This window comes from Lactobacillus kefiranofaciens (assembly GCF_900103655.1).
In the GTDB taxonomy this organism is placed as follows: domain Bacteria; phylum Bacillota; class Bacilli; order Lactobacillales; family Lactobacillaceae; genus Lactobacillus; species Lactobacillus kefiranofaciens.
The window spans coordinates 1-49,166 of record NZ_FMXC01000014.1 but is presented as its reverse complement, the minus strand read 5'-3'; the positions used below and the strand labels follow the sequence as shown (position 1 = coordinate 49,166).

The window sequence follows — 49,166 nt, the reverse complement described above, 5'->3', positions numbered from 1 at the left end:
AATGGCGCTGAGGGTATTTTGCGTGTGCTGACTTGTATCAAAAACAAAGAGCTGGAATACTGGCTTAGCAGTGAGTTTGCAGGTGGGCAGCTCGATATTGGTGATCAGGAAGAATTGAAAGGTGCAGTTCGTGCCAGCCTAAGAAAGACGCATGAAGCTCATCTGGGCATTCATCACGGCGCCATTGAAAGCTTAACAGCAGGACATAGCTATTTGGATGATTTCGGCAGAAAAATAAATCAAATAAATATTTAAGAAATTAAGGTCAGACTAATGGTTAATAGCCTACCGCAAAAATATTGACACTTACGATGATGACTATCCCTTTTTCTATATAAGAGTAGACATGATATAATTAAATAGAGTTTTATTTTATATAAAAAGGGGGCTTCCACATGCTGTATCCGTATGCTGAATTTCCAGGTGAGCTTTCAATTACTTATTCACAAGTGATAAAAGATTCTGAGATGAAAAATGGAGAAAAAATTTTCGTTCATTTTGAGAAACCAACTGATTTTGGATTCAAAGAAGCAAGGTATATTCTTCCTGGGTTTAAAGAAGTTTATAATTATGACTTCACGCCTTCGGAAACAAAGAAAAATCTTGATATCTTGAAAAGAAATGCGCCATTAATTATTGAATGTGCTAAAGAGAAAAAAACTAGTGCCTAATTACTTTAGATTTAAAAATTTCGTGCTGTATTTTTATGCTGGGGATGGTATTGAGCCGATTCACGTGCATATTACAGAAGGCAGACCCTCTAAAGCTTCAGTAAAATTATGGCTTTTAGAAGATGGAACATGTAAATTAGCCTACAATCGTACAGATATTTCTGATAAAGAATTAAAAAAGCTAGAAAAATTTATCGAACTAAACATTTATCGAACTAAACTTTGATGTTTTTTGCTCTAAATGGAAAAGTTTCTTCAATTTATCAAAAATTGAATTTCATAGCTAAAGTATTAAAGGATGGTTAGATAGTCACTAAATTTTTGAGCTTGCCTATTGATAGTTCTAAGATCAATAGGCTTTTTTCTTGCATTTTTATTCGTTATAAAGACGAGGTAAATTATTGGATTACCTTTCAAATGGTGAGGATCTTTGATTAGATAAAATTGCTTCGCAGGATAAAAAATTAAAAGGATTGAAGGATATTCAATTAGGAATGTATTTTCCTGATGGGTATCCTTTTTTGGATGTTAAGTACATGATGGTAGCATGATATAATTAAAGGGAAAAATGCTAGGATTCATTTTATTCTGACTAAACTGAATAAAAATGAGCTTCTAAGAATTTAGAAATGTTGATAGATCAAGGATCTTTTAGTGTGTTCTCCACGTATGTGGAGGTGATCCCCGACATACTTGTAATTGGTAGTGTCAATATCAGTGTTCTCCACGTATGTGGAGGTGATCCTCTTCAAGGCTTGGGCCTTTTAGATCCCATTCGGTGTTCTCCACGTATGTGGAGGTGATCCTAGCTATTTAATTTTTCCTACCACTGCCCACCCGTGTTCTCCACGTATGTGGAGGTGATCCTATCAGTCTTCCAATATTTGTAAGATGGAATCTTATCTTCTTTAATTTGTCCACCGAACATCATAGCCATTCCTAAATTAAATTTTTTAGCACCGGTTGCCCAAGCAAGTTTAAGTCCTGAGCCACCGCTTTTACCAGAGTTCATTGGTACAATTCGATTAGAATTAGAGTTGAAATATTTAGTTAGCATCTCACGGTTATTTAAATATCCACCAGTTGCCAGGATAACTGCTTTAGTTGCGATATTCTTCGCCTTTTTAGTTTCAAAATCTTGAATAGTTATACCGGTGATCTTGTCAGAGCTATCTTGATTAAGTTTAGTTACCGTAGCTGAAGTTATATATTCAACATTGTGTTTTTTAGCGTAAGGCTCAAGTGCATCGTGAATTGCATGACGACCTAAACCATTAAACATATGCCAGGTATTAAGTCCTGAACCTAAGGTAGCGACACCCTTGAATTTGACACCTAGATTTTTAAGCCAGGACACATTTTCGGCTGATTGCTTAATATAATCTTTCCAAATTAAGGTATCAGCTTCATAATGAGAGAATTCTTGCTCATCATGGAGTATTTCATTACCAGTTATATTAATACCTTGCTTCTTTTGCATATCAGTTCCAACAGCAAACACGCCTTCAACATAGTTGCCTGAACCACCAGTCGTACGTCCTTTTTCGACAACTAGGGCTTTTAAATTCTTTGAAGCTGCTTCAGCTGCAGCTGACTGACCAGCTAATCCAGCACCGACAATTACTACATCATATTGATTTTATTTAGGTAGCATTATTTTAGCCCTCTGATTATTATTAATTAGTTATTATCATTAAGAATTTTGTAATTGTTTACATGTATAATATATTGAGTATGTTGTAGCAAGTAAAATAGTTTTTTGAGAAGAAAGTTATTGTAGATTAGTAATAATATGATGGAAAATAAACTTATTTATAAAATTTTAACAGCAGTTTCTACCAATAATACGATTAGTAATGTAGCTAATGGACTGTATTTGAGTCAGCCATATGTTAGTCAGATTATAAGTAAAACAGAGAAGAAATATGAAACTAAATTGGTGAATCGAAATGAAAAGCCAATTTCTTTAACGGCAGCAGGTATTAAATTGTTGCAGGATTTAGATGATGAAATCAAATTGCATGAGAAAACCAAACGAGATTTATCTTTTTTTGCTTCTAAAAATGGCAGAGTCATTTGCGTAGCAATTACCCCGATTTGGATTTCAAATTTAACTGCTAAGGTAATCCATGATTTACAAGCTATGTTTCCAGAAGTACAATTTCAGATTGAGCGTTTTTTTACAGCGGAGAATGCACCAGCATTACTTCAGAGCAACAAGATTGATATCTTTTGGGGTGCATTTTTGCATCAAGATCAAATTACATCCCAGTACTTATATCGGTCAAAAGCTTATGTGATTATTCCGTTTAATCATCCTTTGTATGATCAATCCCAAAAATATCTTGCCTATACTCCGGAACTATTTGCTAAATTGAATAAAAGTAACTATGTAGCATTGACGGACAATTCTTTATATCAAACTATAGTTGATCATGTATTTGAAGATGATGGATTAAAGGTCAAGAAGATAATTAGAACCAATGACTTTATTGGCGCCGGATTATTAGCAATTGAAGGTATGGGAATTACTATTACATTAGGTGATATTTTGCTTTATTTAGGAAATAAGCATAATTATAATTTGATGGAATTACCAGAGAGTCTTATTAATTTAGACGTGGGGATAAGTATTAATGCTACTTCCCCTGATTTGGTTAAAAAGGTAGCTGAAAAGTTGCAGCTGATTATACAGAAGAGTGTTGGGTAAAAAAATGAATTTTATAAATTGTTTTGTCGTTAAATAAAAGTGAAATATATATTGCTTAACAATAATATGAGTCATGTGGTGATAAATTAATGTAAAATGTGAATTTTATTTTTAATTAGTATGTTTTGCTATTAAATTAGTTTTTAGGCGAATTCTTTTAGTATCTTTTGAATAAACTTAGGCAATATTAAAACAAATTGCTCAATTATTTTGACAATCTTTTCTGTGAATTCAACTTCTACTTTTTTCAGTTATTTACGTAAATACTTTTGATCTTTTTCTGGGACTATATTAGAAGTAAAGCGTTCAATTTTCATATGTAAATCATATTTATCACGCAATTTAGCTAGGTCTGCCATCATTGAAGTTTGGTGATGGTGATCAATTGATTTTTGATCTTTCCAGGAATCAATAGAATTGTGTCGGGATCACTTAATGGTTGAAAATAATCATAGCGCAAATTGCCAGCTTCTTGACGAATTTGATCAGCCAGACCACTTTCTTTTATTTCTTTAGCAAATTTTTGTGCACTACCATTTTTACCAGTATAGTAAAGATTGACTGTTAGACTCATAATTTATGTCCTCCTTTTTCAATTTCAGTTTGGTATTGAACTTTATAGGTATTAAATATTTATTTTTTGTAAGCTACTATTCATAAAATGAATGGATGGCTTTTCTTAATATATCAAAATCTATTATTTAGTATAAAACACCGCTGTATCATCTTCTATCGAATACAGTGGTGTTTAAATTTAATTCTAAATTAATTTTGCACCTAATGAATTTCTAAAATGGTCAAAAGCCCACTCATTGCCATACTTAGTAAAAGTAGCCACACCTTTTTTAGGAATAGTAATTTTGTAATTCAAATTATAAGCCGCAATTGCTGTATGGAGAACGCAGATGTCAGTGCAGACACCAGTAAGCCAGAGATCATCAATCTTACGCTCACGTAAATAATTATCTAAATTAGTATTTTGGAAAGAAGAATAGCGATTTTTGTTAAACTGGTAAACGCGATTACTATCCTTATGTTCCTGGAACCAAGTTTTGAGTTTACCGTACAGTTCTTGACCTGGTGTCCCCACAATGTTGTGTGGCGGAAAAAGTTTATATTCAGGACTGAATTTGTCACCAGTATGCCCATCAGTCGGAAAGATTACATAATCTCCATTGTCAAAAAAATCATTTGCTAAAGAAAGTAAATAGTCTTCTATTGCTTGAGCTGGCTTGCCACAGGTCAAGGAACCATCATCGGCTACAAAGTCATTGGTGTAATCAATTATTAGTAATGCTTTAGTCATCTTGTTCACCTCATGAAATATGTTAGTTGTTTTAATTATATTCCGAATAAAAATATTGTCTATTAAAGTACTAATTAGTTTATTGCGATTGGCTTCTGAATAGTTTCCGTATAACGTGCTAGCCCGTGGATTTATTGTAAGTAAGTCATCATTAAAAAACATATGTTGCCACAGATCATCAGTTCGGGTATAATGTAAATAACTCGCAAATACGAACATATATTTATCGTAATCCATAAGGTAATTATCGGAGGTAGATTATAATGGCACAAATTAAACCTGTTTCAGAGTTGAAAAACTATCAAACTGTTTTGGATAAGGTCAAAAAGGGCAAGCCGACTTTTCTTAACCAAGATGGTCAGCTTAAGTATGCTTTAGTTGATATTAACGAATATGATGAATTTATTACTGCGTTGGATCTTCTAAAAAGGTTAAAAAATGCAGCGGCATTGGAGCATTACGATTTCGATGCAATTAAAAAGGATTTGTTTGAGTAAGTGATGTTGGAGATTGATAAACTTAGGTAGTTCTTTTTTACCATTAGTATTCGTGTTCTGTCATCATTCTGCAAAATCTGAAGACTATAATGACGAATGGGATAGTAGAAAGGATCACATATTGAGGAAAAAGAACTTATCAATCACCCTAATTATTGGAGCATTGGCATTAGCTACACCACTAACAGTAAATACTAATTCGCAAATAGTTTTAGCGCAGAAGAGAAATGGCAACGCTAAAAAGACTAAGTTAAGTGATGGTCAAATCATTAAGAATCTGGGAGTTAGGCAGTTGCTAATCCAGAAAATGACCAGCTAACTCAAAAATATGCCGAGATAGTTAGAGGGCAAAAATATACTTGGGAAAACCTATACTTGAAGGTCAATCCTTACAAGAACTCGCCATTAACGGCTTTGATGATTTTCCACACTAATCAACCAACTAAGATTAGCTATCAAGTGCAAGGAATTAGTGATCACACAACTATTTCTAATAAAGTCGATGGTTACCAGACTGAGCATCAAGTTCCAATTGTCGGCTTGCATGCTGGCTTTGAAAATACGGTAACGCTAACGATGACCGATGAAGCAGGCAATACTCAAACTAAGACCGTTAAAATTAAAACAAGTAAATTGCCGAAATGGATTAGAACTACGCCATTAAATGTTACCAAAAATGATAAGAGTAAAATGCAAATTGGTTCAAATGAATTACGGTTTTAAATCGGACCACCAAGCAAACCTATGTCGTTGATGCCGACGGACAAGTGCGTTGGTACTACCTACGCTGGAATGAACACGTTTTTGAACAATTGCACAATGGTCACTTGTTAATGTATGGCAAGATCAAGAGCGGTGATGGAAAGTATAATTTGCTCGTAGAGACTGACTATTTAGGTTGAGTTTATCATCAAATCAGCTTGGATAAAACGCTTGGTGGTAGCCTAGCAGGTACGCAAGGCGTCTCAATCGTGCACCATGACGTGGCGGAAATGCCAAATGGCCATTGGTTGATTACAGTGGATGATGGTAGTAAATATGTCGAAGATACCATTGCTGAATTGGATCCGAAGGCTTGCAAGATTGTCAAAGTAATTGACTTTAAGAAAATTTTTCCATCTTCGATGTATACTAAGAGCCATTTGAAGGCAATTGACAAAGCAAGTGCTGGGCTAGGTTTAATTGACTGGATGCACCTTAACACTATTGATTATGATGCTAAGACTGACAATGTTATCTTGTCTTCACGTAATCAAGATATGGTGTGGTCGATGAATTATAGAACTAACAAGCTGAATTGGATTTTTACTAGTAAGCCAGCCAGCAAGTGGCCTAAGTCTTACCGAAAATATTTGTTAAAACCAACTAAGGGTACCAAATATACTGGTGGTCAACACGGTGTGTACAAACTGAGTCAAAGTGGCGATGTCTTAAAGATCATGCTTTATGACAATAACGTAGCCGTGACTAACGGTGATAAGAAGCAGAGCAAGCCAGGGTGCTGAATACGAGATTAATACTAAAACCAAGTCAATTAAGCAAGTTTGGTCATATGGTAAGCAATTAGGAAAAGCCAACTTCACCAATGTCATTGGCTATTCTCAGAGATTAGCCAATGGCAATACTTTGATTGACTTTGGTTACAAGGACAATGGTAACCAAAGCAATATCATTGAAGTTGATCCTTTAGGTCAGCAGGTTTTCAATCTGACAACTTATAATTCAGCCAAGAATAAGACTTACGTTTACCGAGCATATCGGATGAAGTTCTATCCTGATAACTATGTCTTTGATGCGTTGAAGTAAGGTAGAATGTTATTTTAAAAATTAAATTTATTTAAGAAAACTATTGACATAAAATTAAATCTTGCTATTATTATTTCCAACAAGAAAAAATATTTTAGCTTTGATAAGGAAAGTAACATAAAGTAAGATTTTCAGAGAGTCTTTGGTTGGTGCAAGAAGATAATTAAGCTTTACGCGAAAATCACCTTTGAGCAGAAAACACGATATTAGTGTTTTCAGGGTCCGCCCTTTACAGCGGCGACGTATTGCTAATCAGTCTTGATTGGCCGCACGTGCATGAGGTCAATGATTAAGTCATTGACGAAGAATAGGTGGTACCGCGTATAGACGCCCTATTAGATCAAGTAGATCTGGTAGGGCGTTTTTTGTTTATCCAAGCTAAAGAGATAAATGGAGGAGAAAGTTATGAATAAATGGTTAAAAGTTTTAGCAGGTGGATTAGTAATGACAAGTGCTGCGACAGTGTTAGCAGCTTGCTCTAATAGTAAAGCCGATTCTAAAGGGTTGGAAAAATCTTTAACTTGGATGACAACATCGGAAATTCAAACACTTGATCAAAACAAAATGGTTGATACTTCTAGTAGTGAGCAAGCAACTAATGTGTTTGAAGGACTAAATCGCGTGGGAAAAAACGGCAAAATCGAACCTGGTGTTGCTACCGTTTCTATTGCAAGCAAAGATGGATTAACTTGGACATTTAAGTTAAGAAATAATGCCAAGTGGAGCAATGGTAATCCAGTTACGGCTGATGATTTCGTTTATTCTTTAAGGCGAGTGATGGATCCTAAGACGCAATCGCAGCAACAAAATAATTATCAAGCAGTTAAAAATGCTCCGGAAGTAGTAGCTGGTAAGAAATCACCAACTTCATTGGGTGTAGAAGCTAAAGATAAGCATACTTTAGTTGTTCATTTAACCCATCCAGTACCGTATTTTAAAACATTAACTGCTTCAAGCTGGAATCCGGTTAATGAGCATACTGTTAAAAAATATGGCAAGAAATATGGTACTGCATCTAAGTACGTGGTTTATAATGGTCCTTTCGTAAGTACCGGTTGGACGGGTTCAAACTTAAGCTGGAAATTAAAGAAAAACAATTATTATTGGGATAAGAAAGATGTTAAATTGAACACTATTAATTACACAGTAGTGAAGACCCCAGCTACAGACTATACTTTGTATCAAGCTAGAAAATTAGACGGTGCTTTTCTTGATACTCAAGCATCTAAACAATTAAAACATCAAAACGGTTATAGAGTATTTAAGTCGGATAGGACAGAATATTTAACTTATAACGTTGCTAAGAATAGAGATATGGCTAATGTTAACTTAAGAAGAGCATTCTCAATGGTTCTAAACCGAAAAGAACTTGCATCAACTGTTGGCTGAGCTAATACGGTAGCTACAACTTTTACCGGGCCTCAAGAAACTGTTAATAGTATGAACTTTAATAAATATTTTGATAGCCAAGGTGCTACTAGTAAATACACAGATTTTAATAAAAAAGAGGGCCGAGTTTTATTCAACAAAGCTTTGAAAGAACTAGGTAAGTCTAAAGTTGAATTTACTCTAGGTGGAGATGATGATGACCTTTCCAAGAAGGTTATGGAATATGTTCAGAGTCAACTTGAGAGTACTTTTGGTAAAAAAGTTGAAGTTCATGTTCAATCAATGCCTAAGACCACTAGAGTAAGCAATATGCTTAATGGAAAGTACGATGTTGATTTTACTGGGTTAACTACTAATTATAACGATCCTTACTCAATGTTGAGCGTAATGATGAGTGGTGAAAATTATAACTTTGGTAAATGGTCTAATAAGCAATATGACCAATATCTAACCCTTTCAAGCAAAGAGATGAATGTAAAAAAGCGTTTATCTGATTTAGTTAAAGCAGAGCAGGTTTTAGATAATCAGCAACCATTAACACCACTTTATCATGATGGTCAAGCCTGGATGGTTAGAGGAAATGTTCATAATCTAGTCTTTAACAGTAATTTTGATTTTAGAAATACATTTGTTACAAAGTAGGAGGAAGATAATATGACTAAGACAGTTTTTGTAAATTGTAATTTATTTGTTGGTAATAGTGAGGAATTGTTAGAGAACGCATGGTTTGTAGTTGATAATGAGACAGGCAAGTTGACTGCAAAGGGTACAGGAAAAGTTACTATTACTGCTGAGCAGACAGTTGACCTAAATGGCCAATATGTAATGTCTGGATTAATTAATGCACATACTCATGTAGGATTGGTAAATGCAGCTAAAGATCATTATCCAGAAACTGAAACTTTGGTGACTTATAAGGCGTTGAAAGATTTGAAAAGTGGGTTAAAAGGAGGAGTAACATATATCATAAGTTGCGGAGTTCCCTTTGATGTAGACGTAAAACTCAAAAATATGAGAGATGCTTATCCTTTCGAAGGACCTGGAATGAGACCAGCAGGGATGCCAATCTCTATTTTAGGCGGTCACGCTGATCAACCATTAGGTGAAAACCATGAATTAAATGCGGCTCACTTAGTTAATTCTCCGGACGATGTTCGTAAAGCTGTACGTGAGCAATTCAAAAAAGGTGCTGAAAACGTCAAGTTAATGGCTACAGGGGGGATTATGTCTCAAGGTGATCAAATCGATGATACTGAATTGTCACTAGAAGAGATGAAAATGGCTGTAGAAGAAGCCCACTCTAAACACATGACAGTATGTGCTCACGCAGAAGGACGATTAGGAATCCATTATGCGGTGGTGGCAGGTGTAGATTCAGTAGAACATGGCTTTTATGTAAGTGATGAAGATATTGAATTAATGAAAAAACAAGGTACATTTTTGTCACCAACATTGATTGCTGGACACCAACTTGCAGTTTACGGTAAAGGAAAGATGACAGACTTTTCATATCAAAAGATGTGCGAACATGTTGATGCCTTCTATGCGCACGTTGGAAAGGCCATTAAATCAGGAGTAAAGCTTGCTCTTGGAACAGATGCTGGTACATTTATGAACCCACTTAAAAATACTGCTAAAGAATTAACAGAACTTGTTCGAGCAGGCGCAAGTAACTATCAAGCTTTACATGCAGCAGGATTGGGCTCAGCAGAATTATTGAAAATTGATAATGAATATGGTTCTTTAGAAGAAGGGAAGTATGCAGACTTCTTAGTATTAAAAGCAAATCCACTTGAAAATGTTTCGGCAGTAGAGCAGGATGATAAGCAAGTTTATCAACACGGAGTGAGAAAGTTTTAAAATATTTTTATATGATATTGTAATTAAAAGCATCCTTATGAGTTTTTTCATTCAGGGATGTTTTTTTAGTAAATTATAAAGCTAACTAGATTGTTATCTGCTATCGGGTATTTAAAAAATCATGGGTGATATTCTCACCATAATAATACAAAGTATTAAATTATTGATTAATATAATAAGCTAAAATATAATAAATTTAATTACTGTATTAATAGAAATGGGAGATAACTTAAATGAATCCAGATCTACTTGCTGCCATTATTATTGAAGGGCAAAAGAATATCAGAAATATTAGTATCATACCTAGAGACTATCATTTTGAGGATAGTTTGAACTATGTTTTAGTTGGTTTGCGTCGATCTGGTAAATCAACTTTGCTATTTAAACGTGCCCAAGATCTGGTAAACAAGCAAAACGTAGATTGGTCTCAAATTGTTTATTTGAATTTTGAAGATGAACGTCTTGATGGTTTTCAATTGAGTGATTGTAATAATATTTTGATTGCAGCTAATCAATTAACGACGAAGAAACATTATTTTTTGTTTGATGAAATTCAAAATATTGAAGGCTGGGAAAAATTTGCTCGTCGTTTGGCAGATCAAGGTGAGAGTGTATATTTGACTGGGAGTAATTCCAAAGTTTTAGGTCACGATATTGTTTTGAGATTGGGTGGCAGGTATATGGCTAAATATATTGCACCGTTTAATTTCTCTGAATATTTAACCGCTAAAAATATTTCTCATGACAAGCTAGCTCTTTTGGATACAGTCAATAATGGTCAAATTCGTGCAGTCGCAAATGAGTACCTGCGCTATGGCGGACTGCCAGAGTCTATTTTGTTATCAGACAAGCGAAACTATTTGACTAATATTTATCAAAATGTATTTTTGGCTGACATAATCGTGCGTAATAAGATTCGTAATGAGAAAACCATCTCACTACTGATCAGAAAAATTGCTGATACTGTGATGCATATAGTTTCGTATGCAAACTTGTACAAAAATGTGAAATCAGTGATTAATACAGTCAGTCGTAATGCGATTATTGATTATATAGATTATGCTAAGGAAGCGTATTTAATTTTTTCGACCAAAAATTATTTTGCAAAATTCAATGAGCGTGAAAGCAGTCCTAAATACTATTTTACAGATAATGGTATTTTGAATTTATTTTATATTGATAAGTTGCCAGCGTTACTGGAGAATATAGTGGCAATTAAACTACATAACAAATATCAAAAAAAACTATTTTATCTAAAGTCTAAAAAGACTGGAGTTGACATTGATTTCTATGTACCGGCTAGCAAAACTGCTATTCAAGTTGCATGGGAAGTAAATGACACCTCGAAAGAGCGTGAAATAGGAAATTTACTCAAATTAGCTGACAATTTTACTGAAGTGGAAAATCTCGTGATTGTCACCCATGGTGAGGAAGAAACAATTGAAAAAGAGGGCAAGACGATTCAATTAGTACCACTGTATAAATTTTTGCTGGAATAATTGGTTCAGATTGCAAGTTGTAAAATTGAGTTAGTAAAGAAGGTTGAGATAAGATGGATGACAATTTAAGCTTAGCAAATTTCATAGTTTCCTTTGGTAGCATGAATGGCTATAGTAGTACCGTTCTACAAACTAAGCTTGCGTTAGATTTTCACAATTTATCCCAGCTTAAAAATCAGCATCATGATGGTGAATTACTAAAGGACGCATTAGACGGAATAACAGTTGCTCAAAAAATGGGCTTTTCTACGAAAAGTATTATTGAAATTAATAAGACTTTCGTTCATAACCAAAATGAAGATCCCAATATTCCAGGTCACTTAAGAAAAGCTAGCTCTAATCCTGATGATGCAGTTATAGTTGTAACAGATCCTAATGATACAACAGACGGAGCATATTATGCACCTGAAAATGTTTGTCCGCAGGATTTAGATGATATAGTAAATGAATTCAAGTCATCTGAGCAATCTGTTAAAGATGCTTGGAGAGTATTTGCTGAACTGTCTAAATTGCAACCTTTTCAAGATGGGAATAAAAGGACGGCTTTAATTGCTGCCAATACGGCTCTTAATACTTGGGGTTCGAAAGATTATCTGATTTTGCCTTTTGATAATATTGAACATGCAGCATTCATGGTTAACTTAATGCGCTTCTATCGAGCTACTACGAAAGAGCAGGAAAATATAGCATTAGATCGCATCATAGATACTTTGCCAACCTCTAAAGAAATTCAGTATTATTTGAGTAATTCAATAGAACAAAAGGATGAGGGTATTAATAAGCTGAAAAATAAACGAGTAAAATCGTTTTTTAAGAAGAATTTGGATTAGTAAGATCTTTAACTATCAAAATTAGAACTATAAAATACATCCTAGAGTTTTTACTAGGTTAATAACATTATGAATTAGAAGCATCCCAATAATTTTTTCTCATTTAGGGATGCTTCTTTTTTAAACAGATTAATATTTGGTCACAAATAGTTTTTTACTAGAAACTTTCTATGCTTTAATTGGTTTCTTTGCTCTTATTGAATCATCATGCATTGCGTTGACATTGTCAAATATTTTGTGTAAATAGATCTTTCTGCTTGCCTTTTCATAAAGTCATTGCGATATTTTTAATTAAGTGTTGCAATGACTTTTATTTATATAGTTCGTATTCTATCTATTTACTTTTACTAAAATACCCAGTATTCTATAAATACAAGTAAAAAATAGGAATAATTATCATAAATATGATAATTATTGTTAATATTAATAAAGGAGAAAATCATGCCGACAGACATTGAAATTGCTGATGCTGCCAAAATGCAACCTATTACTGAAATCGCTGCTAAACTTGCCTTAAAAAAAGATGATTTTGAACAATATGGTAAGTATAAGGCTAAGATTAATTTCCCTGTTAAAGAAATTTCAGGTAAAAAACATAAATTGATTTTAGTAACAGGAATTAATCCAACTCCGGCTGGAGAAGGAAAGTCCACGGTTCTAGTTGGCTTAGGGGATGCGATGAATCAATTAGGCCATCAAACTACAATTGCTATGCGTGAGCCATCGATGGGACCTGTTTTTGGAATTAAAGGCGGTGCAACTGGTGGCGGTTATAGTCAGATTATCCCAATGGAGGACATAAACCTTCATTTTACTGGCGACTTACACGCTTTGACCTCTGCCAACAATACTTTGGCTGCGCTAATTGACAATTACATTATGCGCGATAATAAGTTGGGACTTGATCCTCGTAGGATTATTTGGCGTAGGGTTGAAGATGTGAATGATCGTGCTTTAAGGACTGTTGTTACAGGATTAGGTGGTTTGAGCCAAGGAGTTCCTAGAGAGACCGGCTTTGATATTACTGCAGCTTCAGAAATGATGGCAATTCTTTGTTTATCTGAAAGTCTTCATGATTTGAAGCGAAGAATTGGGCGAATTGTTGTCGGCTATTCTTATGAGAAAAAGCCAGTTACTGTTAATGAATTAGGTTTTACCGGTGCTATTACGCTTTTATTGAAAGATGCCATTAAACCTAATTTAGTCCAATCTCTTGGGCATACCCCGGCGATTATTCATGGTGGGCCATTTGCTAATATTGCTCATGGTTGTAACTCTGTTTTAGCAACACAAATTGCAATGGCTAGATCAGATTATACCGTTACTGAATCAGGTTTTGGCGCAGATCTTGGTGCAGAAAAATTTTTAGATATTAAATGCAGGGTGCTAAAGAAAATACCCGATGCAGCGGTCATTGTAGCAACGGCAAGAGCTTTGAAATATAACGGTGGCGTAGATAAAAAAGATCTAACTAAAGAAAACATTTCTGCTTTGAAGAAAGGGATGGCGAATTTAGCTCGCCATGTTCACAACATCCAAAAGTATGGCATTCCAGTTGTTGTGGCAATTAATCATTTTGATTCTGATACTGAAGCCGAAATTCAAACTATTAAAGATGCTTGTCAAGAAATGGATATAAAGGGCATTAGAGTTGATGCTTGGGCTAAGGGCGGCAACGGCACACAAGATTTAGCTAAAGAAGTTATTGCCTTAACTAAAAAAACGTATGATTTTATTCCCTTATATGATGAAAATGATTCAATAGAAGAAAAAATTACTACTATAGCTACCAAAATTTATGGTGCTAAACGTGTTGTTTTTTCTAAAAAAGCAAGAAAGCAAATGAAACAATTTGCTAAATTTGGCTGGGAAAAATTACCAGTATGTATCGCTAAAACCCAATATTCATTTACAGACGACCAAACTAAGTTAGGTGCTCCAACGGATTTTGATTTTCATATTCGTGATTTAGTTCCAAAACTTGGAGCAGGCTTTATCGTTGCTTTATCCGGTACCATTATGACCATGCCAGGGTTGGCTAAGCATCCTGCAGCAGAAAATATGGATATTGATGATAATGGCCAAATTAGTGGCTTATTTTAAGGAGTAAAAAATGACCGTCAAGATTGCAGTAATTATGGGAAGTAAGTCTGATTGGCCAACGATGAAACATGCGTGTGATTTGCTTGATCAATTTAATGTTGGTTATGAAAAACATGTGATTTCTGCTCATCGAATGCCAACAGAAATGTATGATTTTGCTCAAAAAGCAGAAGAACGCGGAATTAGGGTTATTATTGCTGGTGCTGGGATGGCCGCACATTTACCTGGGATGACAGCCGCAAATACAGTTTTACCAGTGATTGGTGTACCGGGACAAACTAAAGCCTTAGGTGGTATGGATTCACTATTGTCCATTGTACAAATGCCAACGGGCATTCCTGTGGCAACGACGGCAATAGGAAATGCTGGTGCAAGCAATGCAGCTTTACTTGCATTAGAAATTTTAGGCACGAATGATGAAAAATTACGTGGTCGCCTGAAGAATTATCGTCAAAAATTACATGATTTAGCAAAAGAAAGCAGTGGCGAACTTGAGTAGAACGGACTTTATTGGACAAGGAAAAACAATTGGTATTATCGGCGGTGGTCAATTAGGGCAAATGATGGCTATTTCAGCTAAATACTCAGGCATGAAGGTAATTACATTAGATCCCACACCTAATTGCCCTTGTGGTCAAGTAGCTGATGATCAGATTGTAGCTAATTATTCTGATACTTCCGCAATTGAGGAGCTAGCAGAACGCAGTGATGTATTAACCTATGAATTTGAAAATGTTGATTTAAAAGCTCTAGAAGATGTTAAAGATAAAGTTGCTATTCCTCAAGGAACTAAGCTGCTTTATATTACTAAGCATCGAATTAGAGAAAAGAACTTTTTGCGTTCTGCTGGCTGTCAAACTGCGCCATATATTCCGGTTAAAAATAAGTCAGATTTACAAGCAGCTGTAAAGACAATAGGTTACAACTGTGTTCTTAAAACTTGTGAAGGCGGCTATGATGGCCATGGTCAAGAAGTTTTGCATTCAGATGCTGATCTGACCAATGACCACATTAAACAAATTCTGTCAACAGGTGACTGTATTTTAGAAGGCTGGGTGCCGTTTAAGGTTGAAGCTTCTGTGATGGTTGCTCGTAATGCAATGGGGGAAGTATCGGTCTTTCCTGTTAGTGAAAATTATAATAAAGATGAAATTTTACATATGAGTATCGTACCAGCAAGAATTTCACCTGATGTATATCAAAAAGCACAAAAAATCGCTGTGCAGATTGCTGAAGCGATTGATTTGCGAGGTATTTTGGGCGTAGAGATGTTCGTACTGAATAATGGTGAAATTTATATTAATGAATTAGCACCGCGACCTCATAATTCAGGACACTATTCGATTGAAGCATGCAATTTCAGTCAATTTGATTTACATGATCGTGCTATTTGTAATTGGCCTTTGCCAAAAATCAAACTCATGTCTAAAGTTGTGATGGTAAACGTCTTAGGGCAGCATGTTGCTGGGATTCATAAAATTATTGCGGAAAAGCGTGGCTGGCATTTCCATGATTATGGTAAAGCTGAAATACGTCATAATCGAAAAATGGGTCATGTAACAATTTTAACTGATAATATTGCTAAAACGATTAGCGATATTAATGCAACGCACATTTGGGATAGATGATAAAAGAGCAGACAATCAGTCTGCTCTTTTTAGTATTGTTCGTCTTTCACTGGCTAAAAGCTAGTAATTTTGAAGTATTTTTTAAGAATATGTTGACATTACTGAACATTGCTTGCTATAATTATACTCAATCAGTGAACAAATATTACTAGTGAGTTAATAATTGTTCGTCTTTTAGCAAATGAGGAGAAACAAAATGGACAAGCTCTTATATACCGGTAAAGTTAAGCAAATGTGGTCAACTAATGACCCTGAAGTTTTACGAGTTGTTTATACCGATCAGGCAACTGCCGGTAATGGAAAAAAGAAAGACAATTTCAAAGACAAGGCAGAATTAAACAATCAAATTTCTACTTTGATTTTTCAGTATTTGGAAAAGAATGGCGTTCCAACTCACTTCATTAAAAAAATTTCCGACAAAGAAGAGTTGGTTAAAAAGTGTGAAATGTTTCCGCTTGAAGTTGTTACCAGAAATATTGCTGCTGGGCATTTTTCAAGTAGATATGGCTTGGATGAAGGGATGAGATTCGCCATCCCAGTTGAAGAATTATTTTTCAAAAGCGATGAACTAGATGATCCAATTTTGAACTCATCTGATGCTGTTGCTTTAAATGTTGCGACCAAGTCAGAGCAAGAACAGATGTGGAGCTTGTCCCGTCAAGTCAACCAATTATTGATTAATTTATTTGACGAAGCTGGCATGGATCTAGTTGATTTTAAACTTGAATTTGGAAAACTCCATAATGGTCAAATAGTCTTAGCTGATGAATTTTCACCAGATAACTGTCGCTTGTGGGATAAGAAAACAAAATCTCATATGGACAAAGATGTATATCGTCGCGATATTGGTGACTTAACTGCCGTCTATAAAAAAGTACTGGCAAGAATTGAAGAAGTCTTGGAGGAAGATTAATGACGACTATTAGAATCTACGTTACCTACAAGCCATCTGTTTTTGATCCACAAGGTGCTGCAATTACTGATTCTGTTAATTCATTAGGTCATCAAGAAGTTAAAAATATCGTTGTTGGTAAATTCTTTGATATTAAACTTGATGAGGACGATCAAGACAAGGCTAAGCAAGACGTAAAAGAAATTGCAGAAGCCTTGTTGGTTAACTTCAATATGGAAACATATCGCCTTAAAGTTTTGGAGGAAAATTAATGAAAATTGCAATTGTTGTTTTCCCCGGATCTAATTGTGATATTGACATGTATGAAGCGCTCAATACAGTATGTCATGCTGAAGCAGAATATGTTTCATATCGGACAAAGAAATTAGATGGCTTTGATGCAGTAATTTTACCTGGTGGATTTTCTTATGGTGATTACTTAAGAGCTGGTGCAATTGCACAGTTTGCTCCAGTGATTCCAGCTATTAGAAAGATGGCGCAGGATGGCAAACTAGTTCTTGGCGTCTGCAATGGATTTCAAATTTTAACTGAAATGGGGCTTTTACCTGGAGCTTTAAAGCGAAATAATAGCTTGCAATTTATTTGTGAGACAGTAAAGTTGCAGGTTAAAAACAATCAAATACCTTTTACCACTGAATATGATCAAGATCAAATTATTGATATTCCAATTGCTCATGGTGAAGGCAATTATTATGCAGATGATGCTACTTTAGCCGAATTAGAGAAAAATAATCAAATCGTTTTTGAATACTACCAACACAATCCTAATGGGAGCGTCAAAAATATTGCTGGTATTTGTAACAAAGAAGGCAATGTTTTAGGGATGATGCCTCACCCAGAAAGAGCTGTTGAAGAAGTTCTAGGTGGAACTGATGGATTGCCATTATTTAAATCATTTTTGAAATCAGGAGTACTTGCATGAAACAAGCAATGACGCCAGAAGAAATTAAAGAAGAAAAGCCATATCTTGATTGGAGCTTAACTGAACATGAATATGATTATATTTGTGACAAGTTATTAAAGAGATTACCCAATTACACTGAAATTGGTCTTTTTTCAGCAATGTGGAGCGAACATTGTTCTTATAAAAAATCAAAGCCAGTTTTACGACTATTTCCGACAAAAGGAAAGCGCGTTGTTCAAGGTCCTGGTGAAGGTGCAGGGGTAGTTGACATTGATGACGGGCAAGCAGTTGTGTTTAAAGCAGAAAGCCACAATCATCCTACAACTGTTGAACCATATCAAGGAGCAGCTACCGGAGTTGGCGGTATTCTGCGTGATGTTTTTAGTATGGGAGCTCGCCCAGTCGCAATTCTTGATTCTCTTCATTTTGGTGAATTAAAAAATAATCCAACCATGCGCTACAAGATGGAAGAAACCATTCGTGGAGTTGGAGATTATGGTAACTGTATGGGAATTCCTAATTTGGGTGGTGAAACCACTTTTGATTCTTGCTACAATGGAAATATTTTGCTTAATGCTATGTGTGTTGGCTTAATGAACATTAAGGATATGGAACATGGTAAAGCCGTTGGATTAGGTAATTCAATCATGTACGTTGGTGCCAAAACTGGACGTGATGGTATTCATGGGGCAACTTTCGCTTCAGCTGACTTTTCAAAAGAACATGAAACTCAGCGCTCAGCGGTTCAAGTGGGCGACCCATTTATGGAAAAATTATTAATGGAGGCATGTTTAAAACTAATTTTAAAACACCGCGATTGGTTAGTTGGTATTCAAGACATGGGAGCAGCTGGTATCGTATCTTCAAGTGCTGAAATGGCGACTGAAGGCAATGCAGGAATGAAACTCAATCTGGATTTAGTCCCACAAAGAGAACCTAATATGTCAGCTTATGAGATCATGTTGAGTGAATCACAGGAAAGAATGTTGCTCTGCGTTAAAAAAGGACATGAAGAAGATGTTAAGAAAATCTTTAAGGACTACAATCTTGACGCAGTAACCATTGGTCGCGTTATTGAAGGTGAAAACTATGTTCTTTATCATGAAGGAGAACAAGTTTGTGATATTCCGGTTCGATCATTAACTGAGGATGTGCTCGAAGAACCTAGCAAAGAAATTAAGCCACAATATATTATTGATGCGGAAAAGATGCCAGCATGGCGACCTAGTTTTGAATCATCTGGTGAAACTTTGAAGCGATTATTAAATCAACCAACGATTGCTAATGATCAATTTATCACCCAACAATATGATTCTCAAGTTAGAACTAATACAATTGTTAAACCTGGTTCAGATGCAGGTGTGTTGCGAATTCGACATACTAAAAAAGCTGTTGCAATGTGCACTGACACTAATGGACGTTTTGTTTATTTAAATCCCAAAATTGGCGGCCAGAGATCAGTTATTGAAAGTGTATGCAATATCGTGGCTAGTGGTGCAAAACCCTTAGCTATTACTGACTGTCTTAACTATGGTGATCCCAATGATCCAGAAATTTTTTGGGGTTTGCGTGAATCTTGTCAAGGAATTGCAGATGCTTGTCGCATATTTGAGACGCCCGTCGTGTCAGGGAACGTATCCCTTTATAACGAAAACGATGGTCAAGCTATTTATCCTTCACCAATGATCGGGATGGTTGGTTTAATTAAGAATACTGATTATGTTATTCCGATGCACGTGCAAGAAGCTGACGACATTGTTTACTTAGTAGGTAAAACCACTGCGGATTTTGCTGGATCTGAAGTTCAAAAAATGTTGCAAGGTAAGATTAGCGGTTTACCAGAAGCACCTAATTTAGAGGTGATTCATGATTATTTAAAGAACTTGCATAAAGCTATGACTCAAGGACTTGTAACAAGCGCGCACGATTTAAGTGAAGGTGGCTTAGCTGTTAGCCTCGCTGAAAGTGTTTTTGACACTGAATTTGGTCTGAATATTAATTTAAGTGAATTCGACAAAACTCTGCTTTTTAGTGAAACACCAGGAAGATTGATTGTTTCAGTTAAGCCAGAAAATAAGAGTGCTTTTGAAAGTCTTTTAGGATCTGCTGTTCAAGAAATTGGTCGAGTTACTGATCAGCGAAAATTGTCTATTAAATTAGCTAACGATGAATTAAATACTGACGTGGCTAGTTTAGAAAAAATCTGGAAGGAGAGTATTTCTTGTTTAATGAAATCAAAAGCTTAAATGAAGAATGCGGAATTTTTGGAATATATAATTCAGAAAATGCTAGTCAGTTAACTTATTTAGGTCTTCATAATTTACAGCATCGTGGTCAAGAGGGAGCTGGAATCGTGTCTAGCGATGGACGACAGCTGTACCAACATCGAGATCGTGGTTTGCTTTCAGAAGCATTTGCAGATCCAAATGATTTAAAAAAATTGATTGGTGATAGTGCAATTGGACATGTGCGTTATAGTACGACTGGCCGTAATTCAATTCAGAATGTTCAACCATTTTTGTACCACTTTCTAGATGGGGATGTTGCACTAGCGCATAATGGTAATTTGGTAAATGCTCGTTCTTTAAGGAATCGCTTAGAAAAGCATGGAGCTATTTTTCAATCTGATTCTGATACAGAAATTTTGATTCATTTAATTCGTAATCATATTAAAGATGGTTTTATTCCTGCCTTAAAAAAGAGTTTGAACGAGGTACATGGCGGTTTTGCTTTCTTACTTTTACAAAAAGATCGCATGATTGCGGCACTTGATCCGAATGGGATTAGACCTTTATGTATTGGTAGATTAACAAATGGTGCTTATGTTGTAGCCAGTGAAACATGTGCATTAGATATTGTTCAAGCTGAATTTGTAAGGGATGTACAGCCAGGAGAATTGATAATTTTTGATCAAGAAGGAATGCATATTGATCATTTCACCACCCAAACACAGTTAGCTGTATGTTCGATGGAATATATTTATTTTGCTAGACCAGATTCTATTATTCATGGCGTAACCGTTCATAATGCTAGAAAACGGATGGGTAAATTATTGGCTCAGGAGCAGCCAGCAGATGTAGATATCGTTATTGGCGTGCCAAATTCATCTTTATCTGCGGCATCTGGTTATGCTGAAGAGCTAGGTCTTCCTTATGAGATGGGATTAGTTAAAAATCAATATGTGGCACGTACTTTTATTGAGCCAACTAAAGAATTACGGGAAAATGCGGTTAAATTAAAACTTTCTGCAGTTCGCGGTGTAGTACAAGGTAAAAAAATCGCTGTAGTTGATGATTCAATTGTGCGCGGAACAACATCTAAACAAATTTGTAGGATGTTAAAAAAAGCTGGTGCTAAAGAAATACATCTACGAATTGCTAGTCCACCATTTAGGTTTCCTTGTTTTTATGGGATTGATATTTCTACGAGAACAGAATTAATTGCAGCTCATCATTCAGTTGAAGAAATGCAAAAAATATTAGGTGTCGATAGTTTGAGATTTTTAAGTGTAGAAAGTTTGATCAAAGCAATTGATATTCCAGATGCTGGTGAATCACCTTATGGTGGTTTAACTGTAGCCTATTTCAATGGTCAATATCCAACTAAACTGGATGATTATGAACAGGGTTACCTAGCCTCATTAAATGAACAATAGAAGTTAGAACTAGGATAAAAATAAAATGAATCGATATAAAGATGCTGGAGTTGACGTTGAAGCCGGCTATGATTTGGTTAAAAGAATAAAAAAGGATATTGCAGCTACTAGTCGTCCAGAAACCAGTGGAACTATTGGCAGTTTTGGTGGCATGTTTGATTTGGAAAAACTTGGCTACCAACATCCAGTTTTAGTTTCTGGAACAGATGGAGTTGGTACAAAGTTAATGATTGCACAAGAGATGGGAATTAATGATACGATTGGCATCGATTGTGTAGCCATGTGCGTGAATGATGTTCTAGCTCAAGGTGCTGAACCGTTGTTTTTCTTAGATTATATTGCGACTGGTCACAATGATCCTGCTAAGTTGGCACAAGTGGTTCATGGTGTAGCTGAAGGATGCAGGCAAAGTGGTTCTGCCTTAATTGGTGGAGAAACTGCAGAAATGCCAGACATGTATCCTAAAAATGAATACGATTTAGCTGGTTTTTCAACTGGAATTGCTAATAAGGAAGATATTCTTACCCAAGATTTGGCTAAGGAAGGCGATATATTAATTGGGTTACCTTCAACAGGAGTACATTCTAATGGTTTTAGCTTAATTAGACAGGTTTTATTTAAGGATCATCACTTAAAAGTAACAGATCGTCCAGAAGCATTAGAAGGTAAAAGCATCGGAGAAATATTACTAACTCCAACTAAGATATATGTTCAAGCAGTTTTATCATTAGTTAAAAGGCATTTATTACATGGTATTGCTCATATTACCGGTGGTGGTCTAATTGAAAATTTACCTAGGACATATAATGATGACTTACAAGCTGAAGTGAATTTAGGAGCTTGGCCAGTGCAAGCAATTTTTAGATATTTACAAAATAAAGGGCAGCTTAAAGAGCAGGATTGTTTAAATACCTTCAATATGGGTATCGGTTTAGTGTTGCTTGTACCAAAAGCAAATGTCTTACAAGTAAAAGAGCAACTAAAACAAAAAAATGAACAATATTATGAAATTGGGAAATTAAGAAAGAGACCAATTGGAGAGAAAAAAATTGTTTTTAATGGGAGCTTCAAATGAAAATTGCAATTTTAGCTTCAGGAAATGGAACCAATTTTGAAGTTTTAACTAAAAAATTTCAAGCAGGAGAAATTCCTGGAACTGAAGCATTAATGTTTTGTAACCATCCTAATGCTCCTGTAATTAAAAGAGCACAAAGACTAGGTATTCCTTATGAAACATTTTCAGTAAAAGAGTGCGGTAGTAAGCAAGCTTATGAAGCTCGTCTTCTTAAAGTTTTAAAAGAATACAAGATTGATTTCATTATTCTTTCTGGTTATTTAAGAGTTGTTGGTTCAACTATTTTGAATGAATATCCTGACTCAATTGTGAATCTTCATCCTGCTCTTTTGCCTAAATATCCAGGATTAAATTCCATTGCGAGAGCTTTTGCAGATTATCAAAGGGGGTTAATTGATAAGACGGGAGTAACCGTTCATTTTATTGATGCACGTCTTGATCATGGCCCGATTATTGCTCAAAAAGCAGTTCCTATTTATCCTGATGACACAGAAGAAACATTAGAGACGAGGGTTCATGAAACAGAGCATGAGCTTTTTCCAATGGCAGTTAGTGAAGTTATTCAAACAAGAATGAAACGAGGCAATAAAGTGAAACGTGCATTGGTCAGTGTTAGTGATAAGACAAATTTAGTTCCTTTTGTAAAAGGATTAGTCGAAAATCATTATGAGATTATTTCAACTGGTGGTACTAAGAAAAAGCTTGATGAAGCAGGCATTAAAACAATTAGTGTTGAAGAAATAACTGGTTTTCCTGAAATTTTAGATGGTCGGGTTAAAACTTTAAATCCATACATCCATGGTGGACTTTTAGCTGAAAGAGATAAACCTGAACATATGAAAACATTGGAGAAGCTCAACATTCATACCATTGATCTGGTTTGTGTTAACCTGTATCCATTTAAGCAAACTATCGAGAAGCCTAATGTTGAATTAGCTGATGCTATTGAAAACATTGATATTGGTGGACCAAGTTTACTTAGAGCAGCTTCAAAAAATTATGCTAGTGTAACGGTAGTCACAGATCAAGCTGATTATGATCGAGTACTTAAAGAAATTACCGAAAATGGTGATACTAACTTAAAAACTAGAGCAGAACTTGCTGCTAAAGTATTTAGAACTACGGCAGCTTATGATGCTTTGATTGCTGAATATTTGACTAAGCAGACCGGATTAGAAGATCTTGAAAAACTGACCTTAACGTATGACTTAAAACAAAAGATGCGTTATGGTGAAAACTCTCACCAAAAAGCGTGGCTTTATGAAGACGCATTACCAAAAAAGTTTTCTGTTTTACAAGCTGAACAACTACATGGTAAGAAATTGTCTTATAACAATATCAAAGACGCTGATGAAGCACTACGTGCTATTCGTGAGTTTCAAGCTGAACCTACTGTAGTAGCTATGAAGCATATGAATCCATGTGGTATTGGTCGAGGGAAAACACTTGAAGAAGCATGGGATAGAGCATATGAGGCTGATTCGATTTCTATCTTTGGTGGAGTAATTGCATTGAATCGTCAAGTTGATCTTGCAACTGCAAAAAAGATGCATAAGATTTTTCTAGAAATTGTGATCGCACCAGGCTTTGATGATGATGCTCTTGCGGTTTTAGAAAAGAAAAAGAATATTCGTCTTTTGCAACTAGATTTTTCACACGAAAATGAACCAGTACGTTACGAAACTGTATCGGTAATGGGTGGTTTGTTAATGCAAGAACAAGATGTTTTAAATGAAAATGTTGCAGACTGGAAATGCGTAACTGATGTTAAGCCAACTGAGCAGCAACTTAAGACAATGATGTTTGCTTTAAAGGCAGTAAAACATACCAAGTCAAATGCAATTGTTGTAGCAAATAATGAACGAACTTTAGGTGTTGGAGCTGGCCAGCCTAATCGAATTGATTCAGCTAAGATTGCGGTGAAGCATGCGGGTGAGGCGATAGACAATACAGCGGTAATGTCTTCTGATGCATTTTTCCCATTTGGTGATTGTGTTGAATATGCTGGTAAACATGGGATTAAGGCGATTGTTCAACCAGGTGGCTCTGTTCGTGATCAAGAGTCAATCGAATCTGCTAATAAATATGGCATTGCAATGGTCTTTACTGGTTATAGACATTTCAGACATTAATAGGATACTCAAATGGAAAATAAATTATCAATTCTGGTCGTTGGCTCAGGTGGACGTGAATTTGCTGTAGCAAAAAAATTCAAAGAAAGTCCACTAGTTGAAGAAGTTTATTGTGCTCCGGGTAATAGCGGGATGCAGACTATTGGCGTAAAAAATGTCAATTTGAATGAAATGGATTTAGATGGCTTGCTTGCTTTTGCTCAAGAACATCATATTAGTTGGACTTTTGTTGGACCAGAAAATGTTTTATGTGCTGGAATTGTAGATAAGTTTACTAAAGCTGGTCAGAAAATTTTCGGTCCTAATCAGCGTGCTGCTCAGCTTGAAGGTTCTAAGGAATATGCATTGAAATTTATGGATAAATATAAAGTTCCTACTGCTATGCATGAAACTTTTGATAGTCCTCAAAAATGTATTGCTGGATTAAAGAATTTTTCCTATCCGGTAGTTATTAAAGAAGATGGCTTAGCAGGTGGAAAAGGCGTCACAATTGCGTCTGATGAAGAAGTAGCACAAAAGACAATTAGAGCAATGTTTTCTGGTGGCCAAAAGAGACTTGTGCTTGAAGAATGTTTAGTTGGGCCAGAATATTCGATGTTTGTAGTTGTATCCGAAGATCAATATCGTATCTTACCGATGGCTCAGGATCATAAACGTGTTGGAAATGGTGATCAGGGTCCAAATACCGGAGGCATGGGATCATATTGTCCATTACCCCAACTTAGCAAACACGATCGACAAGAGATGATTGAAAAAATTGTTAAGCCAACTATCCAAGGTTTAATTGCTGGACAATATCATTATCATGGCGTGCTTTATATTGGATTGATGATGACAAGTTCAGGGCCTAAGGTGATTGAATATAATGTTCGTCTAGGTGACCCGGAAACCGAAGTTGTTTTACCGAAAATGAAAACAGATTTTGCTCAACTTGTTGATGCAGCTATCAATGAGGATGTGATGCCAGAAATTGAAGAAAATAATCAGGCAATTCTTGGTGTTGTTCTCTGCGCAGAAGGTTATCCAAAAAATCCTATGCAGATAAAATTAGGTAAATTACCTCAAAGTGATAAAGTCTATATTGATTATGCAAATGTATCAGGTGATTTATCTAATTTACAAAATAACAGTGGACGTATCTTGATGGTGATTAGTGAGTCTGAAGATTTAAAAAGATCACAAACTAATGTTTATGAGTATTTAAATAGTTTGAATATTCCTCATACATTTTATCGTTATGATATTGGTGATAAGGCACTGAAAGTATAAAATAAGAGTTTCAATTAAGAAATCTAGTCAGTTTTGGTGCTTTCAACTTTCAGTAATGTATTGAAAAATTTCTGTATATATAAAAGCATCCCTATGAGATTTTTCTCATTCAGGGATGCTTTTTTCTAAAACTAAATATTTATATGAGTTTTATTTTGCGTCGTCAAAAGGATATTTCATCCCCCATGTGGTCCGTACGCTAGTTAAAATATGTGCAATATCATGCGACATCTGCAGTTGACCATCATCGTGGCCTTGATCAATATATCTTTGCATATCAGCAACTTCATATTGCAAGGCCTTGTCGCTGTCTCCAGCAGAGATTTTTTCGTGCTTTTCTTCATGGGCACTGGCAGTATAAGTAATATCAGCTTCAGTTGCACGCGGATATTGATTAATTTCGACGTAGCCTTTAGTTCCAGAAACCACGCCGCGCTTTGGTTGCTTGGCCCGCATTGACAGAGCCATGACCACCATTTGATCTTTGGTATTATTCATAATAATTCCAGACTGCTCATCAACGCCAGTTTCAAAGAATTTAACTGAGGTTAAAATACTTTCTGGAGCTTCGTCTAAGAACGTTCTGGCAAAGGCGGTTGCATAACCACCGATGTCGAGCAAGGCGCCACCAGCTAAATCCTTGTTGAAGAAACGATTCTTAGGATCGTAATCCTTTAAAGAGCCAAAGTTGACTTGAATCATCTTGATTTGGCCCAATTTACTATCTTTGATTAGGTTGAGTACCTTTTGATAGATTGGCATATGGTAGAGGGTGAAGCCTTCAGTTAAAATCAATCCTTTTTCTTGAGCCAACTTTTCGACTTCGTCGAATTGTCGCGCGTTGACAGTGATTGCTTTTTCACAAAAGACATGCTTGTTGGCGTTCAATGCCTTCTTGATGTAGTCATAGTGGAAGGTATGAGGGGTGGCAATGTAAACAATGTCGACGTTCGGATCGGCAATCAAGTCATCAGGATTGCTATAAGTTTTCTTGATGTGCTTTTCACTAGCAAACTTCTTTAACATTTCTTCATTAACGTCTGCTACGGCATATACTTGGCCATTAACTGCGTTCAAAGCATCAGCCATCTCATGAGAGCTATCCAGCCAGTTCCAATCATGCCCCAATTATATTTAGTCATTTAAATCACCTTTCTTAATTTCAATTGCTTTATCTTGAGTATTTGTAGTTATTAAACTTGTTGCTAAGTTCTTAAAGTAGGAAGTAGCAACAACACCATTTGTGTTGCAAATTTTCTGGTTAATTTGATCAATTTCCCGCCAGTTTTTTGCAAAGGCATCAATCAGTAGATTGCCTTCAGGACTTCTAGCTAGCGCTGCCACTTTTTGATCTAAGCGAATATTTGCTTGCAGCTTCAAGTTTGGGCATTTATTTAAAACTTGCTTAATTGCTGGTTCTGCAACTTCGATACAAAGTGGAACTTTACTAGAAAGTTCTTTTTGAACTCGTTTTTCGGGTACTAGCAGAATGTATTCTTTTGACATTTGAGCAGCTATCTTTTCGAATAAATGAATGCCACCGCCGCTTTTCAGTGCGTTCAGTTGATAGTCAACACTGTCACAGCCATCGAATGCCAGATCAATCCGTTTGATTTCATCTAGAGGATGAACGTTCATGCCCAACATTTTACAGTTCATGCGTGTCAATTCAGATGGTGAGCATAAGGTAATGTTAGTAATTGAGCTTTGATGTAACTCTTCTGCTAAATTTATAACATTATGACCGCCGCCCAGACTGATCGTCATGCCAGTTTTAATTTTGCTGATAGCTAATTTGCTAATATTATTGATAATGGTCACCTCGAAATTATTTTCATAAAGTTTGTTAATCTGAAAATTATTTACATAAATTATATTAGTATGAAAATAAGTTACAGCCAATACAAAATTAAAAAAATTTAGCATATCTAAAAATTATGAAAATTTTTTTCTAATAAGATATACTTCTAGTAATAGGAAGGGAGAAGTTAAAATATGGCAAGTATTATCAATCAGATCTATAGTGAATTACAATCCATGTCGCAAAGTGATCAAAAAATTGCACAAAAAATTATTGAAAATCCAGGGCAAATAGTAAATTGTACCATTTCTGAGTTAGCAAATTTAGCGAAGGTAAGTGGCGCTTCGGTCACACGTTTTTGTCATAACTTAGGATTAGCGGGATTTCATGATCTGAAAATTCAGTTGGCTCAGGTAGCAGGCAATGAAAAAAGCCATTCTTTGCAAAATATTGCTAAGGATGACTTACAAACTTCATTAAAGCAAATTGATGATAATAAGGTGGCAGAAATCGAAGCGACCTTATTAAATGTTGATAGTCAAAAGCTAAAAAAAGTGTTAGATATTTTAACTCATAGTCGTGTGATTCAGGTTTCTGCAGAAGGTGACACCTATCCTATTGCTGCCGATGCGGTTTATAAATTTAACCAAATAGGCCTGTTTGCCATGGCTTCGGGCGGTAATGTCGAAACGGCAATTGCCCAAACAATGAATCTCGGACATGAAGATGTCCTGTTGGTTATTTCTAATTCCGGTGAATCTGCGGCTTTACTCAAACAAATTAAGGTGGCCCAACAACAAGGGATGAAAATAATTACGATTACTAATCGCTCTGATTCGCCGATTGCACTAGAATCGGATTATCATTTACAAACAGCAGTTAGACAAACTGTTTTACAAACGCAATATTACTTCTCAAGAGTTGCAGCCTTTACGATGATCGAGGCTATTTTCTTAATTTTGATATCGCAAGATGATCGGCGCGTAGAACATATTAAGAAACATGAAGAAATAATTTCTAGTCAAAAGGTTTAATTACAAACCACATAATAAAGAGCAAATAAATTATTTAGACTTAATATAATTAACACCATCGGCAGCAGGAGCAACAGATTTACCTAAGAATAATACCAATACTACAATCGTGATTACGTATGGCGCGATCTGCATATAAACGGTTGGAATCTTGGCAATACCCGGCAATTGATTGCCGATAATACTCAAACTTTGAGCAAAGCCAAAGAATAAGGAAGAAAGCATAGCACCGATCGGATTCCATTTACCAAAGATCACTGCTGCTAAGGCCATGAAGCCTTGACCGACAATTGTTGAAATGGAGAAGTTGCCAGAAATCGATTGAGCAAAAACAGCACCACCTAAACCAGCCATAAAGCCAGAAGTTAGAACACCAATGTAGCGCATCTTGTAAACATTGATCCCTAAGATGTCAGCTGCTTGCGGATTCTCACCGGTGGAGCGTAAACGCAGGCCCAGCCTAGTTTTATAAAGCACCCACCAGAGAAAAATGGTGATAATGATAGCCCACCAAGCTGGAGCCGAAGTATTGGTGAAGAAGATTTTGCCAATCACTGGAATGTTTGCTAAACCGGGAATGTTGGTATAACCAAAATTAGCGGTAATATTAGGCGTTTGTCCTTTTTCATAAATTGCTTTGATCAAGAATACACCTAAAGGTGGAGCAAGCAGATTGAGTACCGTACCGCTAATAATATGGTCTGCGCGAAGATTAATAGTTGCAAAAGCGTGCAATAGGGAAAAGATCGAACCGAAGATAGCTCCGACTAAGGCACCAATCCAAGGAGTAGCAGAGCCCAAAGCATGAGCGAAGGTAAGATTGAAAATAATAGAAGTGAAGGCACCAACAGTCATGATGCCTTCTAATCCGATGTTGACGATACCGGAGTTTTCGCTGTAGACACCTCCTAATGAAGCTAGAATCAGTGGAGCGGAATAGACTAGAGTTGAAGAAACGATTAATGCAAGTAATGATTCAAAATTCATGTAGATTATCCTTTTTTTTGTAACTTAAGGTTGGGGCCATCGACACCGTTATCAGGACCAATTTCTTCACCTTTTTTGAGGGGATGTTGCTCAGTAGTTGTCTTCTTGACTTTGAATAGCAGGTCAAAGACGTATTTGATAGCGATGAAGAAGATAATAGCAGCAATAACGATGGAGACAATTTCATAAGGAACACCAGCTACGGTTTGCATCCCCAGTCCCCCAATCTTCAGGGTAGAGAAGAGCAACGCCGCGATTAAAATTCCCCATGCAGTGCTATTCCCTAATAAGGCTACGGAAAGACCATCCCAACCAATAGCAATGCTGCTGGTTTGGGTGAAGTAGTTTTGATAAGTGCCTAGGCCTTGAACTACACCACCAATTCCAGCAAAGGCTCCAGAAAGCAGCATAGACAGAATAATATTTTTTTTAGCTGACATTCCAGCATAACGACTAGCAAAGGGATTCAGACCAACTGCTTTAATCTCAAAACCGACAGTAGTCTTTTTCATTAGGAACCAATAGATTAATAATGCGATGATCCCGAGGAAAATCCCGGCATTGATACGGGAGTTGCCGAAAAGTTGACTGAGCCAGTCTAAGTGCAAACTCCCATTAGCAGGGATATTCTTAGTGGTATCGGTGTCATTACGTAAACTAGCTGGCATTATTTGTTGCATGAGGTATTGGCAAAGATAGAGGACGATATAGTTAAGCATGATCGTGGTGATTACTTCGTTGGTACCAAAGTAGGCACGCAAGAAACCAGCGATTCCGGCAACGATAGCTCCGGCGAAGGCGCCTGCGATAATTGCTAATGGTAATAGAATATACTTGGGTAAATTTGGATTGGCTAAAACTACCCAGACCGAAGTAAGCCAGCCTGCTTGAGCTTGCCCTGGCAATCCAATGTTAAAAAAGCCAGCTTTAGAGGCAATGGCAAAACCAATCGCGGTAAAGATTAGCGGTGTAGCTTCACGGATTGTTTCACCTAAGCCGTTCATGTTGCCTAATGCGCTAGTAAACATGGAAGCATAAGCGGTAATTGGATTGTAGCTCCAGATGAGCATAATAATTGCACCGACTAGAAAGCCGGCAAATACGGAGATAATTGGTACTAAGTAGTGTTTGGCTTTAGCTGAGACTTTGATCAAGTTTAGTTCCTTCTTTCTTCACGCCGGTCATTAGTAGACCTAATTCAGTTTCATTGGTCTCGTGTGGCTTAACAACACCGGATTTTTGTCCATTATGCAAAACTAGAATGCGATCAGATAACTGCATAATCTCACTTAATTCATAAGAAACGAGCAAGATGGCTTTTCCAGCCGCACGTTCTTTTAATAATTGCTTGTGAATGTATTCAATCGCGCCCACATCAAGACCACGAGTTGGCTGGAAGGCAATGATTAAATCGCTATTGCGTTCAAGTTCACGTGCGATAATCACTTTTTGTTGGTTACCACCTGAGAGTTCGCCGGCTACTAAATTGCTGTTAGGAGTACGGATATCGAACTTTTTAATTGCGGCTTGAGCATGTTTTTTGATAGCAGCGAAGTTGATAATCCCGTGATGAGAAAAAGGCTGGTGGTAGTAGCTTTGCAGAACTAAATTGTCAGCGACTGACATTTGCAAGATAAGGCCATATTTTTGTCGATCAGCGGGGATGCTAGCGACACCTTGCTCAGTAATCCTGCGGGTAGGTTTGTTAGTCATATCTTGACCTTTGATAATCACAGAACCTTGATCAACGTGACGCAAACCGGTGATCGCCTCGACTAGTTCATCTTGTCCGTTGCCGTCGATTCCGGCAATCCCAAGAATTTCGCCTGCGCGAATCGAGAAGGATAAGCCTTTAACGGCTAAATTGCCGCGACTTTCTTTAACTTGCAGGTCCTTAACCTGAAGGACATTTGAACCTAAATGTTCCGCTTTTTTGGTCAACTTCATCTGCACAGCGTGACCTACCATTAATTCGGCCATGCGTTGGTCACTAATTTCTCTAACCTGATAGGTCCCAACATCTTTTCCCGCTCGAATGATCGTTACTTCGTCAGCAACTTGTTTAATTTCCTCTAGTTTGTGGGTGATTAAAATAATCGATTTTCCTTCATGAGCTAATCCGTTTAGAATATGCATGAACTCCGTAATCTCTTGTGGGGTTAAAACTGCAGTGGGTTCATCGAAAATTAAAATATTAGCGCCACGGTAGAGCACTTTAAGAATTTCTACCCTTTGTTGCTGAGCCACTGTGATATTAGCGACTTTTTCATCAGGATTGATTGCTAGATGGTAGCGTTGTGATAGAGCTAATACTTTTTCACGTGCTTTTTTAATATCAAGCATTGGGCCTTTAGTGGTTTCGTGACCAAGAATAATATTTTCCAAAACAGTAAAAGAGTGGGCGAGCATGAAATGCTGGTGGACCATCCCAATGCCTAATTCCTTAGCGACAGTAGGATTAGCTATTTTAACTGGTTTACCGTTCACCTTGATTTCTCCGGATGTAGGCTCAAGCAAACCGGATAGAATACTCATCAGGGTTGATTTGCCTGCACCATTTTCGCCAAGGAGGGCGAGAATTTCACCTTGGGCCAACTTGAGATTGATATCGTTATTGGCTTTGAAACCATTAAAGTCTTTGACGATATGATTCATTTCGATAATTGTTTTTTGTTCCATAAATATTAGCTTCCTAATTGAAAAACTCTCCGCCAAGACGAAGAGCTTTTGACTGTTAAAATTAGAACTTATTTACCTGGTTTAGTAGCAACCGTAATCTTGCCGTCGATGATTTGCGTACGAGCTTTTTGTACGGCTTGCCATGCCTTGGCGCTAAGTTGGCCCTTAGTGATGGAAACCCCATCGTTCTTTAAACCATAAACGAGGTGCTTGCCGCCAGGGAATTTGCCTTTGTAAGCATCATCAGCGATGCTCTTAGTAGCAACGTTCAAGCCTTTTAAGACAGAAGTCAAAGTGAAGTTGGCTTTAGTGCCACCTTTGGCGGTGTAATTACCAAGACTTGCTTGATTAACGTCAACACCGATTACCCAAACCTTCTTGTTAGCTGGTAAGGTTTGGTTGTAATCCTTAGCTTCTTGGAAGACACCGTTACCGGCATTGCCGGCTGCTTGATAGATAATGTCGACCTTGTTAGCATACATTGATTGAGCGATAGACTTCGCCTTGTCGGTTGCAGTGAAGTTGCCAATGTATTGGGTTTGAACGCTAATCTTCTTGTGCAATGCCTTAGCACCATCCGCAACACCTTGTTTAAAACCAGCTTCGAATAAATCGATGATGGCTGATTTAGCGCCACCAATGAAGCCAACTTTATTGGTTTTAGTAGTGTAAGCTGCGGCTAAACCGCCAAGATAGGAAGCTTCATTACTCTTGAAGGTAACGGAAGCAACGTTCTTTTGCCCGTTAACGATACTATCGATAATGACGAAATTCTTCTTTGGATTCTTCTTAGCGGCTTGAGCAACAGCCTGTTGCAATTCAAAGCCAACGCCAAAGATAGTTTGATAGCCTGCCTTTGAAGATTGATCGAAGTTAGGGACAAAGTCGGATGGACCACTAGATTGGAAATATTGATAACCGCCTTTGCCTTGCTTTAAGCCGTGTTCTTTACCATAAGCCTTGAAGCCAGCCCAGGCAGCTTGGTTAAAGGAGTGATCATCAACGCCATTTTGATCAGTGATCAATGCAATACCATGCTTTGTGTTTTTATTAGTAGAAGCACCTTGCTTCTTGCCTGAACAAGCAGTTAAAGCTAGACCTGCAGCTACAACAACAGCACCAAGTGATAAAATCTTTCTGAACTTTGAGTTCATTTCTACCTCCAAATTGATTAATAATTAAGAATGATTTGATTAAAATAATAGATTAATGTACGTGTTATGTCAATATTATTTTGTAAATTGTAAGTGTCAATATTTTTGCGGTAGGCTATTAACCATTAGTCTGACCTTAATTTCTTAAATATTTATTTGATTTAATTTTCTGCCGAAATCATCCAAATAGCTATGACCTGCTGTTAAGCTTTCGATTGCTCCATTAGTTGTGGGAATGGTTGCTGAATTAATGTTCGGCGGCATTCAAACCGGTATTTTAATCGGTGCGGCTCTAGAAGCAATCTTCATGGGAGCTGTCGATATTGGTGGGGCGCTTTCCTCAGAACCGGTAACGGCGACAGTTTTAGCTACTACTTTCGCCATCACTTTGGGGGTTAATACGAAGGCGGCCTTGGCCTTAGCCGTTCCAATTGGCGTCTTCGGCGCCTTCATCTCAATGTTCTTGAAGAACGTTGTAATGAACGTCTTCGCTCCGTTAGTTGATAAAGCTGCAGATAAGAATGATCCGAAGATGTTAACTAGATTGCACTATGGCATGTGGTTTGCCAACTATTTCACTTACTCACTTGTAACCTTCTTCGCAGTATTGGCTGGTGCTAAGCCAGTTCAACATTTAGTTGGTCAAATTCCAGCTAACTTAATGGCCGGATTATCAGCTACTGGTGGATTATTGCCAGCTGTTGGTTTTGCCATCTTGATGCGGATGTTATGGAGTAAACAATTATCGCCTTACTACTTCTTAGGCTTCATTTTGGCAGCTTACATGAATTTGCCATCTGTAGCTGTTGCAGCCATCGGAATTATTATCGTAGTCTTGCAATGGATTCGCGATAAGCAAGTAATGGAACTTGAAAATAAACAAAAAGAATTAGAAACTGCTGGAGTTAAAGTAGCTAATAGCTCAACCAGCACGACGTCAGCTGAACAAGAAGAGGAGGACTTTTTCTCATGAAAATCACTAAGAATGTCTCGCCAGAAGACAAAAAAGTAATTAATCGTATTTTCTGGCGCTCCTTTACAGTTTTTGCCAGTCGAGCTGGTGCTACTAAGGCTCATGCTCCTGGCTTCATGTATTCCATCATGCCAGCCTTAGATGAGTATTATAAGGATGATCCGGAAGGTCACCGTAAGGCCATGATGCGGCATATTACTTGGTACAACATTACGCAAAACGTTGGTACTTTCGTAATGGGATTGGTTGCTTCGATGGAAAAGAAGACGGCTAAAGATCCTAACTTCGATCCTGAATCAACGGTAGCCATTAAGACTTCATTAATGGGACCGTTATCAGGCATCGGCGACTCCATCTTCTGGGGCGTGTTAAGAGTTATTGCTGCCGGAATTGGTATTAGTTTAGCAAGCCAAGGCACAATTATGGGACCGATCTTGTTCTTGCTTATTTACAACATTCCATCAATTTTAACTCGTTACTATTTAACATATATGGGCTTCACTGTCGGTGATACATTCATTCAAGATATGTATAAGAGCGGCAGGATGAAGATGTTGAATAAAACAGCTTCAACCCTAGGTCTGCTAATGATCGGCTGTATGACAGCTACGATGGTAAAATTTGAATCAAAACTAAGCATTCCAATTGATGGCGGTAAGCCAATTAAATTGCAAACTTATCTTGATCAATTATGGAAAGGCTTAGTACCATTGGCAGTTACATTAGCTTGTTATTGGTTATTAGCCAAGAAGGTCAATGTTAACTGGATCTTGCTGGGAGTCTTGGTCTTGTCAATTGTCCTTGGCTTAGTAGGGGTTGTGTAAAATGAATAGCGCGGTAACACTGTCGGAGATAGTAATTCGGTTGGTGTTATCTGTGATCGTCGCGGCTATTATTGGCTACGATCGTGAGCATAAGAACCGGCCAGCCGGAATAAAGACACATATTTTAGTCTGTGTAGGTGCATGTTTGATTGCACTACTACAAAAAAAGATTGGCTATGATGCCATTCAATTAGCATTAGCTGAGCCGAAGGCTGCTGGAATAATTAGAGCTGACGAAGCAAGGCTGATTGCTCAAGTAGTGTCAGGAATTGGATTCCTGGGTGCCGGAACAATTCTCGTTCAGCATCGAATAGTGTTGGGATTAACGACAGCGGCAAGCTTATGGGCAATCGCTGGAATAGGATTGGCTTTAGGTATGGGTAATTATGAAATTGGAATCGCGGGAGCGATCATTGTCATTTTAGTATTAGCTTTTTCAAAACGCCTGATTCAAGTGCATCCGATGAAAAAACTAGAAATCCAATATAAACATAAAATAGAAACGAAGGAATTCATTCAAAAATACTTTGAACAAAATCACATTACCGTGACCAATGTCAATTTTATGGTGAAGCAACACGGCGAAAATTCAATCTATACCAATATTTACGATATCGAAACTCCCCATTCTTTGAACTATGCTGATATAATTGAGGATATCTCATTAAACAAAAATATTATGAAGATTCAAATGGTCAGTATTTAACTTAGAAGGGAAGAAAGTCATGTCACAACAGCAGCAATTAGGATTAACTCCCAAAACGCAACTGGTGACACGGCTTTTTTTGTTGCCAAAATTACAGCAAAATTTGACTATTCTTTCTTATAACGCCAATGAGTTGGTAAGAGAATTACGCAACTATGACGAAGCAAATCATTAATTTTATCTTGATTGAATAGAGCTTGAGTTATATTTTTGGTAAAATCATTCATGAAGGAGTTCTTCTTTCTGTATGTGTTTTTTGTTCAAACCAATCATACGAGAAAGGAACTCCTTTTTCTAATGTTTTAGGAAATTAAATTAAGGAATAATTCATCCTTACACAAACTATTTTACGGTCTCAAATATTGTTATTAGGATATAATAAATGTAGTTATAATAAATATTTTAGTGATTAAGTATAAAATAAAATGAAGAAAATTTGTCCTAATTGTGGTAAAGAAGTAGACCCTGAAGAGAAGTATTGTCCATTTTGTCATTTCAATTTAGTTAATAATGATGAAACAATGGTGACAGTGAATGTAGGGCTGTTAGGATTAAAAAATAATGAATCGACTAAAAAGGATGAAGAAAAGATTCAATCTGAAAAGAAAGAATCTGATGCTAAACCTGAAAAAAAGAAGCAACCAGAGAAGGCTGTTTCTAAGTCGAATGAAGATAAAAAACAAAAAATAGAAAAAAATGAGATAATTCCGAGTCCTCTTCCTCCTAAGAAAAAGCCAACGCCTTTACCTAAATCTAAAAAGAAAAAATTCCATTTTAAATGGTCGATTTTAATAGAAATAGTAGTCGCTGTAATAGCAATCTTGGTAATGGTTGGTACGAATTACTATAGTTGTAAAGCTCAGATCGGTCGAATAGAGACTGGATTAAAGAATGGCGAGGTTAACAACGTAGTAACTAACGGGAAAGTTCCACTTACCGCTAAAAATTTAACGCCATTAAAGGAATACTATAAGAATAATCCTGCCGCATATAAGAAATTGAAAAAGAGTTTGATGGGTAAGAATAACTTACCAATTAAACTAATTAAGCAGGGACATTATTTCTTGTTTTTCCCTCGGTATGTAGTTCAATTGCCGACCTATGAATTGAATGTAGTTAATGATTATCACCATTCTACTGTTACAGTTAATGGCATGAAGTTTGTTAAAAAGCAAAAGGTTTTCCCTGGTGCATATAATATAGAAGCAAAATCTTCTTATTTAGGTCAAACAGCTAAGTTTAAGAAAACAGTTAATGTTTGGAAAGATCAAACGGCTGAAGTGAACCTTAATGCTAAGACGATTAAGGTTCAAGGGATGCCGAACGGTAAGCTTTATCTAAATAACCATAATATTGGTAAGTTAGATAAAAAAGGAAATCTTGTTCTTGAAGATGTACCATTAACCAAGCCGTTTTCTATGTATGTAGCTAAAAAGCAGAAGGGTAAACTTGTTAAAACTAAGCAAGTTAGGGATGTACCTGCAGTTATCAAAGGTAGCAAAAATGTAGCTGTACTTAAATTAGATTGGCAGCAATCTAAAAACGTTGGTAAATTATTGGAAGATAATTTTAACTATCCTAACTCTAAAGATTTTATTGGTGGCAGTAAGAATAAGAGTTATGTTGAATTAAGAACTTTAGTAAGTAATTGGCGTAATAGTCCTAACCTTACTAAGTATCATGCCAATATTACTGTTAACAATAAGTCACTGAATGATATTCGATATTCTGTAGAATTCAATTTTGCGTTTAATAAAAATGGTAAACGTTATAAGAGAGTTCAAGTTATGAAGTTTAGAAGTGCTTCTGCTAGGTCTACTTCTAAAGGTCTTAAGATAAAAACAATTGGCGGTGGACGCATTGTCAGTTCAAAGTAAAAGATAATTGAAAACTTGATGTCAGTTTGGCATCAAGTTTTTTGTTATGTATTTTATTGTTAATCTTGCATTTATGCAGAAGTAGTACTAATATTTATACAAGGAGGTAAACTAATATGAATAATCAGAATGCAAAACTAAATGTGCTGTATCAAGTTAATAGAGATGAAGCTAGTATTATAAAGCCTATAGTAGCTGGCGAAATACTTTTAAGAATAAATAAAGATGATCGTCCAATTACTAAAAAAGTAGAATTTTTTAGTCGCATATTCTCTTGCAAGGATAAAAGTAATATTTTTGCTCTTCAAGAACTTCAAAACTGGATTAAAGATGAATTAGATGATGTTGAAGATAATAAGCTTTTTCAAACCTTGAATTATATTAGAAAAATTAGTTCACAAGATTTAATTATTTGGCTTAATAGCAAGGTTAAACATAGTCGCATAGAAAGAAGGATTCAGTCTTCAAAAATAGATAGGCTAGCTATGAAGCTGGCTCTTGTTAAGAGGACTGATACGATCCTTGACCCAACTTCAGGGTGTGAAGGTGCATGGCTAGATATTTTACGTGAAAATAAAAATCAACAGGTAACTATCCAAGAAATAAATCCAGTGTTGGCAGGAATTGCTTATTTGAATGGCAAACTCATTAAAGCAAATAATTTGAATATTCTTGTTGGAGATGTTTTAAATGATCCAAAATACATTGAGGACGGACAATTAAAACAATTTGATAAAGTCATTAGTTTTCCACCTATATCGATGATAATTAATTCTGAAGTCATCAATCAAAATAGTTTTAATCGTTTTCGTTATGGAAAGATTCCAAGAAGAGGTGATTATGCTTTTATTAGTAATGCTATTTCTTCAATTGCTGATAATGGTAAAGCTGTTCTTTTGGTTGCAGATGGACCATTATTTCAATCGGGTTTAGCAGCTAAAATAAGAAAGAATCTCATTGATTTAGATCTAGTTGAAGCTGTTGTTTCTTTGCCAAGTAAATTTTTGCTTGGAACAGCTATTCCCGTTAATCTATTAATTCTTAATAGAAATAAAGGTGCGTTTAAAGGCAAAATTCAATTTATTGAAGCTGACCAAAATGGTTGGTATGAAAAAGTCCTTAGAAATTTTAATCAATTAACACCATTAGGAATAGAAAAAATTGTAAGTTTGTATCAAAACAAAGTTGATCAATCAGGTGTCTCAAGAGTTATAAAGAATTCAGAATATAAGGATACCTTGAGTGTTAAAAGATATGTGTGGCCAACTTCAATAGAAATTGATCAAACGACTTATAGTATTAGTCAGCAAAATTTAATGGATGCGAAGATGATCAATCTTGGAGAATTAGTGGAGATTAAGCGAGGCTATAATGTAATTAGAAGAAATGAAAATGGCGATACTACCTTGGCATTAATAAAGATCACCGATATAGATGACTTAGTAGTAAAAAATAAAGCTTTATCTGAAATCTCAATATCAAGTAATCCAGATCGATATTTAGTTCGAAAGAATGATGTTTTGTTTTCAATTAGAGGAACATTAGGAAAAATAGCATATGTTGATAAATCATTAGGAAATGCTATTGCTAATGCAAATATGGTGATTTTAAGGCCCAAAAATAATAATACAAATATGAAATGGCTAGCGTTATATTTGAACAGTCCGTTGGGTAAATTCTTTATTCAACAAGCAGCTGGTGGAACAACAATTTCAATTATTTCTCCAACTGATTTAGAGCAGTTGAAAGTTCCAGTAATTGCAAGAGAAAAGCAAGATAAAGCAGTTGAAAAACTTGAACAGGAAAAGTTAAGTTTAGATAAGCAAAAACAGGAATTGATGAGAAAGTATATTCAAAATGATAATGAATTTTTTAATTCTTGGGGTATGGACAAAATTTTGCATAAAGAGGATTAAAATGGACTTAGAAAAAATGAATTTATCAGAAGAAGATATTAAAAATAGATATATTTCACCGGCTATATTTGATCATACTGGTTGGAGAAAAGCAGATGCTAGAATGGAATATTCTTATACAGATGGCCAGATTAATGTAGTGGACGATGTAGCCACACGCGGTAAGAAAAAGAGAATAGATTATCTTTTGTACTATAAGCCTAATTATCCAATAGCTGTGGTCGAAGCTAAGGATAGAAAAAAGCATCCTGCACCAGGTGCAGGTTTGCAACAAGGAATTGGGTATGCTCGTGATTTAGATGTTCCGTTTGTATATTCTTCTAACGGGGATGCTTTTGTTGAGCATGATATGATTACCGGCAAGGAAAAAACAATTTCTTTGAATGATTTTCCTACTAAGGATGAGCTTTGGACTAGATATAAAGAAGAAAAACAGCCATCTGAAGAACAAATTAAGATTATAAATGAGCCATACTTTTCATCTCGAGAAGTTTATTCTCCACGTTATTATCAGCAAAATGCAGTAAATAGAATTATAAATAAGATTGTTAATGGTGCTAGAAGGGTACTATTAGTGATGGCAACAGGTACTGGTAAGACTTATACTGCTTTTCAAGTAGTGTATCGTTTACTCAATGCAGGAGTTAAGCATCGTGTCTTATACTTAGCTGATCGAAATATTTTAGTTGATCAGGCAATGACAGATGATTTTAATCCTTTATCAAATAAAATTACTAAGGTACAAGGTGGTAAGATGGACAGTTCTTATCCAATTCATTTTGCTTTGTATCAACAATTGGCTGGCAAAGATGAGGAGGAGGGACATGAGCCTTTTAGACAATTTAAACCTGATTTCTTTGATTTAGTTGTAATTGATGAAGCCCATCGTGGTTCAGCTAAAAAGGATAGTCAATGGCGTAAGATTCTTGATTATTTTGATGGACCAAATGTAACCCATTTAGGTATGACCGCAACTCCAAGAAATGATAAAGACGGATCTAATATTGCTTACTTTGGTGAACCGGTTTATACATATTCATTAAAGCAAGGAATTGAAGATGGATTTTTAGCTCCATATAAGGTAATTAGAGTAAATCTTGATATTGATATAAAAGGATTTTGGCCTAAAAAGAATGAAAAAGATAAGCTTGGACAGGTTATTAAAAATAAACAGTATACGTCACGAGATTTTGATCGAACAATGATTATTGAACAACGTACTAAAGAAGTTGCCAAATATGTTAGTGATTACCTTAAACAAAGAAATGCTCGTTGGGATAAAACTATTCTCTTTTGTGAAGATACTGAGCATGCTGAGCGAATGAGAGAAGAGTTAATCAATCAAAATAGTGATCTTGTTGCTCAAAATGATAAATATGTGATGAGAATTACAGGTGATGATATAGAAGGTAAAAAGCAGCTAGATAATTTTGAAAATGTGACTAGCAAATATCCAACCCTTGTTACAACTTCAAAATTATTAACTACAGGAGTTAATGTTAAAACTTGCAAAATAATTGTTTTGGATTCTAATATTAATTTAATGACTGAATTCAAGCAAATTATTGGTCGCGGTACTAGATTGGATCCGTCACACGGAAAAGAATACTTTACAATTATTGATTTTCGTGGAGTTTCGCGGTTATTTGCGGATCCTGAATTTGATGGAGAACCTATTGAGATAATTAATGGTGGTACTGGCAGTGGTACGACAGGTGTTCCTTATCCTCATACTCATTGTGGTGGTTGTGTAGGCGAAGGTTCACAACATCCTAAGTATGTAGTTGATCATGAGGTAAATGTTGTAGGGGATGAGACTCAATATTTAGATGAACATGGGAATCTTATTACTACATCTTTGACGGATTACACTAAGAAGAATATTTTAGGAAAATATGCAACTCTTGATAGTTTTTTGACTGAGTGGAATGATGCAGAAAAGAAACAAGTTTTACTTAATGAATTAGAGAAGCATGGGATTTTGTATAAAGAGTTGATGAAAGAAGAGAATATTAAGGATATGGATCCTTTTGATTTGATTGTTCATCTTGCTTATAATCAAAAGCCGTTAACTAAATCTGAAAGAGTAAATAATGTTAAGAAATCTGGGATTCTTGATAAATATCAGGGAGCTGCTCGTGAAATTTTGAATACTTTACTTGAAAAGTATAAGAATGATGGTATTGCTGATTTGGAAAGTAATCAGGTATTAAGTTTGCCTGAATTTGATAAGTTCGGTGGTGCAATTAAAATCATTATGACTTTTGGTGGCAAGAAAAATTATGAAAACACAATTAAAGAAATAAAGAATAGAATCTATAGTTAAGGAAGCACGGTAAATGGTAGGAACAACTCAATTTGTAAAAAAGATTAGAGATATTATGCGTAATGATCCGGGGATTAACGGTGATGCGCAGAGAATCGAACAATTATCATGGATTTTGTTTTTGAAAGTTTATGATGATCGTGAAAAAGTGTGGGAAATTGAACAGGATGATTATGAGTCTATCATTCCGGAAGGGATGCATTGGCATGAATGGGCTCAAGATAGAAAAGATGGTAAAGCGTTAACTAGTGATGAATTACTAGATTTTATTAATAATCAATTGTTACCTACATTAAAGGAGATTACTGTTACTCCCGATACTCCTATTAGTAAGGCTATTGTGAAAGATGCCTTTATTGATACCAATAACTATATGAAAAATGGGGTTTTATTACGACAAGTTATAAATGTAGTAAATGATGTAGATTTTACTGATCCTAAAGATCGTCATTTATTTGGTGACATTTATGAGAGTATCTTAAAGGAATTGCAAAGTGCCGGTAGTTCTGGTGAGTTCTATACTCCTAGGGCTCTGACTGATTTTATTGCTGAAACGTTGAAGCCAAAATTAGGACAGCGGATTGCGGATTTAGCTTGTGGTACAGGTGGATTCCTTGTTAGCTCGTTAAATATTTTAAAGAAGCAAGTAAATACAGTAGAAGATCGAAAAAAGTATAATAATGCGGTCTTTGGTATTGAAAAGAAGGGACAACCATATATTCTTGCGGTAACTAACTTATTGCTTCATGATGTTGATAATCCTGATATTATTCATGGCAATTCGCTTGAAAAAAATATTACCGAATATACTGAAAAAGATAAATTTGATCTGATTATGATGAATCCGCCTTTTGGTGGCTCCGAATTGCCCATTATCAAAAAGAATTTTCCTAGTGATCTTCAAAGTAGTGAAACAGCAGATTTGTTCTTAGCTTTGATTATGTATCGTCTTAAAGATGATGGTAAAGTTGGTGTGATTCTTCCAGATGGTTTCTTGTTTGGAAATGATGGAGCTAAGTTAAATATCAAGAAAAAGATGCTTTCTGATTTTAATTTACATACTATTATTCGTTTACCAAGTAGTATTTTTAGTCCTTATGCTTCAATTGCCACAAATATTTTATTCTTTGATAAGACTGGCCCAACTAAACAAACTTGGTTCTACCGTTTAGATATGCCAGAAGGATATAAACATTTTTCTAAGACTCGTCCAATGAAGCTCGAACATTTTGATCCAGTACGTAAATGGTGGAATGACCGTCACGAGATTAAAGATGATAATGATAATTACAAATCAAAAGCTTATACACCAGAAGAATTAGCAAAAAATAACTATAACTTTGATTTATGTGGCTTTTCAACTGAAACTGAAGAAATATTACCACCATTTGAATTAATGAATAAATATCAAAAAGAACGTAAAGAATTAAATGCCAAGATTGATAAACAATTGGCAGCAATTAAAAAGTTACTTGAGGAGGATGATTAATGACTCCTGAACAATTAAGAGCTTCTATTTTGCAATATGCGATGGAAGGAAAATTAGTTAAACAAGATCCGAATGATGAACCTGCAAGTGTGTTGCTTGAAAAGATTAAGAAAGAAAAAGAGCAACTAATTAAAGATGGGAAGATAAAAAAATCTAAGCCATTGCCACCAATTACCGACGATGAAAAGCCATTCGATATTCCTGATAGTTGGGAATGGGTGAGACTTAAAGAAGTAACATTGTTTGGTAATTTTAAATCTGTTTCCGGGAGAGAAATTCCTAACGGAGCTTGGGTAGTAGATATGAAAGATGTTAATAAGAATGGTGGCGGTTTTAGATCTATTACAAAGAAAACTAATAGTACAGAATATAAAAGTAATAAATATCAGTTTTCAAAAAATAGTGTTTTATATGGTAAACTACGTCCTTATTTACAAAAAGTTGAAGTTGCTCAGCATGATGGATATACAACTACAGAAATGTTGCCAATTGAAGTTGTTAATGAAAAAAAGCTTAATCCGTTATATTTGCGTTATGTTTTACTATCTCCATATTTTGTAGATAATATAAATGCTTCGGTATATGGTGTAAAAATGCCAAGAGTTGGTACTAATTTTTTAGCATGTATGATATTACCATTACCTTCTTTAAATGAACAGAAACGTATAGTTACTAAAATAAAAAAGTTTATGCCTCTAATTGCTCAATACGCTGAAACATATAATCGTCTTCAAAAGATTGATAGTGAATTCAAAGGTAAGTTGAAGCAATCTATACTTCAGTGTGCGATGCGTGGGAAATTGGTTAAGCAAGATCCAAATGATGAGCCAGCCAGTGTGTTGCTTGAGAAAGATAATTTAAAGAATAGCGATGAAAAACCACATGATATTCCAGCGTCATGGAAATGGATTATATTAGGCTCAGGTGTAAATTTTTATAATGGAAGAGCATATAAAAAGAATGAATTATTGAATGATGATAAATTTACACCAGTTCTAAGGGTAGGTAATCTTTTTACTAATTCTTCTTGGTATTATTCAGATCTTAAGTTAGATCCAAATAAATATATTGATAATGGTGATTTAATTTATGCATGGTCTGCTTCCTTTGGCCCTAAAATTTGGAATGGTGGTCGTGTAATTTTTCATTATCACATTTGGAAATTAAAGTATGATAATACTGCTATTGATAAAAACTTCTTATACTATTTTTTATTAGATAAACGTAATGTGGTTGGTGAAACTGACTTGCATGGTTCCACAATGAAGCATATTACTAAAACAAATATGGAACATTTACCATTCCCTTTGCCACCTCTTTCAGAGCAAAGTCGAAACGCTGCTAAAATAGCGCAGCTATTCGCTTTGCTTCGCAAAGTCGAAACATCTACACAACAATACGCGAAACTTCAGACTTTGCTGAAGTCCAAGGTGCTGGATTTGGCTATGCGAGGGAAATTGGTTAAGCAAGATCCAAATGATGAGCCAGCGAGTGTGTTGCTTGAGAAGATTAAGGCGGAGAAGCAAGAGCTGATCAAGGAAAAGAAGATCAAGAAGACGAAGCCACTTCCTCCGATTACAGATGATGAGAAGCCTTTTGATATTCCTGATAGTTGGGAATGGGTTAGATGTAAGGCTGTTACCACAATGGGAAATTTTAAAACAGTTAATCCTTCTGATGTTCAGATCGGTGAAAATTTAATTGAATTAGCAGATATTGAAGCTAATAGTGGTCATTTAATAAAAGAAGAAATTGTGACTAGTACAGTTGGTAGTAATAAATATGTCTATACAGAAGGCGATGTATTATTTGCAAAATTAAGACCATATTTAAGAAAAGTCTTAATTGCGCCAAATGATGGTGTTTGCACTACTGAATTGTTACCTATAAAGGGAATCAATACTAATAATAATTTTTTTGTATTATGTTTTCTTATCTGACCTATTTTTTAACCAAATTAAGAGGGAGATGCATGGAGTAAATTTACCAAGAGTAAGTCCGACTAAGCTAGGAGAATTGATCATACCCTTTCCACCGTTATCAGAACAAAGTCGGATTATTACTAGGATAAGACAATTATTTACATTGTTTTGAAAAGATGAAATATCATTTTGATCATGTAAAGTAGAATTTAGATAAAAATAGTAATGAAAAAAGTTTGGCATAATATACAAAAAAATAAGTATTTTATCTTAATTATATTTTTTAGTTTGCTAGGATTGTATGGCGTGGTACATTCTATATTTCTATGCTCTAATAAATTAGCTGCATGGTATGGTGATACGGCTACATGGTATAGTAGTGTAGTTACGGTAGTTAGTATTTTATTTGTTTATTTAGGGTTAAAAGAAAATCAAAAAAGTCATGAAGCAAATTTAAATGTTTATGTTAACTTGAAATTTCCAGCTTATCTTAATAGTATTGGTAATGAAAGAGAAGTTCTTAATCTTCAAGGATTTATCTTAAATATAACTCCTGTTAACGATGGATTGATTTAACGATGGATTGATTTCAGGAAGTTTTAGATTTTTAGGAATTTGCAAGAGTTTAGATTGGCAAATATTGAAAAAGGAGTTAGAAAAAGCTAGACATAAACAAGAATTTGACGCAAAAATATTTGTTGATAAGATGTATTTTATTAACAAGGAAGTCACTCCTCCAGATTTACCACAACCGGAAGGCAAAGTTATAAAAGAATTAAGTGGGAGTGATTTATTATTCCCAGTGAAGAACGGTTTTGAAAAAATTAATAGTAAAGAAGTAGGTGAAATTAGAAATATAACTTATGCTTATGGCAATACAAGTGAAGTTTCTATTTGTGATGGACTTAAACTTGATCCAGAAAAAGATATAGATTTAACCGTAGTATATATAGATCCGACATTTAAGCCATACATTGGTACAATTTCTATCTCTTCTGCTTTAATACGTAAACTTTTTAAAAAATTAGGATTACTCCAATTTTTAGTGATGAAAATAAATCTGGTAAATAAAATTAAATTGTAAGTGAATCATTAAAAAAGATTCCAGTATCATTCATAACTGGAATCTTTTTTATTTAAAGTGATATTAGTGGCTTTTTAAGCAATTCTCTTATACCAATTGGCTCTAGCATGACCATTAGAAGCAAAGAAAAATGTTCTTCTAGTTGAGTAATATTTGTGTGCACTTATGACTACCCAACCACCGCCTGTACTCATAAGATAGTGAGAAATCCAAATTTTCGCACCTTTTTTGATCTTTCCATATTTATGAAATTTGTTTTTAGCTTCACATGTTCCTGTTCTCACTTTATAAACTCTAATTGGCTTAATAACTTTTACATAGCGTGTGCACATATCAGTGTAACTATTACCGTTTAAATAGCTTGCCGAAACAGTATTTTTATTAAATATAAATAAAAACGATAACATTAATAAAGGTAGAATAATTTTGAGTAATTTCTTTTTCAATTTTTAACTCCTAACATTAACTCTTATAATCATAAATTTATTATATACTTAAGTTAACAATGTGAAGAATTAGATATGAATATGAAATAGAATAGCGTAATAATATGCGAAAATTAAGTGATTTTGATTACATGCTAGATACCTATGATTCTCAAGATCAAATTCTTGAAGATCTTAGAAAGGAATTCGTAAATTCATTTCCAATTGACTATATTAGAAATCAAATGACAATTTCCAAATATATTGAAGGAAAAGGCAATAAGGATAGTTTCTGCAACCGTCTTGAAAGAGAATTAGCAGGTCTTGGGAGTATTAAGGGTGCGACTGCATCTAAATTTGGTATTTACTATAGCCAGAAAAAGCAAAAATATATGATTAATAAAGTGTGGCAAACTCCAGAAGGTTATCCTGATTTGCTTAGTTCTTTTAAAAAGTTAAGGGAATCAATTGCCGATTTAATTGAAGCAGGTGGCAGAAATGATAAAGTAGCTATTCAAGCACATCCTTTGGCAACAATGGTTAAGATGAAGATATTGTCGGTATATTATCCAGAAAAATATTTAAATATTTTCTCTGAAAGAATGCTAAATTACTTTGGATATCAGTTCTATGGGGATTCTTTTCCGTTAAATGCATCACGTTTTGAAAAACAACAAAAGCTGTTAAAGTTAAAAGATAGCGATGAAGCTACCGAAAAATGGAACAATATAAAATTTGGCAATTACTTATACTATCTTTTCCCTTATGCTTATGAGTTAGGAAAAGAAAATCTGGATAATGGTTATAAAAATTATTCTAAGATTCATTTTATTCAGATAAAGCCTCAGCCTCCTCGTAAAAAAGAACCTAAATTTCCAGTTGCTTATGACAAGCAAGCTATTGAATTTTCGCAAAAGAAAACTGTTAGAAAAGTACAAGGTTTATCTAAAATTGATCATATAGCAAAACAAAAGACGGCTACAGCTATGGGGTATTTAGGTGAAAAAGAAGTAATAGCATATGAACAAGCAAGATTAGTAAAATATCCTGGTTTACAAAGAAAAATAAAGTGGCAATCACAAGTGTCAGATGCTATCGGTTATGATATTTTGTCATTTGAAAAAGATGGAACTCCTCGTCAAATAGAAGTTAAAAGTACTACTGCAAAAATTAGTGAAAAGTTTGATTTTATTTTGAGTGAAAATGAAAGATTGCATGCTTTAACTTTGCCTAATTATTGGATTTATCGAGTTTTTGATGTCAAAAATAAACCGGTTATTTATAAAATTAAAAATCCTTTAAAAAGCGAATTAGCACATTTAAAACCTATTAAATATCAGGCCACTATTAAAGTGAGAGATATAAGGTGAAAAATAATCCGCAAACTAAGTGTATAATTTTTTGCGGTAAGTTGAATAATTAATTAAAAAAGCTCAAGTCCTTTGAATCTGGACTTGAGCTCAAACAAAAAGACCAGTAGTCTGATGTTAACGAAAAAAACACATTAGAAGCTGGTCTTTTATGGAATCTATTATAGCTGATATCGTGAAAATTATTAAGTCTGAAAATAATGTTATTGCCCGTGAAAAGGCATTAATGTGCTACTTCTTTGATTTGATTAGAGAATTAATTAAATTAGCACTAGAAGAAGTTGATGCCGGCTTAGTTGAAGAAACTAAAAAGCAAGGCTATCAGATTGAAAAGAAAAATAAGCGCTCAGTT

General features: G+C 35.4%; 42 protein-coding genes, 8 pseudogenes and 1 other annotated feature. Of the genes and pseudogenes, 40 read left to right on the top strand and 10 right to left on the bottom strand.

From position 1 onward, the window contains the following. The 3 genes and pseudogenes from BLP58_RS06600 to BLP58_RS06590 form a co-directional block, all read left to right on the top strand. A pseudogene (locus tag BLP58_RS06600) lies at window positions 1–255 on the top strand (ISLre2 family transposase); the annotation flags it as partial. 140 nt (window positions 256–395) lie between these two features. Then, on the top strand, window positions 396–671 hold the full coding sequence (locus BLP58_RS06595) for a hypothetical protein (RefSeq protein WP_013854977.1): 276 nt from the start codon (window positions 396–398) through the stop codon (window positions 669–671). Next, on the top strand, window positions 664–897 hold the full coding sequence (locus BLP58_RS06590) for a DUF4160 domain-containing protein (protein WP_013854978.1): 234 nt from the start codon (window positions 664–666) through the stop codon (window positions 895–897). The genes BLP58_RS06595 and BLP58_RS06590 overlap by 8 nt, the downstream gene beginning before the upstream one ends. Before the next feature lie 597 nt (window positions 898–1,494). On the opposite strand, the gene BLP58_RS12650 is transcribed toward BLP58_RS06590, so the two are convergent. Then, window positions 1,495–2,292, bottom strand: a complete 798-nt coding sequence (locus BLP58_RS12650; RefSeq protein ID WP_409233858.1) for an FAD-binding protein — start codon at window positions 2,290–2,292, stop codon at window positions 1,495–1,497. Window positions 2,293–2,463: 171 nt separating this feature from the next. On the opposite strand from BLP58_RS12650, the gene BLP58_RS06580 reads away from it, so the two are divergent. Beyond that, on the top strand, window positions 2,464–3,381 hold the full coding sequence (locus tag BLP58_RS06580; RefSeq protein ID WP_013854980.1) for a LysR substrate-binding domain-containing protein: 918 nt from the start codon (window positions 2,464–2,466) through the stop codon (window positions 3,379–3,381). A gap of 251 nt (window positions 3,382–3,632) precedes the next feature. Here BLP58_RS06580 and BLP58_RS06575 read toward each other — a convergent pair. Together BLP58_RS06575 and BLP58_RS06570 are read right to left on the bottom strand one after the other, a co-directional pair. Then, window positions 3,633–3,955: pseudogene (locus BLP58_RS06575) on the bottom strand (putative quinol monooxygenase). Between the two features lie 186 nt (window positions 3,956–4,141). Beyond that, window positions 4,142–4,687: a cysteine hydrolase family protein gene (locus BLP58_RS06570; protein WP_013854982.1), complete on the bottom strand. Its 546-nt coding sequence runs from the start codon at window positions 4,685–4,687 to the stop codon at window positions 4,142–4,144. A gap of 263 nt (window positions 4,688–4,950) precedes the next feature. Between BLP58_RS06570 and BLP58_RS06565 the strand changes: the two genes are divergently transcribed. The 21 genes and pseudogenes from BLP58_RS06565 (at window position 4,951) to purD (ending at window position 26,247) form a co-directional block, all read left to right on the top strand. Further along, window positions 4,951–5,184, top strand: coding sequence for a prevent-host-death protein (locus tag BLP58_RS06565; RefSeq protein ID WP_013854983.1), 234 nt, complete (start codon window positions 4,951–4,953; stop codon window positions 5,182–5,184). Window positions 5,185–5,305: 121 nt separating this feature from the next. After that, entirely contained in the window at window positions 5,306–5,503 is a 198-nt protein-coding gene (locus BLP58_RS12380) for a hypothetical protein (RefSeq protein WP_013854984.1), read from the top strand. 56 nt (window positions 5,504–5,559) lie between these two features. After that, window positions 5,560–5,907, top strand: a complete 348-nt coding sequence (locus tag BLP58_RS12375; protein ID WP_013854985.1) for an aryl-sulfate sulfotransferase N-terminal domain-containing protein — start codon at window positions 5,560–5,562, stop codon at window positions 5,905–5,907. A gap of 44 nt (window positions 5,908–5,951) precedes the next feature. Continuing rightward, window positions 5,952–6,689, top strand: a pseudogene (locus tag BLP58_RS12370) (aryl-sulfate sulfotransferase). Further along, window positions 6,658–6,990, top strand: coding sequence for an aryl-sulfate sulfotransferase (locus tag BLP58_RS12365; RefSeq protein WP_256330662.1), 333 nt, complete (start codon window positions 6,658–6,660; stop codon window positions 6,988–6,990). Before BLP58_RS12370 ends, BLP58_RS12365 begins: the two are co-directional and overlap by 32 nt. A gap of 91 nt (window positions 6,991–7,081) precedes the next feature. Continuing rightward, window positions 7,082–7,328: a binding site (T-box leader), on the top strand. Window positions 7,329–7,395: 67 nt separating this feature from the next. Continuing rightward, window positions 7,396–9,021, top strand: a pseudogene (locus tag BLP58_RS06550) (peptide ABC transporter substrate-binding protein). A 12-nt stretch (window positions 9,022–9,033) separates the two neighbouring features. Next, entirely contained in the window at window positions 9,034–10,239 is a 1,206-nt protein-coding gene (locus BLP58_RS06545; RefSeq protein WP_013854986.1) for a metal-dependent hydrolase family protein, read from the top strand. Window positions 10,240–10,472: 233 nt separating this feature from the next. After that, on the top strand, window positions 10,473–11,738 hold the full coding sequence (locus BLP58_RS06540) for an ATP-binding protein (RefSeq protein ID WP_013854987.1): 1,266 nt from the start codon (window positions 10,473–10,475) through the stop codon (window positions 11,736–11,738). A gap of 53 nt (window positions 11,739–11,791) precedes the next feature. Continuing rightward, window positions 11,792–12,568 carry a Fic family protein gene (locus BLP58_RS06535; RefSeq protein ID WP_013854988.1) on the top strand — a complete coding sequence of 259 codons (777 nt, stop codon included), beginning with the start codon at window positions 11,792–11,794 and terminating at the stop codon, window positions 12,566–12,568. A gap of 441 nt (window positions 12,569–13,009) precedes the next feature. Continuing rightward, window positions 13,010–14,671 carry a formate--tetrahydrofolate ligase gene (locus BLP58_RS06530; RefSeq protein WP_013854989.1) on the top strand — a complete coding sequence of 554 codons (1,662 nt, stop codon included), beginning with the start codon at window positions 13,010–13,012 and terminating at the stop codon, window positions 14,669–14,671. Between the two features lie 10 nt (window positions 14,672–14,681). After that, complete coding sequence (purE, locus tag BLP58_RS06525) at window positions 14,682–15,170, top strand: 5-(carboxyamino)imidazole ribonucleotide mutase (protein WP_003627031.1); 489 nt, start codon at window positions 14,682–14,684, stop codon at window positions 15,168–15,170. Next, window positions 15,163–16,299, top strand: a complete 1,137-nt coding sequence (gene purK / locus BLP58_RS06520; RefSeq protein WP_013854990.1) for a 5-(carboxyamino)imidazole ribonucleotide synthase — start codon at window positions 15,163–15,165, stop codon at window positions 16,297–16,299. The genes purE and purK overlap by 8 nt, the downstream gene beginning before the upstream one ends. Window positions 16,300–16,495: 196 nt before the next feature. Next, complete coding sequence (gene purC, locus BLP58_RS06515) at window positions 16,496–17,212, top strand: phosphoribosylaminoimidazolesuccinocarboxamide synthase (protein WP_013854991.1); 717 nt, start codon at window positions 16,496–16,498, stop codon at window positions 17,210–17,212. Then, window positions 17,212–17,463: a phosphoribosylformylglycinamidine synthase subunit PurS gene (gene purS, locus BLP58_RS06510; protein WP_003627027.1), complete on the top strand. Its 252-nt coding sequence runs from the start codon at window positions 17,212–17,214 to the stop codon at window positions 17,461–17,463. Before purC ends, purS begins: the two co-directional genes overlap by 1 nt. After that, window positions 17,463–18,134 carry a phosphoribosylformylglycinamidine synthase subunit PurQ gene (purQ, locus tag BLP58_RS06505; RefSeq protein ID WP_013854992.1) on the top strand — a complete coding sequence of 224 codons (672 nt, stop codon included), beginning with the start codon at window positions 17,463–17,465 and terminating at the stop codon, window positions 18,132–18,134. Before purS ends, purQ begins: the two co-directional genes overlap by 1 nt. Then, the gene (gene purL / locus BLP58_RS06500; protein ID WP_013854993.1) at window positions 18,131–20,362 is read left to right on the top strand and encodes a phosphoribosylformylglycinamidine synthase subunit PurL; all 2,232 of its coding nucleotides are present in this window, start codon (window positions 18,131–18,133) and stop codon (window positions 20,360–20,362) included. Before purQ ends, purL begins: the two co-directional genes overlap by 4 nt. Then, on the top strand, window positions 20,338–21,771 hold the full coding sequence (gene purF, locus BLP58_RS06495; RefSeq protein ID WP_013854994.1) for an amidophosphoribosyltransferase: 1,434 nt from the start codon (window positions 20,338–20,340) through the stop codon (window positions 21,769–21,771). The genes purL and purF overlap by 25 nt, the downstream gene beginning before the upstream one ends. A gap of 25 nt (window positions 21,772–21,796) precedes the next feature. After that, complete coding sequence (gene purM / locus BLP58_RS06490; protein ID WP_013854995.1) at window positions 21,797–22,846, top strand: phosphoribosylformylglycinamidine cyclo-ligase; 1,050 nt, start codon at window positions 21,797–21,799, stop codon at window positions 22,844–22,846. Further along, window positions 22,843–23,364, top strand: a pseudogene (gene purN, locus BLP58_RS12360) (phosphoribosylglycinamide formyltransferase); the annotation flags it as partial. The gene purM and the pseudogene purN, both read left to right, overlap by 4 nt. Window positions 23,365–23,436: 72 nt before the next feature. After that, window positions 23,437–24,978, top strand: coding sequence for a bifunctional phosphoribosylaminoimidazolecarboxamide formyltransferase/IMP cyclohydrolase (gene purH / locus BLP58_RS06485; RefSeq protein WP_025084230.1), 1,542 nt, complete (start codon window positions 23,437–23,439; stop codon window positions 24,976–24,978). Window positions 24,979–24,990: 12 nt separating this feature from the next. Further along, window positions 24,991–26,247, top strand: coding sequence for a phosphoribosylamine--glycine ligase (gene purD, locus BLP58_RS06480; protein WP_013854997.1), 1,257 nt, complete (start codon window positions 24,991–24,993; stop codon window positions 26,245–26,247). A gap of 150 nt (window positions 26,248–26,397) precedes the next feature. Here purD and BLP58_RS06475 read toward each other — a convergent pair. Together BLP58_RS06475 and BLP58_RS06470 are read right to left on the bottom strand one after the other, a co-directional pair. Then, a pseudogene (locus BLP58_RS06475) lies at window positions 26,398–27,389 on the bottom strand (Gfo/Idh/MocA family protein). Then, window positions 27,382–28,014, bottom strand: a complete 633-nt coding sequence (locus BLP58_RS06470; protein WP_049776046.1) for a ribose-5-phosphate isomerase A — start codon at window positions 28,012–28,014, stop codon at window positions 27,382–27,384. Before BLP58_RS06470 ends, BLP58_RS06475 begins: the two are co-directional and overlap by 8 nt. Before the next feature lie 228 nt (window positions 28,015–28,242). On the opposite strand from BLP58_RS06470, the gene BLP58_RS06465 reads away from it, so the two are divergent. Beyond that, complete coding sequence (locus BLP58_RS06465) at window positions 28,243–29,082, top strand: MurR/RpiR family transcriptional regulator (protein ID WP_013855000.1); 840 nt, start codon at window positions 28,243–28,245, stop codon at window positions 29,080–29,082. A 30-nt stretch (window positions 29,083–29,112) separates the two neighbouring features. Here the strand turns inward: BLP58_RS06465 and BLP58_RS06460 are convergent, their stop codons facing one another. The 4 genes from BLP58_RS06460 to BLP58_RS06445 form a co-directional block, all read right to left on the bottom strand. Next, window positions 29,113–30,069 (bottom strand): ABC transporter permease, encoded by a 957-nt coding sequence (locus BLP58_RS06460; protein ID WP_013855001.1) that lies wholly within the window; start codon window positions 30,067–30,069, stop codon window positions 29,113–29,115. A 5-nt stretch (window positions 30,070–30,074) separates the two neighbouring features. Continuing rightward, window positions 30,075–31,223: an ABC transporter permease gene (locus BLP58_RS06455; RefSeq protein WP_013855002.1), complete on the bottom strand. Its 1,149-nt coding sequence runs from the start codon at window positions 31,221–31,223 to the stop codon at window positions 30,075–30,077. Continuing rightward, on the bottom strand, window positions 31,204–32,748 hold the full coding sequence (locus BLP58_RS06450) for an ABC transporter ATP-binding protein (protein WP_013855003.1): 1,545 nt from the start codon (window positions 32,746–32,748) through the stop codon (window positions 31,204–31,206). Before BLP58_RS06450 ends, BLP58_RS06455 begins: the two co-directional genes overlap by 20 nt. Window positions 32,749–32,816: 68 nt before the next feature. Continuing rightward, window positions 32,817–33,902, bottom strand: coding sequence for a BMP family lipoprotein (locus tag BLP58_RS06445; RefSeq protein WP_013855004.1), 1,086 nt, complete (start codon window positions 33,900–33,902; stop codon window positions 32,817–32,819). Between the two features lie 220 nt (window positions 33,903–34,122). Here BLP58_RS06445 and BLP58_RS06440 point away from each other — a divergent pair. From BLP58_RS06440 to BLP58_RS06390, 12 genes and pseudogenes are all read left to right on the top strand, one after another. Beyond that, window positions 34,123–34,875 (top strand): annotated as a pseudogene (locus tag BLP58_RS06440) (PTS mannose/fructose/sorbose/N-acetylgalactosamine transporter subunit IIC); the annotation flags it as partial. Continuing rightward, window positions 34,872–35,699 carry a PTS system mannose/fructose/sorbose family transporter subunit IID gene (locus BLP58_RS06435; protein WP_013855007.1) on the top strand — a complete coding sequence of 276 codons (828 nt, stop codon included), beginning with the start codon at window positions 34,872–34,874 and terminating at the stop codon, window positions 35,697–35,699. The pseudogene BLP58_RS06440 and the gene BLP58_RS06435, both read left to right, overlap by 4 nt. A 1-nt stretch (window position 35,700) precedes the next feature. Then, entirely contained in the window at window positions 35,701–36,405 is a 705-nt protein-coding gene (locus BLP58_RS06430; RefSeq protein ID WP_025084228.1) for an MgtC/SapB family protein, read from the top strand. Between the two features lie 19 nt (window positions 36,406–36,424). Beyond that, window positions 36,425–36,580, top strand: coding sequence for a hypothetical protein (locus tag BLP58_RS12130; RefSeq protein ID WP_158306208.1), 156 nt, complete (start codon window positions 36,425–36,427; stop codon window positions 36,578–36,580). Between the two features lie 250 nt (window positions 36,581–36,830). Then, window positions 36,831–38,282: a TcaA 3rd/4th domain-containing protein gene (locus tag BLP58_RS06425; protein WP_013855010.1), complete on the top strand. Its 1,452-nt coding sequence runs from the start codon at window positions 36,831–36,833 to the stop codon at window positions 38,280–38,282. Window positions 38,283–38,398: 116 nt separating this feature from the next. After that, window positions 38,399–40,198, top strand: coding sequence for an N-6 DNA methylase (locus BLP58_RS06420; protein WP_013855011.1), 1,800 nt, complete (start codon window positions 38,399–38,401; stop codon window positions 40,196–40,198). 1 nt (window position 40,199) lies between these two features. Next, the gene (gene hsdR / locus BLP58_RS06415; RefSeq protein WP_013855012.1) at window positions 40,200–42,524 is read left to right on the top strand and encodes an EcoAI/FtnUII family type I restriction enzme subunit R; all 2,325 of its coding nucleotides are present in this window, start codon (window positions 40,200–40,202) and stop codon (window positions 42,522–42,524) included. 13 nt (window positions 42,525–42,537) lie between these two features. Further along, window positions 42,538–44,013, top strand: coding sequence for a class I SAM-dependent DNA methyltransferase (locus tag BLP58_RS06410; protein ID WP_013855013.1), 1,476 nt, complete (start codon window positions 42,538–42,540; stop codon window positions 44,011–44,013). Further along, the gene (locus BLP58_RS06405) at window positions 44,013–45,953 is read left to right on the top strand and encodes a restriction endonuclease subunit S (protein ID WP_013855014.1); all 1,941 of its coding nucleotides are present in this window, start codon (window positions 44,013–44,015) and stop codon (window positions 45,951–45,953) included. The genes BLP58_RS06410 and BLP58_RS06405 overlap by 1 nt, the downstream gene beginning before the upstream one ends. Window positions 45,954–45,981: 28 nt before the next feature. Beyond that, window positions 45,982–46,107: a hypothetical protein gene (locus tag BLP58_RS12645; RefSeq protein WP_369596147.1), complete on the top strand. Its 126-nt coding sequence runs from the start codon at window positions 45,982–45,984 to the stop codon at window positions 46,105–46,107. A gap of 53 nt (window positions 46,108–46,160) precedes the next feature. Continuing rightward, a complete protein-coding gene (locus tag BLP58_RS06395) occupies window positions 46,161–46,511 on the top strand; it encodes a hypothetical protein (RefSeq protein ID WP_013855015.1) in 351 nt (116 codons plus the stop codon). 7 nt (window positions 46,512–46,518) lie between these two features. Further along, window positions 46,519–47,019, top strand: a complete 501-nt coding sequence (locus BLP58_RS06390; RefSeq protein ID WP_013855016.1) for a hypothetical protein — start codon at window positions 46,519–46,521, stop codon at window positions 47,017–47,019. A gap of 74 nt (window positions 47,020–47,093) precedes the next feature. On the opposite strand, the gene BLP58_RS06385 is transcribed toward BLP58_RS06390, so the two are convergent. Then, window positions 47,094–47,465 (bottom strand): hypothetical protein, encoded by a 372-nt coding sequence (locus tag BLP58_RS06385; protein WP_013855017.1) that lies wholly within the window; start codon window positions 47,463–47,465, stop codon window positions 47,094–47,096. A gap of 104 nt (window positions 47,466–47,569) precedes the next feature. On the opposite strand from BLP58_RS06385, the gene BLP58_RS06380 reads away from it, so the two are divergent. Continuing rightward, on the top strand, window positions 47,570–48,814 hold the full coding sequence (locus BLP58_RS06380) for a protein NO VEIN domain-containing protein (RefSeq protein WP_013855018.1): 1,245 nt from the start codon (window positions 47,570–47,572) through the stop codon (window positions 48,812–48,814). Window positions 48,815–48,965: 151 nt separating this feature from the next. Beyond that, a pseudogene (locus tag BLP58_RS06375) lies at window positions 48,966–49,166 on the top strand (ISLre2 family transposase); the annotation flags it as partial.

Coding starts and splice junctions, on each gene's coding strand:
- BLP58_RS06595 (WP_013854977.1), top strand. CDS start 396: ATGCTGTATCCGTATGCTGAATTTCCAGGTGAGCTTTCAATTACTTAT.
- BLP58_RS06580 (WP_013854980.1), top strand. CDS start 2,464: ATGATGGAAAATAAACTTATTTATAAAATTTTAACAGCAGTTTCTACC.
- BLP58_RS06570 (WP_013854982.1), bottom strand. CDS start 4,687: ATGACTAAAGCATTACTAATAATTGATTACACCAATGACTTTGTAGCC.
- BLP58_RS06565 (WP_013854983.1), top strand. CDS start 4,951: ATGGCACAAATTAAACCTGTTTCAGAGTTGAAAAACTATCAAACTGTT.
- BLP58_RS06545 (WP_013854986.1), top strand. CDS start 9,034: ATGACTAAGACAGTTTTTGTAAATTGTAATTTATTTGTTGGTAATAGT.
- BLP58_RS06540 (WP_013854987.1), top strand. CDS start 10,473: ATGAATCCAGATCTACTTGCTGCCATTATTATTGAAGGGCAAAAGAAT.
- BLP58_RS06535 (WP_013854988.1), top strand. CDS start 11,792: ATGGATGACAATTTAAGCTTAGCAAATTTCATAGTTTCCTTTGGTAGC.
- BLP58_RS06530 (WP_013854989.1), top strand. CDS start 13,010: ATGCCGACAGACATTGAAATTGCTGATGCTGCCAAAATGCAACCTATT.
- purE (WP_003627031.1), top strand. CDS start 14,682: ATGACCGTCAAGATTGCAGTAATTATGGGAAGTAAGTCTGATTGGCCA.
- purC (WP_013854991.1), top strand. CDS start 16,496: ATGGACAAGCTCTTATATACCGGTAAAGTTAAGCAAATGTGGTCAACT.
- purS (WP_003627027.1), top strand. CDS start 17,212: ATGACGACTATTAGAATCTACGTTACCTACAAGCCATCTGTTTTTGAT.
- purQ (WP_013854992.1), top strand. CDS start 17,463: ATGAAAATTGCAATTGTTGTTTTCCCCGGATCTAATTGTGATATTGAC.
- purL (WP_013854993.1), top strand. CDS start 18,131: ATGAAACAAGCAATGACGCCAGAAGAAATTAAAGAAGAAAAGCCATAT.
- purM (WP_013854995.1), top strand. CDS start 21,797: ATGAATCGATATAAAGATGCTGGAGTTGACGTTGAAGCCGGCTATGAT.
- purD (WP_013854997.1), top strand. CDS start 24,991: ATGGAAAATAAATTATCAATTCTGGTCGTTGGCTCAGGTGGACGTGAA.
- BLP58_RS06470 (WP_049776046.1), bottom strand. CDS start 28,014: ATGACGATCAGTCTGGGCGGCGGTCATAATGTTATAAATTTAGCAGAA.
- BLP58_RS06465 (WP_013855000.1), top strand. CDS start 28,243: ATGGCAAGTATTATCAATCAGATCTATAGTGAATTACAATCCATGTCG.
- BLP58_RS06460 (WP_013855001.1), bottom strand. CDS start 30,069: ATGAATTTTGAATCATTACTTGCATTAATCGTTTCTTCAACTCTAGTC.
- BLP58_RS06450 (WP_013855003.1), bottom strand. CDS start 32,748: ATGGAACAAAAAACAATTATCGAAATGAATCATATCGTCAAAGACTTT.
- BLP58_RS06445 (WP_013855004.1), bottom strand. CDS start 33,902: ATGAACTCAAAGTTCAGAAAGATTTTATCACTTGGTGCTGTTGTTGTA.
- BLP58_RS06435 (WP_013855007.1), top strand. CDS start 34,872: ATGAAAATCACTAAGAATGTCTCGCCAGAAGACAAAAAAGTAATTAAT.
- BLP58_RS06430 (WP_025084228.1), top strand. CDS start 35,701: ATGAATAGCGCGGTAACACTGTCGGAGATAGTAATTCGGTTGGTGTTA.
- BLP58_RS12130 (WP_158306208.1), top strand. CDS start 36,425: ATGTCACAACAGCAGCAATTAGGATTAACTCCCAAAACGCAACTGGTG.
- BLP58_RS06425 (WP_013855010.1), top strand. CDS start 36,831: ATGAAGAAAATTTGTCCTAATTGTGGTAAAGAAGTAGACCCTGAAGAG.
- BLP58_RS06420 (WP_013855011.1), top strand. CDS start 38,399: ATGAATAATCAGAATGCAAAACTAAATGTGCTGTATCAAGTTAATAGA.
- hsdR (WP_013855012.1), top strand. CDS start 40,200: ATGGACTTAGAAAAAATGAATTTATCAGAAGAAGATATTAAAAATAGA.
- BLP58_RS06410 (WP_013855013.1), top strand. CDS start 42,538: ATGGTAGGAACAACTCAATTTGTAAAAAAGATTAGAGATATTATGCGT.
- BLP58_RS06405 (WP_013855014.1), top strand. CDS start 44,013: ATGACTCCTGAACAATTAAGAGCTTCTATTTTGCAATATGCGATGGAA.
- BLP58_RS12645 (WP_369596147.1), top strand. CDS start 45,982: ATGCATGGAGTAAATTTACCAAGAGTAAGTCCGACTAAGCTAGGAGAA.
- BLP58_RS06395 (WP_013855015.1), top strand. CDS start 46,161: ATGAAAAAAGTTTGGCATAATATACAAAAAAATAAGTATTTTATCTTA.
- BLP58_RS06380 (WP_013855018.1), top strand. CDS start 47,570: ATGCGAAAATTAAGTGATTTTGATTACATGCTAGATACCTATGATTCT.